The sequence below is a fragment of the Riemerella anatipestifer genome, from assembly GCF_009932355.1.
Classification (GTDB): domain Bacteria; phylum Bacteroidota; class Bacteroidia; order Flavobacteriales; family Weeksellaceae; genus Riemerella; species Riemerella anatipestifer_E.
The window spans coordinates 57,672-115,342 of the sequence record NZ_LEKU01000005.1; the positions used below are offsets into that span (position 1 = coordinate 57,672).

55 protein-coding genes (2 of these 55 cut by a window edge) are annotated in these 57,671 nt (G+C 35.6%); 38 read left to right on the top strand and 17 right to left on the bottom strand.

Annotated features, from left to right (window positions below; translation table 11 throughout):
• From GXW81_RS01395 to GXW81_RS01455, 13 genes are all read left to right on the top strand, one after another.
• A protein-coding gene (locus tag GXW81_RS01395) for a vancomycin high temperature exclusion protein (RefSeq protein WP_161530880.1) crosses the window boundary here: on the top strand, window positions 1-561 show its 3' portion. Its footprint begins 84 nt before the window's first position; 561 of the gene's 645 nt are visible here — the last part of the coding sequence; the start codon falls outside the window, past its left edge; the stop codon is at window positions 559-561.
• An 88-nt stretch (window positions 562-649) separates the two neighbouring features.
• A complete protein-coding gene (locus tag GXW81_RS01400; protein ID WP_154137360.1) occupies window positions 650-1,624 on the top strand; it encodes a DUF3365 domain-containing protein in 975 nt (324 codons plus the stop codon).
• A 203-nt stretch (window positions 1,625-1,827) separates the two neighbouring features.
• Window positions 1,828-3,624, top strand: a complete 1,797-nt coding sequence (lepA, locus tag GXW81_RS01405; RefSeq protein ID WP_004920511.1) for a translation elongation factor 4 — start codon at window positions 1,828-1,830, stop codon at window positions 3,622-3,624.
• Between the two features lie 193 nt (window positions 3,625-3,817).
• Window positions 3,818-4,147 (top strand): iron-sulfur cluster assembly accessory protein, encoded by a 330-nt coding sequence (locus tag GXW81_RS01410; protein WP_161530881.1) that lies wholly within the window; start codon window positions 3,818-3,820, stop codon window positions 4,145-4,147.
• A gap of 32 nt (window positions 4,148-4,179) precedes the next feature.
• A complete protein-coding gene (gene sufB / locus GXW81_RS01415) occupies window positions 4,180-5,628 on the top strand; it encodes a Fe-S cluster assembly protein SufB (RefSeq protein ID WP_161530882.1) in 1,449 nt (482 codons plus the stop codon).
• A gap of 77 nt (window positions 5,629-5,705) precedes the next feature.
• Window positions 5,706-6,572 carry a substrate-binding domain-containing protein gene (locus GXW81_RS01420; protein WP_161530883.1) on the top strand — a complete coding sequence of 289 codons (867 nt, stop codon included), beginning with the start codon at window positions 5,706-5,708 and terminating at the stop codon, window positions 6,570-6,572.
• 68 nt (window positions 6,573-6,640) lie between these two features.
• Window positions 6,641-6,952, top strand: a complete 312-nt coding sequence (locus GXW81_RS01425; RefSeq protein WP_161530884.1) for a membrane-binding protein — start codon at window positions 6,641-6,643, stop codon at window positions 6,950-6,952.
• 20 nt (window positions 6,953-6,972) lie between these two features.
• Window positions 6,973-7,704, top strand: coding sequence for a copper resistance protein NlpE (locus GXW81_RS01430; protein WP_161530885.1), 732 nt, complete (start codon window positions 6,973-6,975; stop codon window positions 7,702-7,704).
• 55 nt (window positions 7,705-7,759) lie between these two features.
• Entirely contained in the window at window positions 7,760-8,167 is a 408-nt protein-coding gene (uraH, locus tag GXW81_RS01435; RefSeq protein WP_013447000.1) for a hydroxyisourate hydrolase, read from the top strand.
• 55 nt (window positions 8,168-8,222) lie between these two features.
• Window positions 8,223-8,711 (top strand): heme-binding protein, encoded by a 489-nt coding sequence (locus GXW81_RS01440; RefSeq protein ID WP_014615085.1) that lies wholly within the window; start codon window positions 8,223-8,225, stop codon window positions 8,709-8,711.
• A 31-nt stretch (window positions 8,712-8,742) separates the two neighbouring features.
• Window positions 8,743-9,483 carry a Fe-S cluster assembly ATPase SufC gene (sufC, locus tag GXW81_RS01445; RefSeq protein ID WP_013447001.1) on the top strand — a complete coding sequence of 247 codons (741 nt, stop codon included), beginning with the start codon at window positions 8,743-8,745 and terminating at the stop codon, window positions 9,481-9,483.
• 115 nt (window positions 9,484-9,598) lie between these two features.
• Window positions 9,599-10,879 (top strand): Fe-S cluster assembly protein SufD, encoded by a 1,281-nt coding sequence (sufD, locus tag GXW81_RS01450; RefSeq protein ID WP_161530886.1) that lies wholly within the window; start codon window positions 9,599-9,601, stop codon window positions 10,877-10,879.
• A 65-nt stretch (window positions 10,880-10,944) separates the two neighbouring features.
• Complete coding sequence (locus GXW81_RS01455) at window positions 10,945-11,472, top strand: hypothetical protein (RefSeq protein WP_161530887.1); 528 nt, start codon at window positions 10,945-10,947, stop codon at window positions 11,470-11,472.
• Here the strand turns inward: GXW81_RS01455 and GXW81_RS01460 are convergent.
• The gene (locus GXW81_RS01460) at window positions 11,435-12,196 is read right to left on the bottom strand and encodes a type III pantothenate kinase (RefSeq protein ID WP_161530888.1); all 762 of its coding nucleotides are present in this window, start codon (window positions 12,194-12,196) and stop codon (window positions 11,435-11,437) included. The genes GXW81_RS01455 and GXW81_RS01460 overlap by 38 nt on opposite strands.
• 27 nt (window positions 12,197-12,223) lie before the next feature.
• Window positions 12,224-14,086, bottom strand: coding sequence for a M1 family metallopeptidase (locus GXW81_RS01465; protein WP_161530889.1), 1,863 nt, complete (start codon window positions 14,084-14,086; stop codon window positions 12,224-12,226).
• 120 nt (window positions 14,087-14,206) lie between these two features.
• Between GXW81_RS01465 and GXW81_RS01470 the strand changes: the two genes are divergently transcribed.
• From GXW81_RS01470 to GXW81_RS01510, 9 genes are all read left to right on the top strand, one after another.
• Window positions 14,207-14,563 carry a hypothetical protein gene (locus GXW81_RS01470; protein WP_017686191.1) on the top strand — a complete coding sequence of 119 codons (357 nt, stop codon included), beginning with the start codon at window positions 14,207-14,209 and terminating at the stop codon, window positions 14,561-14,563.
• A 163-nt stretch (window positions 14,564-14,726) separates the two neighbouring features.
• The gene (locus GXW81_RS01475) at window positions 14,727-16,235 is read left to right on the top strand and encodes a sensor histidine kinase KdpD (protein WP_154137661.1); all 1,509 of its coding nucleotides are present in this window, start codon (window positions 14,727-14,729) and stop codon (window positions 16,233-16,235) included.
• Between the two features lie 17 nt (window positions 16,236-16,252).
• Window positions 16,253-16,939 (top strand): response regulator transcription factor, encoded by a 687-nt coding sequence (locus tag GXW81_RS01480; RefSeq protein WP_161530890.1) that lies wholly within the window; start codon window positions 16,253-16,255, stop codon window positions 16,937-16,939.
• 158 nt (window positions 16,940-17,097) lie between these two features.
• Complete coding sequence (locus GXW81_RS01485; protein ID WP_161530891.1) at window positions 17,098-17,751, top strand: DUF4290 domain-containing protein; 654 nt, start codon at window positions 17,098-17,100, stop codon at window positions 17,749-17,751.
• A complete protein-coding gene (murA, locus tag GXW81_RS01490) occupies window positions 17,751-19,058 on the top strand; it encodes a UDP-N-acetylglucosamine 1-carboxyvinyltransferase (RefSeq protein ID WP_161530892.1) in 1,308 nt (435 codons plus the stop codon). The genes GXW81_RS01485 and murA overlap by 1 nt, the downstream gene beginning before the upstream one ends.
• A gap of 24 nt (window positions 19,059-19,082) precedes the next feature.
• Entirely contained in the window at window positions 19,083-19,991 is a 909-nt protein-coding gene (miaA, locus tag GXW81_RS01495) for a tRNA (adenosine(37)-N6)-dimethylallyltransferase MiaA (protein WP_161530893.1), read from the top strand.
• Between the two features lies 1 nt (window position 19,992).
• Entirely contained in the window at window positions 19,993-20,550 is a 558-nt protein-coding gene (locus GXW81_RS01500; protein ID WP_161530894.1) for a thioredoxin family protein, read from the top strand.
• A 178-nt stretch (window positions 20,551-20,728) separates the two neighbouring features.
• Complete coding sequence (locus GXW81_RS01505; RefSeq protein WP_260393523.1) at window positions 20,729-21,130, top strand: hypothetical protein; 402 nt, start codon at window positions 20,729-20,731, stop codon at window positions 21,128-21,130.
• A 57-nt stretch (window positions 21,131-21,187) separates the two neighbouring features.
• The gene (locus GXW81_RS01510; RefSeq protein ID WP_161530896.1) at window positions 21,188-21,598 is read left to right on the top strand and encodes a hypothetical protein; all 411 of its coding nucleotides are present in this window, start codon (window positions 21,188-21,190) and stop codon (window positions 21,596-21,598) included.
• A gap of 110 nt (window positions 21,599-21,708) precedes the next feature.
• Here GXW81_RS01510 and rpmA read toward each other — a convergent pair whose 3' ends face one another.
• Both rpmA and rplU read right to left on the bottom strand, forming a co-directional pair.
• Entirely contained in the window at window positions 21,709-21,966 is a 258-nt protein-coding gene (gene rpmA / locus GXW81_RS01515; RefSeq protein WP_004920580.1) for a 50S ribosomal protein L27, read from the bottom strand.
• Between the two features lie 34 nt (window positions 21,967-22,000).
• Window positions 22,001-22,627 (bottom strand): 50S ribosomal protein L21, encoded by a 627-nt coding sequence (rplU, locus tag GXW81_RS01520; RefSeq protein ID WP_161530897.1) that lies wholly within the window; start codon window positions 22,625-22,627, stop codon window positions 22,001-22,003.
• Between the two features lie 211 nt (window positions 22,628-22,838).
• Between rplU and GXW81_RS01525 the strand changes: the two genes are divergently transcribed.
• Complete coding sequence (locus GXW81_RS01525) at window positions 22,839-23,519, top strand: hypothetical protein (protein WP_161530898.1); 681 nt, start codon at window positions 22,839-22,841, stop codon at window positions 23,517-23,519.
• A 76-nt stretch (window positions 23,520-23,595) separates the two neighbouring features.
• Here the strand turns inward: GXW81_RS01525 and murB are convergent, their stop codons facing one another.
• Window positions 23,596-24,615, bottom strand: a complete 1,020-nt coding sequence (gene murB / locus GXW81_RS01530) for a UDP-N-acetylmuramate dehydrogenase (protein WP_161530899.1) — start codon at window positions 24,613-24,615, stop codon at window positions 23,596-23,598.
• A gap of 645 nt (window positions 24,616-25,260) precedes the next feature.
• Here murB and GXW81_RS10455 point away from each other — a divergent pair.
• Window positions 25,261-27,318 (top strand): hypothetical protein, encoded by a 2,058-nt coding sequence (locus GXW81_RS10455; RefSeq protein ID WP_260393524.1) that lies wholly within the window; start codon window positions 25,261-25,263, stop codon window positions 27,316-27,318.
• A 76-nt stretch (window positions 27,319-27,394) separates the two neighbouring features.
• Window positions 27,395-27,781 carry an HU family DNA-binding protein gene (locus GXW81_RS01540; protein WP_161530900.1) on the top strand — a complete coding sequence of 129 codons (387 nt, stop codon included), beginning with the start codon at window positions 27,395-27,397 and terminating at the stop codon, window positions 27,779-27,781.
• A gap of 718 nt (window positions 27,782-28,499) precedes the next feature.
• Here the strand turns inward: GXW81_RS01540 and GXW81_RS01545 are convergent.
• The 5 genes from GXW81_RS01545 to GXW81_RS01565 all read right to left on the bottom strand — a co-directional run bounded on the left by GXW81_RS01545 (window position 28,500) and on the right by GXW81_RS01565 (window position 34,152).
• Window positions 28,500-29,138 (bottom strand): MBL fold metallo-hydrolase, encoded by a 639-nt coding sequence (locus GXW81_RS01545; RefSeq protein WP_161530901.1) that lies wholly within the window; start codon window positions 29,136-29,138, stop codon window positions 28,500-28,502.
• A gap of 14 nt (window positions 29,139-29,152) precedes the next feature.
• Window positions 29,153-30,562, bottom strand: coding sequence for a TolC family protein (locus GXW81_RS01550; protein ID WP_161530902.1), 1,410 nt, complete (start codon window positions 30,560-30,562; stop codon window positions 29,153-29,155).
• Window positions 30,543-31,847, bottom strand: a complete 1,305-nt coding sequence (locus GXW81_RS01555) for an HlyD family secretion protein (RefSeq protein ID WP_161530903.1) — start codon at window positions 31,845-31,847, stop codon at window positions 30,543-30,545. Before GXW81_RS01555 ends, GXW81_RS01550 begins: the two co-directional genes overlap by 20 nt.
• A 10-nt stretch (window positions 31,848-31,857) precedes the next feature.
• The gene (locus GXW81_RS01560) at window positions 31,858-33,510 is read right to left on the bottom strand and encodes an ABC transporter ATP-binding protein (RefSeq protein ID WP_161530904.1); all 1,653 of its coding nucleotides are present in this window, start codon (window positions 33,508-33,510) and stop codon (window positions 31,858-31,860) included.
• Window positions 33,511-33,678: 168 nt separating this feature from the next.
• Window positions 33,679-34,152, bottom strand: a complete 474-nt coding sequence (locus GXW81_RS01565) for a glucosaminidase domain-containing protein (RefSeq protein WP_161530905.1) — start codon at window positions 34,150-34,152, stop codon at window positions 33,679-33,681.
• 184 nt (window positions 34,153-34,336) lie between these two features.
• Between GXW81_RS01565 and GXW81_RS01570 the strand changes: the two genes are divergently transcribed.
• From GXW81_RS01570 to GXW81_RS01580, 3 genes are read left to right on the top strand one after another with little or no spacing between them, the layout of a single operon-like run.
• Window positions 34,337-35,674 (top strand): hypothetical protein, encoded by a 1,338-nt coding sequence (locus GXW81_RS01570; RefSeq protein ID WP_161530906.1) that lies wholly within the window; start codon window positions 34,337-34,339, stop codon window positions 35,672-35,674.
• Window positions 35,674-37,332: an MBOAT family protein gene (locus GXW81_RS01575; RefSeq protein ID WP_161530907.1), complete on the top strand. Its 1,659-nt coding sequence runs from the start codon at window positions 35,674-35,676 to the stop codon at window positions 37,330-37,332. The genes GXW81_RS01570 and GXW81_RS01575 overlap by 1 nt, the downstream gene beginning before the upstream one ends.
• A 9-nt stretch (window positions 37,333-37,341) precedes the next feature.
• Window positions 37,342-38,649, top strand: a complete 1,308-nt coding sequence (locus tag GXW81_RS01580; protein WP_161530908.1) for a GDSL-type esterase/lipase family protein — start codon at window positions 37,342-37,344, stop codon at window positions 38,647-38,649.
• A gap of 3 nt (window positions 38,650-38,652) precedes the next feature.
• Here GXW81_RS01580 and GXW81_RS01585 read toward each other — a convergent pair whose 3' ends face one another.
• Together GXW81_RS01585 and GXW81_RS01590 are read right to left on the bottom strand one after the other, a co-directional pair.
• Window positions 38,653-41,097 (bottom strand): bifunctional UDP-N-acetylmuramoyl-tripeptide:D-alanyl-D-alanine ligase/alanine racemase, encoded by a 2,445-nt coding sequence (locus tag GXW81_RS01585; RefSeq protein ID WP_161530909.1) that lies wholly within the window; start codon window positions 41,095-41,097, stop codon window positions 38,653-38,655.
• Window positions 41,098-41,103: 6 nt separating this feature from the next.
• Window positions 41,104-41,691 carry a thymidine kinase gene (locus tag GXW81_RS01590; protein WP_004920607.1) on the bottom strand — a complete coding sequence of 196 codons (588 nt, stop codon included), beginning with the start codon at window positions 41,689-41,691 and terminating at the stop codon, window positions 41,104-41,106.
• 63 nt (window positions 41,692-41,754) lie between these two features.
• Between GXW81_RS01590 and GXW81_RS01595 the strand changes: the two genes are divergently transcribed.
• The 4 genes from GXW81_RS01595 to GXW81_RS10460 all read left to right on the top strand — a co-directional run bounded on the left by GXW81_RS01595 (window position 41,755) and on the right by GXW81_RS10460 (window position 44,706).
• Window positions 41,755-42,609 (top strand): hypothetical protein, encoded by an 855-nt coding sequence (locus GXW81_RS01595; protein WP_161530910.1) that lies wholly within the window; start codon window positions 41,755-41,757, stop codon window positions 42,607-42,609.
• 3 nt (window positions 42,610-42,612) lie between these two features.
• The gene (gene rsmI / locus GXW81_RS01600; RefSeq protein WP_161530911.1) at window positions 42,613-43,287 is read left to right on the top strand and encodes a 16S rRNA (cytidine(1402)-2'-O)-methyltransferase; all 675 of its coding nucleotides are present in this window, start codon (window positions 42,613-42,615) and stop codon (window positions 43,285-43,287) included.
• Between the two features lie 45 nt (window positions 43,288-43,332).
• Window positions 43,333-44,076 carry a 3-oxoacyl-[acyl-carrier-protein] reductase gene (fabG, locus tag GXW81_RS01605; protein WP_161530912.1) on the top strand — a complete coding sequence of 248 codons (744 nt, stop codon included), beginning with the start codon at window positions 43,333-43,335 and terminating at the stop codon, window positions 44,074-44,076.
• A gap of 225 nt (window positions 44,077-44,301) precedes the next feature.
• Complete coding sequence (locus GXW81_RS10460; RefSeq protein WP_260393525.1) at window positions 44,302-44,706, top strand: hypothetical protein; 405 nt, start codon at window positions 44,302-44,304, stop codon at window positions 44,704-44,706.
• A 77-nt stretch (window positions 44,707-44,783) separates the two neighbouring features.
• Here GXW81_RS10460 and rnr read toward each other — a convergent pair whose 3' ends face one another.
• The 4 genes from rnr to GXW81_RS01630 form a co-directional block, all read right to left on the bottom strand.
• A complete protein-coding gene (gene rnr / locus GXW81_RS01615; protein ID WP_161530913.1) occupies window positions 44,784-46,949 on the bottom strand; it encodes a ribonuclease R in 2,166 nt (721 codons plus the stop codon).
• 65 nt (window positions 46,950-47,014) lie between these two features.
• Window positions 47,015-47,446 carry a ribose 5-phosphate isomerase B gene (rpiB, locus tag GXW81_RS01620; RefSeq protein WP_004920632.1) on the bottom strand — a complete coding sequence of 144 codons (432 nt, stop codon included), beginning with the start codon at window positions 47,444-47,446 and terminating at the stop codon, window positions 47,015-47,017.
• Between the two features lie 83 nt (window positions 47,447-47,529).
• Window positions 47,530-48,633: a glycosyltransferase gene (locus tag GXW81_RS01625; protein ID WP_161530914.1), complete on the bottom strand. Its 1,104-nt coding sequence runs from the start codon at window positions 48,631-48,633 to the stop codon at window positions 47,530-47,532.
• Complete coding sequence (locus GXW81_RS01630; protein WP_409258619.1) at window positions 48,630-48,890, bottom strand: uroporphyrinogen decarboxylase; 261 nt, start codon at window positions 48,888-48,890, stop codon at window positions 48,630-48,632. Before GXW81_RS01630 ends, GXW81_RS01625 begins: the two co-directional genes overlap by 4 nt.
• Before the next feature lie 100 nt (window positions 48,891-48,990).
• Between GXW81_RS01630 and GXW81_RS01635 the strand changes: the two genes are divergently transcribed.
• The 5 genes from GXW81_RS01635 to GXW81_RS01655 all read left to right on the top strand — a co-directional run bounded on the left by GXW81_RS01635 (window position 48,991) and on the right by GXW81_RS01655 (window position 54,853).
• The gene (locus GXW81_RS01635) at window positions 48,991-51,498 is read left to right on the top strand and encodes an ATP-dependent Clp protease ATP-binding subunit (protein ID WP_161530915.1); all 2,508 of its coding nucleotides are present in this window, start codon (window positions 48,991-48,993) and stop codon (window positions 51,496-51,498) included.
• 71 nt (window positions 51,499-51,569) lie between these two features.
• Complete coding sequence (locus GXW81_RS01640) at window positions 51,570-52,535, top strand: Gfo/Idh/MocA family protein (RefSeq protein ID WP_161530916.1); 966 nt, start codon at window positions 51,570-51,572, stop codon at window positions 52,533-52,535.
• Window positions 52,536-52,556: 21 nt separating this feature from the next.
• Window positions 52,557-52,976, top strand: a complete 420-nt coding sequence (locus GXW81_RS01645) for a SufE family protein (protein ID WP_161530917.1) — start codon at window positions 52,557-52,559, stop codon at window positions 52,974-52,976.
• A 9-nt stretch (window positions 52,977-52,985) separates the two neighbouring features.
• Entirely contained in the window at window positions 52,986-53,948 is a 963-nt protein-coding gene (locus GXW81_RS01650) for a glycosyltransferase family 9 protein (protein ID WP_161530918.1), read from the top strand.
• Window positions 53,948-54,853, top strand: a complete 906-nt coding sequence (locus tag GXW81_RS01655) for a glycosyltransferase family 2 protein (RefSeq protein WP_161530919.1) — start codon at window positions 53,948-53,950, stop codon at window positions 54,851-54,853. The genes GXW81_RS01650 and GXW81_RS01655 overlap by 1 nt, the downstream gene beginning before the upstream one ends.
• Before the next feature lie 20 nt (window positions 54,854-54,873).
• Here GXW81_RS01655 and surE read toward each other — a convergent pair whose 3' ends face one another.
• Complete coding sequence (gene surE / locus GXW81_RS01660; RefSeq protein ID WP_161530920.1) at window positions 54,874-55,641, bottom strand: 5'/3'-nucleotidase SurE; 768 nt, start codon at window positions 55,639-55,641, stop codon at window positions 54,874-54,876.
• A 135-nt stretch (window positions 55,642-55,776) separates the two neighbouring features.
• On the opposite strand from surE, the gene GXW81_RS01665 reads away from it, so the two are divergent.
• A protein-coding gene (locus tag GXW81_RS01665; RefSeq protein WP_161530921.1) for a carboxy terminal-processing peptidase crosses the window boundary here: on the top strand, window positions 55,777-57,671 show its 5' portion. The gene runs 226 nt beyond the window's last position; 1,895 of the gene's 2,121 nt are visible here — the first part of the coding sequence; it begins with the start codon at window positions 55,777-55,779; its stop codon lies off the right edge, out of view.

Genomic DNA, 57,671 nt, shown 5'->3' on the forward strand with positions numbered 1-57,671 from the left:
ATTATTAAAAGCCAGTCCGAAAATTATATCTTCAGCAATATTTCTGATGTACCAACTAAAAAAGTTGGACTTGTTCTAGGAACGAGCAAATATCTCCAAAACGGTATTCCTAACTATTACTTTAAATACAGAATAGATGCGGCAGCGGAGCTTTATAAAAATGGCAAAGTACAGTATTTTATTGTAAGTGGAGACAATTCTCGTAAAGACTACAACGAAACCGAAGATATGAAGCTAGATTTAATGGCTCACGGCATTCCTGAAAATCATATTTATCAAGACTTCGCGGGATTTAGAACGTTAGATTCCGTAATAAGAGCAGAAGATATCTTTGGTCAAAAGACATTTATCATCATTTCACAAAAATTTCATAACGAACGAGCGGTTTATTTGGCTAGAAAAAACGGCTTAGAAGCGTATGGGTATAATGCTCAAGATGTAAATACCTATGCAGGATTTAAAACCCAAGTCAGAGAATACTTCGCAAGGGTAAAAGTCTTTTATGATTTACTATTGGGGGTAGAGCCTAAATTCAGTGGAGATAAAGAGTTGATTCCGTAGTATTTAGTTTGTGTAACATAGGTTACATTGGGAATCGTATTTTATTGTTACCTTTGAGGATAAGTTTAATTTATCAAAAGGTAAAATAATGAGAAAAATAGGTGGTTATATAGGTGTTGTACTCTTGGCTTTAGTGGTAAGTTGTGATTCCAAAAACAGCAGTAAAGAACTTGATAAACCAGATTTAGCTAGTAATAATACTAAAGATGAGGTAGCAGAAGCATATAATTTAATGAAAACAAATTGCTACTCGTGCCATCACCCATCTGCTTTGCCTACGGAGAGAGTGGCACCACCTATGTTAGCGGTAAAGGCTCATTATATGGAAGCTACTGGTAGTAGAGAGCAATTTATAGCAAAAATGCAGGAATTTATTGCTAAGCCCTCTGCGGAGGCTTCTATAATGCCAAATGCGGTAGAGAAATTCGGATTAATGCCTTACCAAGAATATAAAAAGGAAGATATAGAGAAAATAGCAGGTTTCTTGTTTGATTATAAAATTCCCGAACCAGAATGGTTTAAAGAGCATTATCAGAAAGAAAAAGGTAAAGTTTTTGAGCAAAAAGGATTGGATATTCCAGCCACAGCGAAAACCCAACAAGAAATAGGTTTGGAGTATGCCCTAGAAACCAAGCAACTCTTAGGGAAAAATCTACAGCAAAAACTTAAACAAGAAGGAGCTGAACAAGCCTTGGATTTTTGCAATATCAATGCTATTCCCTTAACACAACAAGTGGCGGATAAGCACAATATTTTCATAAAAAGAGCATCAGATAAACCAAGGAATCCAAATAATAAAGCTACAAAAGAAGAGCTTAAAGTGATTATGGATTATAAAAAACAATTGGCAAATGAAAAGACTTTAGCTCCTGTGATGGAAGGTAATCATCTGTATGTGCCAATACTTACTAATGAGATGTGTCTTAAATGCCACGGAGTGCAGTCCTCTGATATAGCTCCTAAAGTGTCTGATAAAATAAAAAAGCTATACCCAAAAGATATGGCTACAGGATATAAACAGAATGAATTGAGGGGTGTTTTTAGTATAAAACTTTCAGAATAATAATTTTTTCATAGTACTATAATGGGAGGCCAGAGACATTTTAATCACTTTTTGTCTTTGGCTTTTTTGTTTGGTTTTTACAGAAAAATAATTTAGGAATTTCTCTTAGAGAAACAAAGTCGCAGAAGACTCATACTAAAGAAGTACTTTTTTTGAGAAAATTGATATAAATCAATATCTTTGCAGACTACGAATTCGTTTTCATGAAGAATATAAGAAACTTTTGCATTATAGCCCATATAGACCACGGTAAATCTACCTTGGCAGATAGGCTTTTAGAATATACCAATACAGTAACACAAAGAGAACTCCAAGCCCAAACCCTAGACGATATGGATTTGGAGAAAGAGCGAGGAATTACCATAAAATCTCACGCCATACAAATGGACTACGAATATAAGGGTGAAAAATATGTTCTTAACCTTATTGATACGCCAGGGCACGTGGATTTTTCCTACGAAGTATCTAGGTCTATAGCAGCGTGTGAGGGGGCATTACTGATTGTAGATGCGGCACAGAGCATTCAGGCACAAACAATTTCTAATCTTTATTTGGCGTTAGAAAATGATTTGGAGATTATCCCTGTACTTAATAAAATTGACTTGCCATCTGCAAACCCAGAAGAAGTTACAGATGAAATAATGAATTTATTGGGCTGTGAGTACGAAGATGTTCTAAGAGTTTCAGGGAAAACAGGAGAAGGCGTACACGAGCTTTTAGAGCAGATTGTGGAAAGGATACCAGCTCCTAAGGGAGAGCCAGATGCTCCGCTACAAGCCCTAATTTTTGATTCCGTTTATAACCCTTTTAGAGGGATAGAAGCCTATTTTAAGGTAGTTAATGGCAAGATAAGAAAAGGCGAGAAAGTTAAGTTTATGGCTACCGATAAAACCTACGAGGCAGATGAGGTAGGGACACTAAAACTGAAACAACAGCCAAAACAAGAAATCAAGTGTGGAGATGTAGGCTATATTATTTCTGGGATTAAAGATGCCAGAGAGGTTAAAGTGGGAGATACTATTACAAGTGTAGAAAATCCTGCTACTGCTCCGATAGAAGGTTTTGAAGAGGTGAAACCAATGGTTTTTGCTGGGATTTATCCAGTAGAAAGTGAGGATTTTGAAGAACTAAGAACCTCCTTAGAAAAACTTAGGTTAAATGATGCTTCTTTAGTTTTTGAACCAGAAAGTTCAGCGGCTTTAGGATTTGGTTTTAGATGTGGATTCTTGGGTATGCTCCATATGGAAATTGTTCAGGAAAGGTTAGATAGAGAATTCAATATGAATGTTATCACTACGGTTCCCAACGTATCCTATCACGGATATAGCAAGAAAGAACCGGAAGTGCCAATCCTTATCAATAATCCTTCGGAAATGATGGACCCAACGGTAATGGATAGAGTGGAAGAACCTTATATTAAAGCTTCTATCATTACCAAATCCGATTTCGTAGGAGCGGTGATGACGCTTTGTATAGAAAAACGAGGAGAAATTGTTAATCAAAGCTATCTAACTTCCGATAGAGTAGAGCTTGTCTTTAATATGCCTCTTGCAGAGGTGGTTTTTGATTTCTATGACAGATTAAAATCCATTTCTAAAGGTTATGCTTCCTTTGATTATCACCCAATAGGTTTCCGTGCTTCTAAATTAGTTAAGATGGATATTCTTATCAACGGAGATATGGTAGATGCATTGTCTTCTCTCATACACCAAGACAATGCCTATGGTATTGGTAAAAAAATGTGTGAGAAGCTGAGAGAGCTTATACCGAGACAACAGTTTGATATAGCAGTACAAGCGGCTTTAGGAACAAAAGTTATTGCTAGAGAAACCATAAAAGCCTTAAGAAAAGATGTAACAGCAAAATGTTATGGAGGAGATATTTCAAGAAAAAGAAAACTCTTAGAGAAGCAGAAGGAAGGTAAAAAGAAAATGAAGCAGATAGGAAGAGTAGAAGTTCCACAATCAGCGTTTATGGCGGTACTAAAACTGAATGATTAAACTTCATTAAGGATAGTTTAAAATAGAACCTAACTTAGCTATTTATAACAAGCTGGTTAGGTTTTTTTATTTTGAATAATCTGAATTTTAAGAAATCATCAATCAAGGTAATAGTCAAAAAGGAAAAATGATTTTTGTCAGTCCATAAATTAGTTCGTATTTTTGTTGGCGAAAATCATTCTAAATAAATACAATGATAAAAGTATCAGACCAAGCTAAAGATAAAGCAGTTCAGCTCATGACAGAAGATGGGTTTAATCCTAGTGAAGATTTCATTAGAGTAGGTGTCAAGAGTGGCGGTTGCTCTGGTTTAGAATATGTGTTGAAGTTTGATAATCAGACCACAGATACAGACCAAATCTTTGAAGATAACGGAATTAAGATAGTGATAGACAAAAAATCAATTCTCTATTTAGCAGGGACAACTTTGGAATATTCTGGAGGTCTTAACGGGAAAGGATTTGTATTTAATAATCCTAATGCTGCCAGAACTTGTGGTTGTGGAGAGAGTTTTTCGCTTTAGAAAGTAAAAATTAAGAGTAACTTTAAGAAATTATGGCAAAATATACAGAAGACGATTTAAGGGAAGACCTTAAAAATAAAGAATACGAAGCTGGATTTTATACGGACATAGAATACGAAGATTTCCCTATGGGACTTAACGAAGATATTGTTCGTCAGATTTCGGCAAAGAAAAATGAACCAGAATGGATGACAGAATGGAGGCTGGAGTCTTTCCGTATTTGGCAAAAAATGGAAGAGCCAGATTGGGCGAATGTGAAGTATGAAAAGCCAGACTTCCAAGCCATAAAATATTATGCCGCTCCTAAAAAGAAACCAGAATTAGCGAGTTTAGATGAGGTGGACCCAGAGCTATTAAAAACTTTTGAGAAGTTAGGCATCTCTTTAGATGAGCAGAAGAGGCTTACAGGTGTTGCCGTAGATGTGGTGATGGATTCTGTATCGGTAAAGACTACTTTCCAAGAAACTTTAAAGGAGAAAGGCATTATCTTTTGTTCTATATCAGAAGCGATACAGGAGTATCCTGACTTAGTTAAAAAGTATATTGGTAAAGTAGTGCCAAGAGGAGATAACTTCTATGCGGCACTTAACTCGGCGGTATTTTCAGATGGTTCTTTCTGTTATATACCTAAAGGCGTAAAATGTCCTATGGAACTTTCCACTTATTTCCGTATCAACCAAGCGGGAACAGGGCAGTTTGAAAGAACTTTAGTAGTAGCAGATGAGGGAAGTTATGTGTCTTATTTAGAAGGCTGTACCGCCCCTTCTAGAGATGAAAATCAGCTCCACGCTGCGGTGGTAGAGCTTATCGCGATGGAAGGTGCAGAAATCAAGTATTCTACCGTTCAAAACTGGTATCCTGGGGACGAAAGTGGTAAAGGAGGCGTATTTAACTTCGTTACTAAGCGAGGGCTTTGCGAGAAAAATGCTAAAATCTCTTGGACGCAAGTAGAAACAGGCTCGGCGGTAACTTGGAAATACCCTAGCTGTATTTTGAAGGGCGATAATTCTATCGGAGAATTTTATTCTATTGCCGTAACCAACAATCATCAGTGGGCAGACACAGGGACGAAGATGATACACATCGGGAAGAATACCAAATCTACCATCATCTCTAAAGGAATTTCTGCAGGGAAATCCAACAATTCTTACAGAGGATTGGTAAAAGTAATGCCATCAGCAAAGGGAGCTAGAAATTTCTCACAGTGCGACTCCCTTTTGATGGGGAACGAATGTGGTGCTCACACCTTCCCTTATATTGAAATTAAAGACCCTTCGGCACAGCTAGAACACGAGGCTACCACCAGCAAAATAGGCGAAGACCAGATTTTCTACTGTAACCAAAGAGGTTTAGACACCGAAAAGGCTATCGCCCTTATCGTAAATGGATTTAGCAAGGAGGTACTTAACAAACTCCCGATGGAGTTTGCCATAGAAGCCCAAAAACTCCTAGAAATTAGTTTAGAAGGAAGTGTAGGGTAGAGGAGCTAACCTTAGGGAAGCTCCCCAAACCATTGAAACACCTAGTATAAAGGGACGAAAATAACACCGATGAGTTTATGAAACAATGGCTTCTGTTTATCTATCTAGCAACTTGTATCAGAGTGATGGCACAGGCGGATACGCTTTATGTTTATGGTCCAGGTGGTCCTTATGCGCCCATAAATGAGGCAGCACAAATCTTTGCTAAAAGAAATAACCTAAATATTAAGGTAACCAAAGGTCCATTTTCGCAATGGAAAGATAAGGCACGAAACAATGCCCATTTAATTTATAGTGGAGCAGAGTTTATGATGACCCAGTTCATTTCAGAGTTAGGAAATGTGCAGCAGCAGACCGTTTATCCTCTTTATTTGAGGAAATCTGGGCTTATCGTAAGAAAAGGAAATCCTAAGAACATTAAAACTTTAAAAGATTTAATGAAACCCAAACTTAGAATAATGGTAGTTAATGGAGCAGGACTTACAGGAGTATGGGAAGATATTGCGGGGAAAACACAAGATATAGAGGTGCTAAGGAAGATTAGAAAAAACATCGTCTTATTTGCTGAAAATAGCGGACAGGCTCAAAGTTTTTGGGCGAAAGACCCTAGCATAGATATCTGGGTTTCTTGGAATATTTGGCAAAAAAATAACAACGGGAGTGCTGATTTTGTATCTTTGGAAGATAGATATACCACTTATAGAGATTGTGGGATAGCTCTTACAGCCTACGGAGAGGCTAATCCTAAAGCCTTAGAGTTCTATCAATTTCTAAAAGGTAAAGAGGTACAAGCCCTTTTTGAAAAGCAAGGTTGGATAGAACGAAACCCATCTGCCCAGAAAAAAAAGGAAGATAGGAAACCTCAAAAGGTATATTCCCGAAAAGAAAAGCTATCTTCCTTAAAGCAAAAGAAAGAAGGTTTATTGATAAATCATCAGTCCTAAAATAAAAGACAGATAGATTTCGTAAAAATAAAGAAGAAATAGAGAAACAAATTATAAAATATAAAGATATGGCAACAAAATCTTACGCAGAACGCATCACAAAAGTAAAACTGATGCTAGATGCTATGACACAGAACAAGTCAGACCTTCCTAAAAAGCTAGATGACGACTACATCAGCCAGATGCAAACTCTAAAAGACAAAATAGAGGTTCTGAATACCGAACAAGAGAAGCTCAAAGCAGATTTAAAATATAAAACAGAAGCCCTTAATAAAGAGATAAGTGCCTTAGACAAACTTTATAGCGAAGCCAAAAAGCGGATTAAACTAGATTTTGAACAAACACGCTGGATTGCATTTGGGATAGAAGACAAAAGATAACTTAGACCTAAAAAATCAAAATGAGAAAGTACATCATAAACGGTATTTTAGCCTTGGGGCTATTGTCTTTTGGGGCTTGTAATAAATCCGAAAAAACAGCCCAAAATCACCCCGCCGAAGGGCAGGTTATAGACACTCTTGTCTCTACTCCAAACGAAATGTATCAAGGCGTACTCCCTTGTGCCGATTGCGAGGGTATTTTTACCATCATTACTTTGGCTCCAGACCAAACCTTTGATAAAACCGACTATTACTTAGGTAAAAATGAATATTTCACCGAAGAAGGCTCCTACACCGTAGATGCTTCCACAGGGATTTATGCGTTATCTTCTAACAATGATAAGGCTACTCAATATTATCAAAGGGAAGAAGGTAAGTTAGTCCTTTTAAACGATAAAAAGGAGAAAAACACAGGAGCTAATGCTCATACTTATGAGTTAGAACAACTTTCTAACGATGATTACCACTTTACCCCAACCCCCGTGGAGGGCTTCCTCATCATAGGGCACGAGGTGAGCTCTTTCAGACCAGCCAATTCGGCTAAAGTCTATTGGATAGAAGACCCTTCGGGCGAGTTACAGAAGAGATATGAAGCAATAGTAAAGGATAAAAAGATACCTTACTTTCCTGTAAAGGCAAATTTGGTTTTAGAAAAAGATACCAAAAAAGCGGAGGGCTTTGCCGAAGATTATGATGGGGTAGTAGTAGTGAAGAAACTACTAGATTTAAAGCTGATTTCTGTGGGAAATTAGGATAGGAAAGACGATGATAATTAAATAAACAAAAATTAAATTAAAACATTACATTATGAAAAAAGTAGCGTTATGGTTAGCATTCCTATTTACAGGAATTCTTTTCGCACAAGAAGCCAAGTATCAGTTGTCTAGTCATATTTTAGACATTACTCAAGGAAAACCAGCTCCAGGAGTAAGCATTACCTTGTCTAAACAAAATAAAAATGGTGTTTGGGTAAAGGTAGATGAAAAGGTAACAGATGAAAACGGGAGGATTAAGAATTTTCTAAAAGAAGAAAAAGGAGTAAGCCATCAGGGGATATACAAACTTACCTATCATACTACACCGTATTTTGAGAAGTTAGGGCAGCAGAGTTTTTATCCGTTTGTAGAAGTTGTTTTTGAGCTAAAGGACAACAGCCACTATCATGTACCTATTACCTTAAGCCCTTACGGATATTCTACTTATAGAGGAAACTAAAACAAAGAGCAGAAGCTCATTAGAAAAGTTAATCCTTACTTCAATATTGCAGATTATGAAAAAAAGTATAATGGTTTTAGTAGGTTTATTGTTGGTTCAGTTTTCTTTAGCACAATATACCGAACAAGGGACTTCGCTCAATCAAGAGGGAGCTTTAGAACTGGCAAAGCAAGCCCACATAGAAGCTCGTAAATTAGGTAAAAAGGTATCCGTAGCAGTCCTAAACAATTCGGGGGTAAGTCTTTTATTATTGAAAGGCGACCAAGTAGGACCTCATAATACCGAAGCCTCTAGGAGAAAGGCTTACACTTCGCTTTCCACCAAAACCCCAAGTTTTGAGTTGATGCAAAAGGCAGCCAGTAATCCTACGGCACAAAACTTAAATACTTTGCCAGAGCTTCTACTTTTAGGAGGAGGCGTACCCGTTTGGAAAGATGGGGAGCTGATTGGGAGTCTAGGGGTTTCTGGAGCTGGTGGTGGAGAGCAAGACCATAATGTGGCCAAGAAGGCGGTTGAGAATATGGGCTACGAGATAACCAAATAAAAATTAACAATAAATAAAATTATATATAGAAATGTTAAATATAAAAAACTTATATGCTAGGATAGAGGACGGAGCGGAAATCCTTAAAGGGATTAACTTAGAAATAAAACCAGGCGAGGTACACGCCATTATGGGACCTAACGGAGCTGGGAAATCTACCCTTTCCTCTGTAATTGCAGGAAAGGAAGACTACGAAGTTACCGATGGAGAAATCCTTTTTGAAGGGGAAAATATAGTAGAAGATGCTCCAGAAGAGAGAGCTCATAAGGGGATTTTCCTTTCGTTCCAGTATCCAGTAGAGATACCGGGGGTTTCGGTAACCAATTTCATCAAGGCAGCCATCAACGAAACCAGAAAGGCTAACGGACTGGAGGATATGCCTGCGAAAGAAATGTTGGCACTTATCCGTGAAAAATCCGAGCTTTTAGGGATAAAGAAAGATTTTCTTTCTCGTTCTCTTAACGAGGGTTTCTCTGGAGGAGAAAAGAAAAGAAACGAGATTTTCCAAATGATGATGCTTAATCCTAAACTGGCCATCTTAGATGAAACCGATTCTGGGCTAGATATTGATGCGTTAAGAATTGTATCCGAAGGGGTTAATCATTTCAAAAATGAGGGAAATGCGGTGCTTCTAATCACTCATTATCAGAGATTGCTTAACTACATTCAGCCAGATTTTGTACACGTATTGGCGGACGGTAAGATTATTAAAACGGGAGATAAAACTTTAGCTCTGGAGTTAGAGGAGAAAGGGTACGATTGGCTACTCTAATCAATCCAAAACTTTTAAAAGTTTATAAGTTGTGTAAATCTATTAGTAGGTTTATCAATATAAAAATAAATGGTAAGGCACAACAGTCTTACTTAATTAGTCAAAAAAGATTTTTATGTCATTATTTGAGAACATTAAAACACATTCTTCTTCACTTTCGGGGGATAAATTAAATGCTTTGGAACGATTCTTAAGCAAAGGTTTTCCTTCTAAAAAAGATGAGGAATATAAATATACTAATCTAAAAGAAATTATAGAAAAACAATATCAGTTTTTACCACAAGAAGAGCATCATATTTCTGAAGAGGAACTGAAAGCATTGCGTCTAGGAGAAGAAGATTTTGATTGGGTAGTGCTAGTTAACGGGAAATGGCGTCCAGAGCTTTCTAAGATTTCGGATAAAGATATTAAAGTACTTGCCTTAGACGAGGCACTTTCTAATGGAGAGAATGAGGTTTTGTTCCGTGCTTATTTTAATACTATTGCTAACGAGAGTTGGGCGTTTCCAAATCTTAATTTGGCATTCGCTCATTCGGGAGTAGCACTTTATGTGCCTAAAAATACGGTAGTAGAAAAGCCAATACATATTTTCTATATTTCGCAAAATCAATCAGAAAATACGTTCTATAATCCGAGAAATATATTGGTGGTAGAAGCTGGTAGCCAGATAGAAGTGATAGAAAGTCATCATAATTTTGATGATTCGTTTACCTTTACCAATAGCCTTACTGAAATTTTTACTAAACCTAACGCTAAAGCAGATTGGCATAAGTTACAGAACGATACAGATACTTCGTATCTGGTAGACCATACCTTTGTGAAGCAAGAGAAGGATAGCTTAGCTACGGTAAATACTTTCTCTTTCGGAGGGAAGTTGGTGCGTAATAATTTAGATTTTATTCAGGAAGGAGAAAATATCAACTCTTTTATGAATGGAATTACCATTATTGGTAAAGACCAACTAGTTGACCATCATACTGCAGTACACCATAATCAGCCTAATTGTGAAAGTTATCAGAACTACAAAGGAGTATTTAAGGATAATGCTCACGGAGTGTTTAATGGGAAAGTATTTGTAGATAAAATAGCTCAAAAAACCAATGCTTATCAGCAGAATAATAATATTTTACTAAGCGAGGGTGCTACGATAGATTCTAAACCACAGTTGGAGATTTTTGCAGACGATGTAAAATGTTCTCACGGTTGTACGGTAGGGCAGCTAAATGAAGATGCTTTGTTCTACCTTCGTGCTAGAGGAATTTCTAAAAATGAGGCACAGGCATTATTGCTTTACGCCTTTGCAAATGATGCAATGGAAAATATAGATATAGAACCTCTAAAACTAAAAATATCCAAGCTCTTAGCTGAAAAATTAGAAGTGAATATAGAGTTCTAAAATAAACAAAGGTCTTATCAAAATATTTTGATAAGGCTTTTTTCTAATAAGTATAAGAAACAAGAATGGACTTAAATAAAGTAGAATTTCACATAGATGCTTATAAAAGCCATGGGCAAATTTTAGATGCGGCATCTTTTGCGGTTAGAGCTTTTGGTTTAGAGCATTTTAATTTTGCAGGATTTGATTTTAGAGAGGAGGTGGACGCTAGGTCTATTGTACTTACGACGGAGGGAGAACTGTCCCAGCCACAGAAAGTGAAAATACCTAAAAATCTTTTTAATTTTGATTTTAATTTAGTCCTTAACCTTTTGGCTCATGAGATGCTACATGTAAGACAAAAGGCACAGGAAACATTAGTAGAGGATAAAAATGAAAGAGAGTTCCAAGCCTATTACGAAACTTTATTTCATAAAATATTTCCTCAAATACCAGATGCACCAGACTTCAATAGAAAACAATTTGCTGATAAAGCACTAGAATACTACCGAAGAATGGGAGAAGGCTCTGCTTTACAAGAAAAATATGCTTCCCAAAAAGAAGAAGTAGAAGCTCTTAAGATAGAGCTTTCCCAAGAAAATAAAGACCTTTAAGGGTATGCAACCTATCGGCTATATGGATTTTGTCTGATAAAGGTTTATAGACGTGAGAAACCCCTCCTGTAGCTATCACAAGAGCATCTTCTCCTATTTCTCGGTTAATTCTTTCTATAAAACCTTCTACCATACCTAGATACCCATACACCATACCGCTTTGCATACAACTTACAGTATCTAATCCTAGAACGGATTTAGGTGCTTGTAGTTCTATTTCTGGGAGCTGTGCAGTATCCTGTATTAAACTCTTGAGAGAGGTGATAATTCCAGGAGCAATAATAGCTCCTAAAGTTTCACCATTGCGAGAAATACAACTAGCCGTAAGAGCTGTTCCAAAATCAAAAATTATTTTAGATTTATTAGGGTAAAGGTGATGAGCTGCAACTAAATTTGCATAGATGTCGGTACCCATTTGCTTGGATTTTGGTTCAACTTCAGAAGGTGTATTCCTATCTACTAAAATAGGTTTTAGGTGGTGTATTTTTTCTAATGCTCTTACAATATCGTTGGTCATTTGTGGTACAACGGAGCCTATTATCAGTTGGTCTATTTCTTCAGGCTTGATGTCATAAGATTGATAATGCATCAGAAACTGAACAAAAAGTTCGTCTTTAGTTCGGTAGGGTTTAGTGTTAATAACCCACGAGAGGCTACATTCTTCATTATTAAATAAACCAAAACGGATATTGGTATTTCCTATGTTGACTACAATGGTTTTCATAATGATAATTATTTTTCAGCAGATAAATTATTTTACTTCTAAAAAGTTATCTTCTGGATTTACATCTGCTAATCTTTGTGAAAAATCAATGCCTAGAACGGAAATTTGTTCTTTGGTAAAAGGTATTTCAAAAGTGTATTCTAAGGAAGTCCAATTCCAATAATCCAAAGTAGTGAAATTGCCTAAAAAGTCAGATTTTTTAGGAGTTCTCATCATATTTAATGGGATATGGTAAGAAGTTATTTTTTTATCTTTGGTAAGTACTCCAAAATCTATAGGCATAGGAACTCCGCCTTTGTTTACTAAAGTAATGGTAGTAGAGTTGGGGTTATACTTTACTTCTTTTATGGCGTAGTCTATGGTTTTGGTGGTGTTAATCCAGTAATGTTTAAACCATTTTAAATCCATACCAGATATTTTTTGAGCAATATGGAGAAAATCTCTATCAGTAGGGTGTTTTAGATGCCATTCATCATAGTATTTTAGTAGTGTGGTCTTCAGAAGGTCTTCTCCCATAATATAGCCCAACTGCACTAAGAAAAGCTCTCCTTTAGTATAGGAAGCTACGGAGTAGGCTGTGCCGTCGTCGTGATGGTCAGCAAACCAAACAGCAGGTTCTTCTTTTCCTGTTTTTACAAACTTTCTGTAACCTTCTAAAGCACCTATAAAAGGGTTTGGCCAAGCCTCTTTAGGAGGGAAAAGCTGATACATAGCAAAGTCTTCGGCGTAAGAAGTAAAACCTTCGTCTAGCCAAGGTGTAGTACTTTCGTTGGTTGCTAACATCTGCTGATACCAAGAGTGTGCACCTTCGTGAGCCATTAGCCCAACTAGGCTTTCTAAACTTTTGGCTTCTCCAAGTATCATAGTACACATACCATACTCCATACCGCCATCGCCACCTTGAACGAATGAATAGCTAGGGTACACATAGCGACCGAAGTTAGCATTCATAATTTGAAAAAACTTATTAACATAAGGTTTGGCTTGTTTCCAGTATTCGGTTTTTTCATTTTTTTGATAAACGAAATAGACTTTTGGTCCATCAGGTACGATAAATTCTTCTACGGAATAATCTGGGTCTGCTGCCCAAGCAAAGTCTAGAATATTCTTTGCTGTCCAATTCCAAGTTGCTTTACCATTAGCATCTGTTTTAGGTTTAGATTGCAAAGTGTAGCCTTTAACTTCGGTAGGGTTTGTAAGTGTTCCACCAGCACCTATAACATAGCTAGGGTCTATTTTGATATTGATGTTATAATCCGAAAAAGGAGCGTGAAATTCTCTCCCAATATAATCAAAAGTTGCCCAGCCATCGTAGTCGTATTCCGCTAGTTTGGGATACCATTGGGTCATGGTCATTTCTATGCCTTCTCGGTTTTGTCTTCCTGCTCTTCGGATTTGATAAGGGATATTGGCGTCCCAATCCATAGTGAAAGTAGTCGAAGAGTTTGGCTTTATAGGTTGATTAAGATAGACCTTCATAATGGTTCCTTGAACTTCAAACTGGAGCTCTTTACCATTTTGTTTAATCCAATTTATTTTTTGGTTGCCTTCTTTCCCTTCAGGAATAGAAGCTAATCTAGAAACTATTTTTCCTGCTTTATTTTTTTCTACTAGTCTTTTGTCGGCATTATCGCCTTGGCTTCTCACTCTTTCATCCATCATAGAGTTTGGTTTAAAGGCATTCCAGTAGAGATGAAAGTAAACCTCCTTTAGCTCATCAGGAGAATTGTTGGTATAAGTAACGGACTGCTTGCCGTGGTAAGTGTAGTTATTAACATCTACATCTATATCCATATTGTAGCTAGCGTATTGCTGGTAGTATTTACCTTTTTGTGCATATCCCAACGAGGTTAAAAAAAGCGATAGTGATAGAAAAAAATATTTTTTCATTTTTCCGATAATTTTTTAGTCTTCAAATATAACAAAATCTCATTTATTCATTATTTGAATGGATTTCTGGTGAAAAAAGGTAACTTTGCAAGCGTAATAAAGACAACAAAATATTAAATTATGGCTACAGAACAAGAGCTTTGGGGTAGGGTAGAACAGTTTTTTGTAGAGCATTTTCAGAGTGAACGCAATCCGCCATTGGAAACGATATTATTTCTCATAGGCGTTCAGGAATTGGGTGGTGGAAAACAAAAATATACCAAAGACGATAAGCTAAATCTTCTCCACATAGCGGTGTGTAGACTATTGGAGCCGTTTGGTTATTATAAATTTAAAGAGTACGATGCGGAAGGCTGGCCTCACTACGAGGAGTTAGAGCCTCTGCCTGAGCTAAAACCTAATGAGCAAAGTATTCTTATGAAAAAAGCAATTATACAATATTTTATAGATGAGAATTTGCTAGAACAAGAAAGTTAGAGGTACGAAACTCATAATAATCTGTTAAAAAACTCGCTTTTAAGATAAAATTTCTAAAAAACGAGTTTTATTGTTTTTTTGTTGATAAGAAATATTTAATTTTAACATCTGAAAAATAACCTGAAAAGTGCGTAACAAGTTTATTCCTATTATATCTATTTTGATGACGATTTCTCTGTTGGTGTTCGTCAGTTTTCAATTTTATTGGCTTAAGGAATATTACAGCTCTATTGAAGAAGAATTCGCAGGCAAGGTGCAAAAAGTTTTGGAGCGCTCCACGCAAGATATTTCTAATATTGAAATAGATAAATATCTAAAAGAATATGAAGGCTTCCAAGCTTCTATAAATGAGGATAAAAACAAGCCTACTCTAAATATTATCAGGCAAGTACAAGATTCGGCAGATAAAAAACTTATTTCCTTTAGTAGAAGTATTATAGAACCTCAAAAGATACCAGTTTCCTCTAAAGGGGACACTTTGGAAAGGGTTAAAGTCTATGCTGATGAGGGTATTTATCGTTTGAAAGGGGCTGGGCGTACAACAGAATTGCTTACGGCACAACTGAGTAAAGACATCAATGATAATACTTTTACTTTCAGAGATTTTGCTAAACTAAATGCGAGTAACTTGCCCATACACAAAAGAGTAAGCGGTAAGGAGATAGATTCAGTACTTTCTAAGGAGTTTCAAAAAATAGGTATTAGTGCTAAATTTGGTTATGGTGTGTTGGATAAAAATAAAAAACTAACCACTATTGCTGATGAGGTTTACCTTGAAAATCAATCTAAAGCTAATTATAGTTTTCCTCTTTTTACCGATAAAGAAGAGCAGCCTATTTACACCTTGTCGCTTGTTTTTCCAGATAAAAAATACTCTCTACTAAGAGATAATCTGCCATTACTTTTAGGAACTGTTTTTTCACTTTTAACTATTGTATTTATTTACATTATTTCCATCAACTATATGCTGAGACAGAAAAAAATAGCAGAAGTAAAAACAGACTTTCTTAATAATATGTCTCATGAGTTCAAAACACCTTTAGCTACAATTTCGGTGGCTACGGACTCTTTAGCAAATGATAAAATAGCCAGCGACCCAATTAAAGTAAAATATTACTCTGGACTCATAAAGCAAGAAAATCTCCGAATGAAAAAGCAGGTGGAGAATGTCCTCAATATGTCAAAATTAGAGAGGAACGAAATGAAACTTTTCTTGCGAGAAACCAATTTGAGGGAGTTGATAAGAAACATTGCTAATTCTGTTAGATTGATAGTAAACGAAAGAGGCGGAACGCTTACAGAAGATTTTAAGGCAGAACGCTATAATCTAAAAGTAGATGAGTTCCATTTATCTAATACGCTTATAAATCTGTTGGATAACGCAAATAAATATTCGCCAGATAAGCCCGAAATTAAAATTGCTACCCGCAACGAGGGGAATTATTATGTGATAGAAATTTCGGATAAAGGTATGGGGATGGAGCCTCAAAATAAAACTAAGATATTTGAGAAGTTTTTTAGAGAAGAAACAGGGAATGTACATAATGTAAAAGGTCAAGGTCTGGGACTTTCCTATGTTAAGAAAATAATAGAACTCCACAAAGGACAAATAAGCGTAGAAACCCAAAAAGGAAAAGGAAGTACCTTTATTGTAAAACTTCCAATGATTTAATTATAAAAAATTAAGCTATGAGCAACAGGATATTACTAGTAGAAGATGACCAAAGTTTCGGAGCGGTGCTTAAAGACTATCTAAGTATAAATAACTTCGAAGTTACTCTCGCTACAGACGGCGAGGAAGGTCTTAAAGAATATACAAATAATGATTTTGATATTTGTATATTTGATGTTATGATGCCTAAAAAAGACGGCTTCACTTTAGCGGAAGATGTTAAGAAATTAGGAAAAAATATTCCAATTATCTTCCTAACAGCCCGAAATTTAAGAGAGGATATTTTGAAGGGTTATCAGTTAGGAGCAGACGATTATATAACAAAACCTTTTGATACCGAACTGTTACTTTATAAAATCAAGGCGATTTTATCTAGAAGTACTTCTTTGGAAGAAGAAGAGCAAGAGCAATTTAGCATTAGCAATATAGAGTTTGACTCTATGTTGAGGCAGCTTAAAGTACACGATAAAGAATATAAACTTTCTCCAAAAGAGAACGAGCTTTTGAAGTTGCTTTGTCTCCACAGAAATGATTTTATGCCTAGATATTTAGCACTTCGTAAAATATGGAAAAAAGAAAACTATTTTACCGCTAGAAGTATGGATGTATATATTGCTAAACTAAGGAAATTACTTAAAGATGATGAAGGTCTCGAAATCATCAATGTACATGGAGAAGGGTTTAGGCTTCTAGTTAAAAATTAAATTAAATAGCTGGTTCAAAATAATTGTGAATCAGCTTTTTTTGTTAAAGCAAATAGAGTTCTACAGATGATAGATAAAGTAGTTAATCATCGCCTCATAAACTAGCTAAGACATAAAAAGAGATTTATATCAATACAAAATTTCATTATCTTTGCGAAATGGAATACAATACTCAAAAGAGAAACTTACAATTACCCGAATATGGGAGAATTATACAAGAACTTGTAGAATATTGCAAGACACTTCCTTCCAAGGAAGAAAGAAATAAAGTTGCCAAAGCTATTGTTGATTTTATGGGGCAGAGAAATCCGCAACTTCGAGACGAGGAAAACTACGCACACAAGCTTTGGGATCATTTGTATATTATTTCAGGTTACGATTTAGATGTAGATGCACCATATCCTTTTCCTACGCCAGAGGAAATCAATCAGAAACCTAAAAAGATGGATTATCCTAAGCTACAAGGAGACTATAAATTCTATGGTAAAAGCATTTTGCAACTTATAGAAAGGGCTTTAGAACTAGAAGATGGTGATGAAAAAGAGGCTCTTATAGAGGTAATTGCTAATAATATGAAAAAGTCGTACAATGTTTATAATAAAGAACATGTACAAGACGATGTTATCTTCCGCCATTTAAAGGAACTTTCTGAAAATAGATTAGATTTAACAGGGATAGATTCTTTAGAAAAGAGTAAAATTTATTATAACTCTAATAAGAATAATCCTAAATATCAAAATAAACATCAGAATAATAACGGGAATAACAGAAGAAAATATAACTCTAACAATAAATACAAAAGAAAATCATAATGAGTGGTGCTTTTCAAATCAGAGGCGGCAAAAGACTTCAAGGCGAAATTACGCCCCAAGGAGCTAAAAATGAAGCTCTACAAATATTATGTGCCGTTTTATTAACAGATCAAGAAGTAAGAATAAAAAATATACCTGATATACAAGATGTTAATAAGTTAATTGGTATATTGGGAGACTTAGGCGTTAAGGTAACTAAAAATGGAAAAGGGGACTATACTTTCAAGGCAGATAGTCTTAATTTAGATTACCTTAAATCCGAAGAATTTAAAAAAGAAGGAGCTAAACTTAGAGGCTCTATTATGCTTTTAGGTCCTATGTTGGCAAGGTTTGGGGAAGGTTATATGCCAACGCCAGGAGGAGACAAGATAGGAAGAAGAAGGTTAGATACTCATTTTCAAGGATTTGTTGAGCTTGGTGCAGAGTTTCACTTTAATGATGTAGAGAGTTTTTATAGTTTAAAAGCAAATTCCTTACAAGGTAAATTTATCCTTTTAGAAGAAGCATCAGTAACAGGTACGGCTAATATTATTATGGCGGCTGTATTAGCGAAAGGTAAAACTAGAATTTACAATGCCGCTTGTGAGCCTTATTTACAACAGCTTTGTAAAATGCTTAACCGAATGGGAGCTCAAATTTCGGGTATAGGCTCAAACTTATTAACCATAGAAGGTGTTTCATATTTACACGGTACAGAGCATACTATGTTGCCGGATATGGTAGAAATAGGCTCTTGGATAGGGTTAGCAGCAATGACGAAATCCGAAATCACCATTAAAGATGTTCACTGGAACCAGTTGGGGATTATTCCAAATACTTTTAGAAAATTGGGTATTCAGTTAGAGAAAAGTGGTGAAGATATTTATATCCCAGCACAAGAGCACTACAAAATACAGAAATTTATAGACGGCTCTATTTTAACCATTTCTGATGCACCTTGGCCAGGTTTCACACCAGATTTGTTGTCTATTATGTTGGTGGTAGCAACTCAAGCCAAAGGAAGTGTATTGATACATCAAAAAATGTTTGAATCTCGATTGTTCTTTGTGGATAAACTGATAGATATGGGAGCACAGATTATCCTTTGTGACCCACACCGAGCTACAGTTATTGGTCTTAATCAAGAAACACCACTTAGAGGTACTGTGATGACATCCCCTGATATTCGTGCAGGAAATGCACTTTTGGTAGCGGCTCTTTCGGCGGAAGGTAAATCTATCATTCATAATATAGAGCAGATAGACCGAGGCTACGAAAATATAGATGGCAGACTCAAGGCTTTAGGAGCAGATATAGAGCGTATATAATAGTCAGAAAATACTTTTGTCATCTTGGCTAGAACACTTATATCTGTTGTAGGTCCTACGGGAATAGGTAAAACCGAATTGGCAATAAAAATAGCCCAGTTTTTCGGTACTGAAATTTTATCCTGCGATTCGCGACAGTTTTTTAAAGAAATGCCCATTGGTACAGCCGCTCCTTCTAAGGAGGAGTTGGTTATTGTACCGCACCATTTTATAGGGCATTTATCTATTACAGAAGATTATTCCATCGGTCGTTACGAAAAGGAAGCCTTGGCTTTATTAGATAAGCTGTTTCAGAAATATAAAGTCGTGGTAATGGTAGGCGGTAGTGGTATGTACGAGAAGGCGGTAGTGGAAGGTCTTAATGATTTGCCAGAAGCTAACGAAGATTGTATTAAAGAACTTGAACAAATCCTTAATAAGGAAGGGATAGAAGCCTTACAGAAACAGTTAGAGGCACAAGATGAGGTCTATTATCAGCAGGTAGATAAAGATAATCCTAGACGCTTGATAAGGGCTTTAGATATTATTAAACAAACAGGGAAACCTTATTCTGAAATTATAGCAGAAACCAAGCCTCAAAGGGACTTTAATACTATTAGGATTGTACTCACGGCACCCAGAGAAATTATCTATGAAAGAATCAACCAAAGGGTAGATAGAATGATAGAGAAAGGTTTGCTAGATGAGGTTAAAGATTTGCTTCAATATCAAGATAGAGTAGCTTTGAATACAGTGGGTTATATAGAGTTATTTAATTACTTGAATGGTGATTGGGAGTTAGATTTTGCTGTTTCCGAGATTAAGAAAAACTCTAGACGCTACGCAAAACGCCAAATGACTTGGAACCGAAAACTTCCTTATCTGATAGAACTTCCGTACCAATATTCTAAGGAGGAATTAGTATCTTTGCTTAATAACTTAAATTTAAAATAAAATGGCTAGAACACCGTCTAATATGTTGGATTTAGGCACTAAAGCTCCTTTTTTTGAGCTTCCTAATCCTGCTAAAAATAACGAGTTACAATCTTTAGAAAACTTAAAAGGAGAGAAAGGAACATTGGTTATTTTTATGTGTAACCACTGTCCGTTTGTGATTCATGTGATAGATAAATTAGCAGAACTCTATGAAGATTATAAAGCTAAAGGAATCGAATTTATCGCAATTAATTCTAATGATATAGAGAACTATCCTGCGGATTCACCAGAGTTAATGATTGATTTTGCTGAAGAACACAGTGTTAATTTCCCTTATTTATTTGATGAAAGTCAAGCTATTGCTAAAGCCTACGACGCTGCGTGCACTCCAGATTTCTACTTTTTTGATGACAAATTAGACTTGGTATATAGAGGTCAGATGGACGACTCTCGCCCAGGGAATCAGCACGAAGTAACGGGAGAGGATTTAATTATTGCTTTTGAAAACCTTTTAGCAGAACAACCACAGGAGGAACTTCAGAAACCTAGCTTGGGTTGTAATATTAAATGGAAGTAAAATATTAGTTTAGAAAGCATCTGTAAAAGTGAAAAATAGGAGCAGGTTAATTGTATTAGGTTTATTATTTCTAGTTGCAGGAGGATTTATTGTTTGTAAGTTAAATAAAGACTTTTTGCTTTTGTGGAATAGTAATTCAATAAAAGTAACTACTGACAGTCCATTAACAAAGGATAAGGTGAAAATTGAATTTGGTAATGGTGTTAATTCAATTAATCGTACAACAGATGCTGAACTTTTCAGTAGGAGAGAGAAATACACTGTTTTATATGATGGTAAGATTAAAGATAAAATGATGAATGAATATGGAGAGAATGATTTTTTAATAACCTATGATAACAAGTATTATTTCTCTTTCCGACAGTTTAAACTTAATAGAAGACACCAGCACGATTATAGCTTCCACTTTTACCCTAAAGGCGATAAAATATACATTGCTGTTGATATAAAAGGGCAAGATGCAATGAAATTTGAAAAACCTATGATTGATATTAAATCAGCGGATAAATATATATGCAATACTCCAATTGATAGTGCTGGAGGTATTTATAATATGATTGAGTTATCAAATCCCAAATAAAGGGTAAAAGACTATTTTAGATGGGAGAAGTAATAAGTCGCCCATTTCTTTCTTAAAATGGAACAAAAAGATTATATAAAAAAGCAGATTGACCAACTTGGAAAAGTATTAGGGAAATTACTTTTTGATTTGATTGGAGTTAACCAAAGCGGAAAGGTTACAGATGGGATAGCGTTTTCAAGCGAGGTGCTGAAAAAAGAATTAGGTATTGACCTTGATAAATTACTTTCAATTCCAAATCAATGTTTTGTTCAAATACTGACAAACGAGTTCAAGTTTTCTAATGAGAGTTTGAATTATTTAGCAGAAGTTTTATTTTACCTATCTGAAAATCAAAGTGAGGAAATGAAAGAAAAACTTTTGGAGAAAACTTTAATAATATATCACTTTCTGGAGTTAAACGAAAAAATATATTCAATAGAAAGGAATAAAATGATCACTTGTATCAAGCAGAAGTTAAATAAGTAGAATGATACACTACTAAAAATTCAAAATAAAAACTCCGCTTCAAAATTTTTGAAGCGGAGTTTTGTTCATGTTTAACAAATTAAAACTTTATAAAAAAGTTATTTTTCTTATTAAGCGTTAGGCTCTACAGATACAAAAGATCTGTTATTAGCTTTTTTCTTAAATACCACTGTACCATCTACTAGTGCAAACAAAGTATGGTCTTTACCAATCCCTACATTTTCTCCAGGGTGGTGTTGTGTACCTCTTTGTCTTACAATAATATTTCCAGCGATAGCTTCTTGCCCTCCGAAAATCTTCACACCTAATCTTTTAGAGTGAGATTCTCTACCGTTTTTGGAACTACCAACTCCTTTTTTGTGTGCCATTTTGTTTTAAAGTTTTTTTAGGTTGAAAAAATACTTAGGCTTTTCCGCCTTTTAGTTGTCCTTTAAGAGCTTCTAACTCTTCAAACTTTCCATCAGCAGCTAGTTGTGCTTGTTGAGGCCAAGTTGTAGGATCCATAGCCGCATATACAGCACCGTTAGGATCTAAGATGGCTTCTAGCTCCTCTTTAGTTTTCTTTGCTAAATCAGCAAAAGAAGTAATACCTACTCCTGTGAAAAGCTCCGCTACTTTAGGACCAATACCCTCAATTAGAGTAAGGTCATCTCCTTTTTTAGAAGATTTTTTTGTAGTAGCCCTGGTTTCTGTTTTTGCAGAAGATTTTTTAGCACCATCAAAACCTGTTATAGAAACAATTTTGATTTGAGTAAGAGACTGTCTATGCCCATTTTTCTTAGCATATCCTTTTCTTCTTTTCTTTTTGAAAACGATAACTTTATCAGCTTTCAAATGCTCAATAATTTCCGCTTCTACAGCGATGCCACTTACAGCTGGGGCGCCTACTACTGTTGCTCCGTTTACGGTAAGAAGTACTTTATCAAAAGTTACTTTGTCTCCTTTCTCACCAGAAAGACGGTTTACAAACAATTTTTGGTCTTGCTCAACTTTGTATTGAAGCCCTGCTATCTCTACGATTGCAAACATTGTTATAAATATTTATTAGTTAGTTAAGGGTGCAAAATTAAGTATTTTTTTTGAATTATAGATATTTAACTCAAAAAAAGTGAGAGTTAACTTTAAAATAGATTTGCAATACAAATATTAAATCTCCTGATAGGATAAAAAACTGAGAGTGAGAAGATAATGATATTGCTAAATAATTATAAATTTGTGTCGGAGAAAATAAAAAAAAGTTATGTCTAAACTGGCGAAAATTTTAAAGGGTTTGCTGGCTTTGTTAGTTCTAAACTCGTGTGCGTCTATGATGTTGAATGACAAAAGTATTCAGCCGAGTGAAATTAGTAATCTAGGAAATTTTGAAACTATTTCAATGATTAGGTTGATTAAGAAAGGTAACAAATCTGAGCCGAGCGATTCGTTGTCAAACTTGTCTTCAAAAATTATGGATTCGATTATTTGGAACTCAAGTAGTCCCAAAATTACAACTAAGTTTAATCTAACTGATGAAAAATTAAGGCAGAGAGTTGAGGATGATATTCTAAAAACCATGCTTCATATTAGAGATACTCGAAAGCTAGACCATATCAAGACGACCCCAGCTATGGATTCTATTGTGAAAGCACAAAATCAAAGATTTGCGTTATGTGTGGTTAATACAGGCTTTGATAGAAGGAAAGGTAATTATGGTAACCAAATTGCGAAAGGGTTAGGGATAGGTATTTTAACTATGGGAATGTACACTCCTGTTCCTATAAAAGCTAATACTGCCGTATATGCAATGATATTTGATGCGGAAAAAAGTACAGTTGTATTCTACAATACGATACCTTTTGTTGAAAAATCACCAACGGACAGAAAAAATTTGAGTCAACTATACAGCAAACTTTTTGAAGGTTTCTTTTATAAAAAAGAATAAAAAAAGTATTGTATTATTCTCAATAAAGAAAAGGTGTTTTAGAATTTTCTAAAACACCTTTTTGCTTTTTATGATATTAGATAATATTAACTTCTCGTTCTAGAGTAATCCCAAAGGTGTTTTTTACAGAAGAGATGATCTCGGATGAAAAATGATAGATTTCTTCACCTGTGGCGTTTCCTGTAGCGTTGATGATGACTAGTGCTTGTAAATGATGGGTCGCTACATTGCCTATTTGTTTACCCTTCCAACCTGTTTGTTCTATTAGCCAACCTGCAGGAACTTTGGTTTGGTTGCCCTGCGGATAACCAGGTAGGCTAGGGAATTGTTTTTGTAAGTTCTGATAATCCTCTGTGCTGATACTCGGGTTTTTGAAAAAACTACCTGCATTACCTATCTCTTTAGGGTTAGGAAGTTTAGATGTCCTGATGTTTATGACTGCCTGTGCCACTTCTTGTATGTTAGGCTGGGTAACATTTAGACTAGAAAGCTTTTGTTGTATAGCGCCGTAGTCTGTTCTAATGATGTGGTTTCTTTTTGTTAGTCTAAAGCTGACTTCTAGTATAACATACTTCCCCTTGCCCTCTCGTTTAAAAAAGGAATCTCTATATCCAAAATTGCATTTCTCCTTATTAAAGGTTTCTACCTCTAGGGTTTCTAGGTTGAGAACTTGGCAAGACTCAAAATGGTCTTTAATTTCCACGCCGTATGCCCCTATGTTTTGGATAGGGCAAGTGCCTACATTACCTGGTATTAGAGAGAGGTTCTCCAGCCCACCATAGTTTTTCTCTAGGCTGTATTGTACAAACTGATGCCAATTTTCTCCTGCTTGTGCTGTGAGTAATACTTCATTATCGTTTAGGTGTTGTTCTTTGATACCTTTTAGGTTGAGTAAGATGGTAAGTCCATTAAAATCCTTTGTTAATAAGATATTACTCCCACCACCTAAGAATAATATAGGTAAACCTTTAATCTCATCTAGCTTTAGGACAGCCGTTAGCTCCTCCAAACTACCGACTTCTGCAAAGTATTTAGAAAATGCTTCTACCCCAAAGGTGTTATGTTTTTTAAGAGAATAATTGGTCTTAAGTTGCATAGATAGAAAAATTAAAATAATGATGAGCAAAGATAATTTAAAAAAATAAACCGTTATCTTTTGTTTGTATGATAATTGTTTTATACATTTGCCTTAGTTTTATGACACGCAATATCAGTAACATACAAACAAGTGTAAAAAAGTACCTCAATTATTTGGTAATTTCAGATAATTGTGTACACACACACAGGTAGTTTCGTGGGTATGCGTCCGATTATTTAGAAAATTCTTTCAGCTTTTATCGTTAACTATAAATGGAGTTCCACCAACTTTCGTTGGCGGATTTTCGCATTTATACCATTCTAATTTTAGCTTTCATAAATACATGCTAAAAGCACCATTGTTTTGTCTTAAAACATGGTCGTTCTTGTTAAGTGCTTTTAGCGTTCAGAGAGGGAGTTTTTACTTTCTTTCTGTTTTAGCCTTCCTCCTCATTTTGTGTGTGTTTAGAGGGGGGAGGCATTTTTATATCAAACCTCATCCAATAGATGTTTGGAATAAAAACATTCCTGTTAACCATCAGCCTTTTGTTATTGAGAATAGCGCTTCTTCTCAGCTTGTACTTTCAAATACAAGGGGAAATTTTAATATAAAGTATAACAACAATTTTTAAACATATTATAAACAATTTTAAAATTAAATGTAATGAAAACAACAACTACAAGATTGATGAATGCACTTGCCTTTTTGGTGCTAAGTTTAGCAGCCTATGGGCAGGATTACAGTGGCAAGGTTGGTATAAACACCAGCCAACCTAATGCTACTTTGGATATTAAAAGCAAGTCTGCTAATTCTAGTAATACTTTGGAGGGTTTGGTAATTCCTAATGTAAGCAAGGATAAAGCCTACCGAATGACTACTAATACTAAAACTCCCCTTAAAGAATCTACCTTAATTTATGTAGATAACCTTTCAGATTACTCTGGAGCAGATGCTACGGTAGGAGATATTACGGAGAAAGGTTACTACTTTTGGAACGGCACTAAGTGGGTAAGAAGTGCGAGTAGCGTAGGAAATGAGTGGACTTATGCAGGGAGAAGGAATTCTATTAGTTCAACAACGGGGTATGAATATCAAACAGATTCTATTGCTTTAACCCGCTCTATGCCTGCAAATACAGTTTTGGCTTATAATGATTTGAATAAGACTTTAGGTGTTAATAGTGGAGTTTTAGGGGTGTCTAGTTACAATCCTAATAAAGAGGCTCTTTCTTTTACTGCTCTTACAGATGATGGAGGGGTACAACTATACAGAGGAAGAAACACAAATGCTAATGGTGTTATGGGCTATCTGGATTTCACTGACGAGCTAGGTAAGTATAAAATAAGAAGTGAAGTTATAAATTATAAAAATGTTGCTTCAAATCCAGATGGAGTTACAGGAGCTTATCAAATACTATCTAATTACAGAGATACATCAGGAGTTAGATTTGATGAGGGTAATTTTAGCTTTATATTATCCAATGTTGCAAATATATTTCAAAACGCAAATGCCATTATAAAAACTAATAAAAATGGGTATTATTTTAATCCTATAGGAATTATAAAGTCAGATGAGGTCTCAAATACGGTTTATAGTGAAACCTTTGTTAGAACAGGCATGGATAATTTAGGTAATGGCTCAAAAATAAGATGGTCTATAAATAAATTTATGCCTGGAGCTGGTTGGGGTGTTACTACAGAGCGTCTCCAAAGAACAGTAGATTTTACCCCAATGGGGTTTATAGATTTTGGTATTTCGGGAGATGTATCAAATACAGTTGATGTCAATAATGGTTTAGGCTTTGGTTTTGGTGATGTTGTACACGCTGTTATTAGAGAAAGTGGTAGAATGGGATTAGGAACTAAATCTCCAAGAGAGAAATTAGATGTGGCAGGTAGGGTAGTAGCCGATGGAGAAGTAAGAAGTATGGCAGCTAATGGTTTTAGAATAGCGTATAACAATAAGGGGGTTATCTTTAGAAACGATGGAGATAGATTCTTACTGATGACTTCTAATGATCAAAACGGATTAGGATCATTCTCTACTGATAGACCTTTTGTATATGACTTTACAAGCAAAAACCTTTTATTACAAAGAGAGGGAGCTGATGGTAATGTAGGGATTGGTATATCTGCTCCCTCTGAAAAACTAGAGGTAAATGGAGGTATCAAATCCTCTTCTTTAGCGGGGCAGGGTAATCGTACACTTTATGCTGATGCCAATGGAGTTATTAAGGTGGGTTCTACGGCTTATGCTAGTGCTTCTTTATGGAGTGATGATGCAGCTAATAATAAGGTAGTACTTGCGGCTAATTCTAATGTAACGATAGATAAGACTTCCGGAGAACTATTAGCAGGAAGTTTTAAAGGGGTTAACGGAGCTACCATTTTCCCAGACTATGTATTCCAAAAGTATTATACAGGAACTTCTAGTCTCAAGGCAGATTACAACTTTAAAACCCTTAGCCAAGTAGAAGACTTTGTAAAAACTAACGGGCATTTGCCAGGGTATTTGTCTGCTTCTAAAATCAAAGAACAAGGTTATATAGACCTTATGGCAACTCAACTGACGAATGTGGAGAAGATAGAAGAACTTTATCTATACAGCATAGAGCAGGACAAGGCTCTAAAAGCGAAAGATGCAAGAATAGAAACCTTGGAAAATAAAAATAAGGAGTTGGAGGTTCGTTTACAGAAGCTAGAAGCTTTATTAGTAAAATAGTTTAATCCTTTCCCCTATTGTGTGTTTTAGCATAATGGGGATTTTTGAAAGAATAACAATCATTAAAAATAGAATTATGTCAATTAAATTTAAAGTCATTGAAAGAGGTCAGCCTGGTGTAAGTGGTGGCGGTAACAAAAAGTGGTATGCTAACGCTACCACAGACGGCGAGATAGGTATAGACGACCTTACCAAACAAATCGAGAAGTTTTCTGCTCTAAGTGAGGCAGACATTAAGGCGGTGATTATCGCTCTAGAGAATGTGATACAAAATGCTTTGGCGGATAGCAAAATCGTCCGTTTGGAGAAGTTGGGGACACTCTATCCTACCCTAAGCAGTGGCGGTGCGGCAACAGAGAAAGACTTTAACCAAAGTCTTATTAAATCGGTAGGTGTAAACTATCGCCCAGGGAAACGCATACTAGATAGTATGAAGGCGGCAGGCTTTGAAAAAACGAAGTAAACCGTCCTATCTATACGCCTTAAAAAAACTACCGCAGGTTTCAAGAGAAACTTGCGGTAGTTTTGTATAAAACCTGCTGTGGTTTTGGGTGAAACCTGCGCAGGTTTTTTAGCTAACTTAGTTTATCTTCGGAAAGCCCCTAGCTATAGGTGTTACAAAGCATAGTTGCTTTTTACCTAAAAGATACTTATGTTTTGCCCAAAACCTAGTGATGTTTTGGTGGAAACCTAGCTAGGTTTTTACATAAACTAAGGCGGATTTTTAATAATTTCAATGTGTCTTTGTATGAGCATTGGTAGTGGGGGTAAAGCAGAAGTGCTGTGTATGTTTATATCTGTACTTTTGTCTTGAAACAAAAGTACCAAAAGTTCAAGAGCAAAGGTAGGTTTGCCTTTGGCACGGGATTGCCCCCTGCTATTTGGAAGCTGTCGCTCCCAATACCGCTACGGGGTCATTCCCTAAACTTACCTTTGCTCGGCAGCCGTTAAAAAAGTTTTACTGTTTGAGCAGGCGTTGGGTAGCGAGTTGGGGCGAGTTTTAAAACTTTTAGCCTTTGTGAGTATTTTTTAGGCATAGCCACCACAACCTTGAATTTTTGCTTCTTTTGTTTCAAGACAAAAGAAGGGGGATAGATGTATATATTTGTCCTTTTGATTCCGCCGAACTACTGCGTTAAGCTTTATTGAAACCACCATAGGTTTTGTGGCGTTTTAAGGAGTTACTTTAAAAACGGATTGTATTGTTGTTCAAAACCGATATTGGTACTCGCTCCGTGTCCGCTATAGACTTGGGTATTTGGTGGTAAGGTGAGTAGCTTAGTTTTGATGCTTTCAATAAGTTGTTCGTAATTGCCTTTATATAAATCGGTTCTGCCAATGCTACCTTGGAAAAGTACATCGCCAGAAATTACCCAATTTTGCTCCTTGTGGTAGAAGCTAATGCTCCCGGGCGAATGCCCAGGCGTGTGTAATAGGTGTAGAGTATCCGTTCCTAGGTGGAGTGTTTCGCCTTCGTCTATAAAGGTGATTTGCCCTACAAAGGGTAACATATTAAACCCATACTGCCTTGCGGTAAGAGGTGCTCTATCCAAAAGCTCTTGGTCTAGCTGATGCATCAGCACAGGTACTTGATAGGTGTCAAACGCCCATTGTAGCCCTGCGATATGGTCTATATGGGCGTGTGTGAGCAGAATGTTTTTAACCGTTAAGTTCTGTGAGGTTATAAATTCGGATAACGCTAAAGTTTCGTTTGCGGTAAAACTACCTGGGTCTATAATGAAGGCTTGTCTATCTTCGTTATAAACCACATAGGTGTTTTCTGAAAAGGGATTGAAGGTAAATGTTTTGATACTAAGCATAATGAAGATTGTTTTTAGGGTTGGGTATTCATATTCATTTGGAATAGCTTAACCCCGTTATAGGATTTCATAATTTTGTTTTCGGTGTTGTAAATTTTCTTTTGGATATCCAAAAGTTTAGACTCTCTAGAGTTGAGTATAAATAATGAACTTTCTCCGTTTTTAAATTTAATCTCTTCTCCTTTTACCAGTTTATTATAGTTGTCGTAATACTCTTTGTAGAGTTCTAGCTGTTTGGTGTAGCCTTCAAAATCATTCTTGTAAACTTCTAACTTGGTAAAGAGTTCTTGTTTTTTCATTTTCAAATCTTCCTCGTTTTGGAGTTTTTTTAGTTTAATGATTTCATAGTCTGCTCTAGCCTCTCTCATAAAAATAGGGACTTCCAGCTTGAGACCGTATTGGAAATTATTATTAAATAGAGGGAATACTTCGGCAGGTTTGCTAGGTTTATTAAAGAGATTATAGCTGAAGTCTATCTTCGGGAGGAAGCTCTGCCACTTTAATTTTTTCTCTACATTTAGAAACTCATCTTTGTGTAGATAGTACTTTAGGGCTCTATGTTGCGAACTAAGGTTTTCCTCTATATAGTTTTTCATCATAGGGTAGTCTGCTACTTTTTCTGAACTAAATACCTCTAGCGGATATACAGACGGAGGTAATGTTACCGATTGGTTATCTTTCCAGAGAAAAAGCTCAAGCTGTTCCATAGTGTTTTTATAATCTAATGATGCTTGCTGATAACCTAGTAGAAATTCTTGATACAGAGTTTCGGCTTCGGTTACGCCTATGGACGCCATTTCGCCATAGTCATAAGATTTTTTTATCATTTCTAACCTTTCCTCGCTTATATTGAGTCTTTCTTTATAAACGGTAATGATTTGATATTGCTTTACCCACTCCCAATACATATTTTCGGCATCTACCAATATCTCGTTGATGAGGGGGGGTTGTTCGGCTTCGGTCATTTTATACAAGGCTTCGGCTTGGTGCAAAACGGCTCTTCTTTTATCATAAACAAGCCCTTTGCCTAAAGGGATATTAACACCTACATTGTATAGCTCACCAGAGGTTGTGCTGTTGTCTAGCTTTTTTCCAGAGACGTTGCTCACGCCACCTACTACATTCATTCCGTACCATAGTGGAATATCTACTTCAAGCCCTTTTTTATCATAATAGATGGTATTATCAATGTTTTTTTGTCCTAAAGCTCCTGATAATATAGGGTCAAAATTTCCTTTGGCTTTTAAAATTTCGTTTTTAGCTATTTCTTTGCCATAGCGGTATCTTTTGATAACAGGATGATGCGTAGATACGGCGGAGAGATATTCGTCTAATGAAAACGAGAGGCTATCTCCTTGTGCAGACAAGCAATAGGAGAAAACCCAAAAAACAAGATATGGTATTTTATTTTTTATTTTTTTCATCTTTTTGTTTGTTTGCGATGTAGTAATCAGGAGGGAAGCCGTTAATATTACGCCATATTTCGTACCAGATAGGTACATCGTTTAGAAGAATAATACCCTTTGAACCTGCTCCCATTTTGATGTTTGGCGGCCACTTTTTATCGCCACTTTCTACCACTACTACTTTGAACATTCCGTTTTGGGAAATATTGTTTTCTACGGCGATTATTTTACCAGGGAAAGTCCCATAGCTTGAGTTGGGCCACCCAGAGAATACAATGGCAGGAAAGCCATCAAAGGTACAGCGTATCTTTTGCCCTTCCTGTAATAGCGGTAAATCTACTGGAGATACATAAAATTCTACGGCGTATTTTACCGATTTTGGTACAATGATTCCGATATTTTCGCCCTCTTTTATAATCTCGCCAATCCCTGTTTTGCTGAGCTGGGTAATTTGTCCGTCTTGAGTAGCAATAATGTAGTACTGCCCCTGTCTTACTTTATAGTTGGTAACTTGGGTTTGTAGTTTGGCTATTTCGCCATCGCTTCCTGCTACCTGTCCCATACTTTGGAAACGCTCGCCTTCTAGTTTGCTTATTTTTTCGTTATAGTCTTGTATAGTCGCGTTCTGCTCTACTTGTAGAGAAAGGATTTCTTGCTGAGCTTCGGCAAGTTTGTTTTCTATACTATTTTTCTTTGCTAGGGCATTTTGGTAAGATACATTTCTCCTTTGGAAATCTGTTAAAGAGACAAGCCCTTGTTTGTACATTTCTTCTTGTCTTCTGTACTGGTCTTCTGCCATTCTAAACTCATTGTTGGCGGCTTGAAGTTCAGCATTGGTTGCATTGATTTTAAAGTTGAGCTGTTGCAGTTTTATTCTGATTTGGTTCAGTTTGAGTTCTCTAGCAGCATTCATGGCATCTAGCTGTCCTCCAATGGTTTTTATTTTTGCAGAATAGTAATCTCTTACATTGTCTTTCGCATTGATTTGGTCTTCCGCTCTTTGCACCAATAGAGGGTCCATATAGTCTTCCTTTATTTCGGAAATTCTAAGAAGAGTGTCTCCTTTTTTTACTTGGTCACCGTTTTTTACATACCAATGTATGATTTTCCCAGGTATTGGAGATTGTATGCTTTGGGGTCTCTGCTCTTGGTAAAGCCCACTTACATAGCCATTGGTATGGATATTCTGTGTCCATGGAAGTAATAGTAATAAAAGCAGAATGCCAAGCCCAATAAAAAACCATTTTTTGATGTTAGTTTTTTTGTGTATTCGGTAGATTTTATCGTGAGATTTATAGTTCATCTTTGCATTTTTATTTTATGACTTCTAGTTTCCCTTTATTCATAGATAAATGATGTTGGCTTGTTTTAATCAAATCTTTATCTTGAGAGATGATAATATAGGTTCTGTGCTGGGCTGTTTTTTGGATATATTCTATCAGTTTAGGTTTAATGTTCTCGCCTAAGCCTTCTAATGGCTCTTTTAGAAGCACTAATTTTTTATCTCCAATTAAGGCTCTTAGAAGCATAATGATTTTTTTGGTACTGTAAGGGAGCTGATAATTAACATCATTAACTACACTAAGTAAGTCGTTTGAGAAGTAATGGCTATCTATACCTATTTCTTTTGCCAATGCGACTACATCATCTAGTTTTATATTTTCATTGCCTACGGATATGTTTTCAAAAATAGTTCCTTTAAAAATACCTCGTTCGTCTATCATTAGCCCTAGTTTGCTTCGGTAGATATTCATGTCGATGTTTTCTATTCCTACACCATTGATGAAAATATTCCCTTGAGTAGGAATATAAAAACCTGCTATTAGATTAAGAAGTAAGCTCTTGCCAGAAGCGGTGTCTCCAGAAATTACGGTAATTCCATTAGCTGTAACATCAAAGTTTATATTTTCTAGTTTATTGGTTTTGCCATCAAAGGAATAGTTGACTCTATTGAAGCTAATATCAACTCCAGTATTGCTATTATGGTAGATGTTGTGTTTACCGCTGTTTTCCGTCTTTAATTCGGTGATTTTATCTAGCTTTGCTAGGGCTGTAATGGTGTCATAATAACTTTCTAAACTTTTTATTAGTTTTTCTACTGCGCTTAATAGTAGTAAAATAACAATTTCTACTGCCATAAATGCACCAATGTTCAGTTTTTGGTTGATGAGTAAATACACACCAATAGACAACATTACTAGTGTAATGATAACCTTAAAAAATATAACTAATTTGTACTGGAATTTTAGAACATGAAAATGCTGTGTACGATAGTCTAAATATGGCAATACCCTTTTATCAGTTTCTTCTAAATGAATATTTGAGTTAGAACTTACTTTAAATATCTTAATTGCTGATGATAAATCCTCCAGCCAAGCTGCTAGATGATATTTGCTATCGCTTTCTTTGAGGCTGGTTTCTATACCCTGTTTCATTGTAAGTTTAAATAAAACAACAATGCCTATGATGAGAAAAATACCAAAAACCAAAAACCAAACATGATAGAGAGATAATAGTATAACTCCAAAAATAATCTGTATAATAGATGTAGGAATGCTCAATAGCATTTTGGAGAATGATTTTTGTAAATTCTGTGTATCAAAAAAACGATTGATAAGCTCAGGAAGATGATAATTGTTCACCGAATAGAGATCTATATCGGGTAATCTTTTAGCGATTTTGAAAGTATAATCTACAAATATCTTTTGTTGGATTTTCTCTATAATCATCATTACCTTTATTTGGAAGTAGCCAGTCAGCCAAGTGCCTAACACTACAAACGCAATCAATAGATAGATAGAAGTAACCATAGTGGCTCCGAAAGCATAGCTAATAATGGCTTGTATACCTAGAGGAATACTCAAATATACCAGTCCGCTAAGGATACCATATAAATAAATATTGACGATATCCTTCCTTTCTAGCTTTATTAGGTTGAGTAATAGTTCGTTTAGTTTTTTATTCATAAACTACTTTATTTATTTTTAATAAAAATTAAAGACTCATTTATAAAAAAACATCCTAAAAATAATAATTCGGATGTTTTTGTTTGTTATTTTAATTAAAAATCAAGTGGCTAATATATGTCTTAGCCAATAAATTACCAAATAAAATAATTAGAATTTAGAAGTCTTTTAAAGATCTGATAGATTAAACTTGTTATACACAAGCGTTATTCTACGAATCCATTCTTTAGGTTGGGTAGAATAACCGTTGTTAGCAATGGTTTTTACCCAAAGAGAGAAGTCGTTTTTCCCTTTTAAGTCTGAATAGTATTTTTTTCGCGTTAGCATTTTACAAAAGGCATCAAAGCTCTCCTCTTTAGAACTGAATTGTTTGTACTTAGAGGCTTTTTGATGATTTTTACCTACAATCCCAAAATGGTTGTTGAGTTGCTTTGAGTTTTTGCAGCTACCTCCACCAGTTTCTACAAATGCGATGGACATAATTACGGAGGCAGGAATTTCATACTTTTTTGATAACTCAGTTACCAAATTTTTGTTGCTTTTAATGTACTGATGTGTAGCTTGTGCCTTCATAGGAAATGAGAATAGACACAGTAATACACCAACAATAATAGTTCTAATATAAGAAGTGTGTTGTTTCATAATTATAAATAATTTGTGGGCAAATTTACAAATCAAAATTATAAGAGGGTGATTTTTAACAAAAAATAACATTTTTAGGTTAGAGAAAAAGTTTATGATTTTTAGTGAAAATATTCTTATTTTATGTTGTGGAGTGATTAAAAAAAGCATTACTTTAGCGACGTTTTTTTAAGAAGAATATACCTTGAAATCAAACAAGAATTATAGAGTTTTTAGATTAGTCCTTTCAAGTTTTGTAATCTATTTGTCGGCTTCATTGGTTATGAAGATGATGAACTTCCACTGGCGTCCGTTAGATAATATAAACTTGGTTTCGGAGTTATTTCGGTCAGCAGAGATAGAAAAAGTTAATGAACAAAAAAAAGAAACTCTTTCGTCTCTTCCTGTTGAGCAAACCGTGCAATTTGATTTATATCAAAAGCCAGATTTAATTACCAATTTTTTAACTAATTCACCTCAACCTGTGCTGGCTAAGTTTGTGGAAAAATTGGAAAACCTAAAGAAACAGAAGAAAGGCAAAGTAAGAATTGCATTCTTTGGGGACAGTATGATAGAGGGAGATCTCATGACGCAGACTTTAAGAAAACTTTTACAAGCCGAGTTTGGAGGTAAAGGAGTCGGCTTTGTGCCAATGTACTCTAATGTTGCTGGGTTCAGAACGACTGCAGTAGTATCTGGAAAAGGCTGGAAAGACACTCATTTTATGATTAAAGGAGCGAGCAACCTCTATTTATCGGGGCATAGGTTCGAAGGATTAGGCATGGGTTCCTACGAGGATAAAACGATACAAAGTACCGATGTAGTAACCAAGGCGTTGCTGTTTGGGAAAATCAATGATGCTGCTATAGTCGCCAACGGCACTCCATTAGTGTTGTTTGGAATAGATGAGGTCAATCGTATGGTGCTTTCTAATGATAACAATAATAAAGTATCAGTACAGTCTAAAACAAGTTCTTTGCCTTTATTTGGGATTAGTTTTGAGTCTGAAAATGGTGTTATTGTAGATAACTTCTCGTTTAGAGGGATTACTGGGATTGAGCTTGGTAAGATAGATAAAGAAATGTACAATGCGGTTCAGAAGAATAATCCTTATGATTTGGTGATTCTTCAATATGGGGTGAATTTAATGTTTCGCCCAAATGATACCGATTATGAATATTATGAGAAAATGATGTCTCCAGTATTAGAAAAGCTGAAAAAAGAGATGCCTAATACCGAGTTTATGTTAATAGGTAGTGCCGATAGAGCCTTTAGGTATAATGGGGAATACAAAACAGCGGTGGGATTGCCTAATTTGCTAAAACTTCAGGCAGAACTCGCTTTAAAGTACAATATGGCTTTCTATAATAATTTTGCAACTATGGGTGGCGAAAATAGTATTGTTAAATGGGCAAATGCTACACCGCCATTAGCAAACAAAGATTATATACACCCTAATGCTAAAGGAGCAGAGATATTGGGGCAAAAGCTATATGAAGCTATCATGAAAGATTATCAAAAAAATAGAAAAAGAGATAAATAATGAATGTGGAGCAGTTTTTAGCGTCCTTTGATTGGGCTGCTTTTGGGAAGCAATTTTTATACGATAGTAAAAGTCCGCTCTTATTTAACAACGGTTTTTTCGTTTACTTTTTCTCATTATTTATACTTTTATTCTTTGCTTTAAGGCATCACCACCAAGCAAGGCGTTATGTATTTTGCTTGTTTTCTTTATACTTTTTTTACAAAGCCAGTGGTTGGTTTGTTGGGCTGGTGATTTTGTCTGCTATTGTTGATTTTTTCTTGTCCAATGCTATTTACAAAGCGAAACAGAAGTCGGCTAAAACGGGTTTACTTGTTCTTAGTATTATATTCAATTTAGGAATGTTGTTTTACTTTAAGTACACCAATTTCTTTATTAGCATTTCTAATGAATGGCTTAATACTGATTTTCATCCACTAAATATTTTACTTCCTATAGGAATTTCTTTTTATACTTTTGAAAACCTTAGTTATACCATAGATGTTTACAGAGGCGATTTTAAACCAGCTACCAAATTTTCAGATTACCTTTTGTTTTTGGCATTTTTCCCAAAACTGATGATGGGGCCTATTGTAAGAGCTCACGATTTTGTACCACAAATCAACGAGCCTTATATAATTTCCGAGAAAGACTTTGCTAAAGGCTTTTATCTGATTATTTCTGGATTGATAAAAAAACTAATCATTTCAGATTTTATCACGCTAAATTTTGTAGACTATGTCTTTGATAATCCTGCACTGCATACAGGGTTAGAAAACCTTTTTGCGGTCTATGGCTACGCGATGGTTATCTATTGTGATTTTAGCGGATATAGTGATATTGCCATAGGAATAGCCTTGTGGTTAGGCTTTAAAATCCCACCGAATTTCCTATCGCCTTATCAAAGTAAAAATATCACAGAGTTCTGGAGACGTTGGCATATGTCCCTTTCCTCTTGGCTTAAAGACTATCTTTATATCCCATTGGGAGGTAATCGTAAGTTTTCCGTAGCATCGTTTCTATTTGTTTCGTTGTTTTTGGTAGGAGTATTTCTAATGGGAGTGAATTTGTTTCACTTATCTTATGCTTATTCCGGTGGATTATCCGCAACGATGTTACTCATCTTTTTGCTACCTGCACTCATTACTCGAGATTCTAAGGGGATTGCGGCTAACTTTAATCTATTGACTACAATGCTTTTAGGTGGATTTTGGCACGGAGCAAGTTGGAACTTTATTATTTGGGGAGCCATTCACGGAGTAGGTTTGGGTATTCATAAAATATGGATGTTACTTACAGGCAAAGCTCTTAAAAAGGTTAATAATACCTTTGTTTATAAGGTAATTATGGGGCTGGTAACTTTCCATTTCGTATGTTTTGGTTGGGTGTTTTTTAAGGCGGCAGACTTTGAAATAGCAAAGGCGATGTTATCCCAAATTTTCTATAACTTTGATGTTTCGGTATTTATGCCTTTCTATGAAAATTATCAAGAAGTGCTTTGGATGATTGGCTTTGCGATGCTCATTCATCTAATACCTGATGGGTTGGTAGATAAGTTGTTAGACAAGACCAAAACAATTCCTTTGGTGTTTTATATAATGGTGTTTTTCTGCTTTCTGTTGCTTTATGGCTTTTTTAAATCCTCGGAGCAGGTAATGCCGATTTATTTACAATTTTAAAGACAGAAAATGAGTAAAAATAAAAATCGTTTTTTATACTTTTTGTGTGCTGTTTCAATATGGTTTGGGGTAAACGCTCAAATAACCAATGCTGAAAATTTAGAACCTTTTGTAACCAAACTGAAACAAAATGAAGCCGTAACACAGATTTTATTTATCGGCGATTCGCATATACAAGCCGATTGGCTCACAGGATATCTTCGTAATAAATTTCAAGAAGAATATGGCAATGCAGGGCGAGGTTTGGTGTTTCCCTATGCGGTAGCTAATTCTAATGGACCAGAAGATATATTGGCGTATAGTAATACAACTTGGGAGAACTTTAGATTGGTTTACGAACAAGATATTTTTCCGAAAATAGGAGCTTCAGGATTTGTGATTGGGAATAAAGAATCTTCTATTTTGGAAATAAATCTTAGACCTGAAGATGCATTCACTAAGGTAGTTATATTCAATGATAGTATAATGAAGGGAGAGCCTTTTGAGTTAATGAAATCTAACGAAAGTTTAAAGAGTTTTATAAAAAAGGATAAAAAAGTATTCCCTTATATCGTAAAAACAGAGGATACATTCCCAGAGATAGCTTCTAAATTCTATACCACCACCACAAGGTTAAATCAGCTCAATCAATCCAAAAAGCCTATTGCTAATCAGTCCTATTCTGTGGAGCAAGTAGGGATTAGTTATGACTTTTCCTTTGAAAATCAGCTAAAAAGTTTATCAAAGTCTATCTTTTATGAACTAAATACAGTCGTGAATTTGTCTGAACCAAATACTCGCCTTTTGTTGAAAACTAATGTTAAAAATGGTAATGTTTTCTATGGCTTTCAATTTTTGAATAACAATACCAAAGGGGTTGTATTTAATACGGTAGGCGTTAATGGAGCTACCTATGCTGATTTTTTAAAATATCCGTTACAGTTGCAACAGTTAAAGTCGATTCAACCAGATATTGCGATTATAGCTTTGGGTACTAATGAGTCTTTAGGAGCTATAGGTGAGGAAGAGTTTAAGCGAAATGCAATAAATCTTATTTCCGAGCTAAGAAAAGACACGCAGCTCCCAATCTTGTTAATATCACCACCAGACAATAAACTGAAAGGTGATAAAGCAGAACTTATCACTAAGTGGATTGCTCAAGTTGCTACTCAAGAAAAAGTAGCGTTTTACGATTTGAATAAAGCGTTGGGCGGAAGAGGCTATTTTCAAAAAGCACTGAACAATAAAGATGCTAATAAAGACGGCGTGCACTTTTTGAAAACAGGTTACGAAAAGCAAGCACAAAAGATTTACGAAGCTCTAAAAGCATTGTTTTAAGAGTTAATCTTTAATATAAACTCTTTTCACTCGTCTAGAAATAGAGGTAAGTACTTCGTAAGGTATCGTTTGTGAATACATTGCAAAATCTTCTAGAGAAGGTCTTTCGTAGAAGATAATCACTTCGTCACCTTCTTTGGCAGGGAGGTCAGAAATGTCCACCATCATCATATCCATACAAACACTGCCTACAATAGGGCATAAGGTATTTTTAATACCAATATAGCCCACGCCATTGCTTAACAGTCGAGGAACGCCGTCCGCATAGCCCACAGGTATGGTGGCTATCCTTGTGCTTTTAGAGGCTTTGTAGCGTCTGCCGTAGCTTACACTATCGTTAGGTTGGATTTCCGAAATTTGAGAAATAACAGATTTGAATGCAACTACAGGATTTAATAAAGACTGAATTTCGGGTGAGGCAGAAATCCCCATCATACCGATACCAATTCTTACCATATCCATTTGATAATCTGTGTAATTAGTGATCCCTGCAGAATTGAGAATATGCCTTAGTGTTTTATAGTTTAGGTCTTTGATGATGTTTTGTGAAAGTCTATCAAATTTTTGGCATTGTGCCAAGGTATAGTCTTTTTCTTGAGGAATGTCAGAACTAGAAAGATGGCTGAAAATACTTTCTACCTTTACATTCATTTGGTTTAAGTAGTCTTTTAATTGGTCTATCTCATCTTCTTTAAAACCAAGACGATGCATTCCTGTCTCTAGCTTGATATGTATAGGATATCTTCCCTCGTAGCCGTTTTGTTTTAGTTGTTTGTGGAATAGTTCTAAAACTCTGAAGCTGTATATATTAGGCTCTAGATTGTATTCTATAATGGTATTATAGCTATGTTGCTCTGGGTTCATTACCACGATGGGAACCGTAATTCCGTTTTTACGAAGTTCTACACCTTCGTCTGCAACAGCAACGCCTAAATAATCTATATGGTGATGTTGTAGAAACTCTGCTATTTCGTAACCACCTAGTCCATAAGAGTAAGCTTTAACCATTGCCATGATTTTAGTTTCGGGTTTTAGCAATGATTTATGAACATTGATGTTGTGGAGTAGGTTGTTTAGATTGACCTCTAGTACCGTATCGTGCTTTTGTAGTTCTAGGTAGGTTTTTACTTGCTCTATTTCAAACTTTCTTGCTCCTTTGAGGAGAATAAGCTCATTTTCTAAATCTTTAAAGTCTTGATTATTAAATAAATCATTGGTAGTATTGAAACTAAAGCTTTCAGTATTTAAAAGATGTTGGTATTGGCTGATTTCCTCTCCAATTAAAAAAACTTTATTAAAGTTTTGCTCATTGATGAGACTTGCGACTTCTTGGTATAGATTGTCTGCGTCCGATTTTTCTGTAAAATCAGTAATGATTAAAGACTTTTTAGGTTTTTGGTAACTTTTAATAAATTCAAAAGCGATTTTGAGAGAGTCTAAATCTAGATTAAAAGAATCGTTGATGATGAGGTTGTTTTTAATGCCATTAACGCTTTCTAGCCTCATTTCCACCGCTTTTAGATTGTTAATTTTTTCTATCATTTTCTCTGTAGAGAATCCCAACAGATGCATCACGGCTATGATGGCTAACACGTTGGATAAAGTAGCCTCGTCTCTTTGCTGAGCTGGGAAAGAGAAAGATTTATCAAAGCATTGAACAGTAATGGGTTGTTGCCGGTCTTTCCAATTCGAAGAAATGTGAATATTGTTACTCTTATTAAATCCGTATGATGTTAAATGCTTACTTGAATATAATGTATTTATTTTATTATTAACTAGAGTGTTATCTCCATTAAATATGATGCTTTCAGAATCTTTAAAAAGACTTATTTTCTCATCTACAAGATGCTCTTCAGATTTAAAATTAGAAATATGAGCTGAGCCAATGTGAGTTAAAACGCCTATTTCCGGTGAGAAAATTGTTTCTAGAGTTTTCATTTCATTGGGTTCGGAGATTCCCACTTCAAAAATCCCTACTTTGTGTTCTGGTTTTATATTTAAGAGAGATAAAGGCAGACCAATTTGAGAGTTAAAACTCTTTGGGCTTTTAACGCATCTAATGTCTTCGGATAGGCATTGGTAGAGCCATTCTTTAACGATGGTTTTGCCGTTGCTACCTGTAATCCCAATGGTTTGTATATCGTGAGATTTAAGATGTAGATGGGCTAATTTTTGTAAAAATTTTACTGTGTCATCTACAATGAGCCACGAGAGTTGGTCGTTATCCAAAGTTTTATGTTCCGAAACAATGAGGTCTATGCCCTTTTCTACCGCGGAAGCAATATATTTTTCGCCGTTATTTTTTTTGGTTTTAATAGCTACGAATCCTGTGTTTTTAGGAGAGTAGATAATACGGCTATCAAAGGCAAAATGCTTAATCATTTTGTCTCCATCACCAATAAGTTTTGCTCCTGTGATTTCGGCAATTTGCTTCGCGGTGTAGTTCATAAGCTGTTAGGATTTCTTATTTAAAAACTCATCTACAAAAACGCGTCTGCTTACAGCCTCGTAGCTTTCGGTTTCACCTAGTTCTACTAAATCTTGGCTAGTAGAGGTTCTCATAGAGTAATTAGCGAGGTTGCCTGTTCTTTTACATATGGCGTGTACTTTGGTAACATATTCTGCCGTTGCCATAAGATAGGGCATAGGTCCGAAAGGTCTGCCTTTAAAATCCATGTCAAGCCCCGCAATTACCACTCTTACACCGTTGTTTGCTAGTTGGTTGGCTACTTCTACGATGCCTTGGTCAAAAAACTGAGCTTCATCTATGCCTACCACATCACAATTAGAACCTAGTAATAAGATTTCGTTGGGCGTATCTACCGCTGTACTTCTTATTTTATTTCTGTTATGGGAAACTACATCTTCCTCGGAATATCGGGTATCTAGTTTAGGTTTAAAAATCTCGACATTAAGTCCTGCCATTTCTGCCCTACGAAGCCTACGAATGAGTTCCTCAGTCTTTCCAGAGAACATAGAACCGCAGATGACCTCCATCCATCCACTTTGTTTTGCGTGATTGATTGTATTTTCTAAAAACATTTGTTATTTTAGCCGTAAAAATAAAGCACCCCAAAATTAAGGATTTTTTAATAACGAAACATTATGGTAAACTTCAATTATACGGAAGAAAAAGTGTGGGAAGAATGTAAAGCCTTGTTAGATAAACTATCAGCAATAAATAATTCCAAAGATTTTTTAGAAAAAGAAAACTTGGTATCTTCTCTCTATGAGAATCTTATTTTTCTCAAAAAACTTAAAGATTATGAGGTAGAATTAAGTTTAAATGAGGTTAATAAAATTGATGATAATCAAGAAGAAAAAACTGTTTTTGAAGAGTTACCTGTTGTAGTAGATGAAACTAATCATCATATAGAAGTAGAGGAGTTACACGAAGTAGAGTTAGAAATAGAAACACCAGTCTCTACTGAAGTCGTAGAAGAATTAAAGTTTGAATTTGCTAATGCCAAGGAAGAAGAACTTGAAGTATTGGAGTTAGAACCAATACAAGAAGAGCCAATAGCAAATACCGAGACACAAGGAGTAGAAGAGCAACAAGAGGAAAATCAAGAAACAGCAGAGGAAATATCCGAAGAGCAAGATAAAAAAATAAAGTTAGCACATATTAAGGGGCTTTCGGTGCAGTCTTTATTTGATGAAGAAACTATTACAGAACCAAAACAAGAAACGGCGGTTCCAGAGGAGGTAGAACCTTTGGCAACACCAAGTAAACCTAGACAAGATTTTAAACTTGATTTTAACGACCGACTAGCTTTCCTAAAGGTGTTGTTTGATAATAGCCAAGTAGATATGAATGAAGTTATCAAAAAATTGAATTCTTTTGATAATATAGAACAAGCTAGAGAATACCTGAGTGATGTTTATTACGAAAGAAATTGGGGCAAGGTAGATGAGTACGCTCAGAGGTTGTGGGCGTTGGTAGAGAATAAATTCTTGTAGTATATGTCAGGTACTTTATATTTTGTTCCTACGCCTGTTGGGAATTTAGAGGATATCACTTTTAGGGCGATTAAAACACTCAAAGAGGTAGATTATATTCTCTGTGAAGATACCCGAACTTCGGGAGTATTGCTGAAACATTACGAGATAGCCAAACCACTAAAATCTTACCATTTACACAACGAACATCAGGCGACTGATAAAGTGATACAAGACTTACAAAACGGCGTGAATATCGCTTTGATAACGGATGCAGGAACGCCAGGTATATCAGACCCTGGTTATCTTTTAGCAAAAGCCTGTGCTGACAATGATATAGAAATGATTTGTCTGCCAGGAGCAACAGCACTTGTCCCCGCTTTGGTAGTGTCTGGTTTGCCTAATAATGAATTTGTATTCGCGGGTTTTCTTCCACCTAAAAAAGGAAGGCAAACTAAACTCAAGCAATTAGCAGAGGAAAAAAGAACAGTAGTATTGTACGAAAGTCCACATAAAATTAACACCACATTAGAACAAATTAAAACTTTTTTTGGAGAACATACTAGGGTGAGCCTCAGTAGAGAGATTTCCAAGAAATTTGAAGAGACCAAGAGAGGTAGTATAGATGAACTAATTGCATTTTCTCAATCTAAAACTTTAAAGGGAGAAATCGTTTTAGTTATCAATAATAGCATTTAGAAAAATATCATTACTTTTGACTAGAAACAAAAAATAAAATTATATATGAGATTATTAGAAGGAAAAGTAGCTCTCATTACAGGAGCTACCAGAGGTATAGGAAAAGGTATTGCCGAGATTTTTGCAGCACAAGGAGCACAGGTAGCATTCACTTATGCGGGGTCTGTGGATAAGGCACAAGCTCTAGAGACAGAACTTAATAAGATAACCAAAGCTAAGGCTTACCAAAGCGATGCTTCGGATTACGAAGGTTCTCAAAAGCTCGTAGAAGAAGTTTTAGCAGAATTTGGTAAAATAGATATTTTGGTTAATAATGCAGGGATTACCAAAGACAACCTCATGTTGCGTATGTCTAAAGAAGATTGGGATACCATTATCAAGGTTAATTTAGATTCGGTGTTCAACCTAACCAAAGCCGTTATCAAACCGATGATGAAAGCAAGGGGAGGTTCTATCATCAACATGACTTCCGTGGTGGGTATCAAAGGAAATGCAGGTCAGGCGAATTATGCAGCCTCTAAAGCTGGGGTAATCGGTTTTACTAAATCTATTGCGTTAGAATTAGGCTCTAGAAATATCCGTTGCAACGCCATCGCTCCAGGGTTTATAGAAACCGAAATGACGGCAGCACTAGACGAAAAAACAGTGCAAGGTTGGAGAGAAACCATTCCGTTGAAAAGAGGAGGTCAGCCAGAAGATGTAGCGAATGCGTGCGTATTTCTAGGTAGCGAGCTATCAAGCTATGTTACGGGGCAGGTGCTTAATGTAGATGGCGGAATGCTTACTTAGAAAGTTATTTTGTAAATAAATTTTGGGCGTGCCCCTCTCCTTAGCTTTACCCTAGGCTAGGGTCGGTCTTCGGGCAGTCGCTATTTTACGATAAAGGTTCGGAGCCTTGCTCCGAACCTTTATCGTAAAATGAGCTCCCACAATGCCCTTCGCTCTCACGCTATAGTTAATTAGAAGTGATAATTATTATATTTGTGGGTGAAAGTGTTTGATATATTTTGGTTTATGAAGTTTATTATACTATTATTCACAATACTTAGTTGTACTTCGCCAAGCAAATTTGAGCAGTCGGTAATTGGAGAATATGCCTCGCCTAAGAATAGTTATTTCAATAAAGTGAGGTATGGCAGTTTTGTGCTAGACCTTAATCTCGAGCTGAAACAAGATGGCACTTATATATTAACCTCGTGTGCTCAAATTACCACAGGAAAATGGAGGCAAGAAGGAAATTTTATACTTTTAGAATGTTTGGATAGAAAATTCATTATAGATAGTGTGAACCATAACGAAGCCTATGCCAAAGGAAAAATCTGTAATGATGTAGAAAAATACGAAATCAGAGATTTTGGTTTGTACAAAGAGGAATTGGTGGGTAATAGACTAGCTAAGTTTATACTGCTTAAAAAATAGCCGTGCAAGAAACTCGGAATATCTTTAAAATAAAAAAGGGTTATCTTATTATCGGAGATAACCCTTTAGTATTAAAATTAGTTTTCAGCTTTTTCTATAATTTTAAAATTCAATTGTTTTTGGATGAGATTTGCTTTCATCACTTTAATTTTAACGGTATCCCCTAGTTGATAACTATTGCCTGTTCTACTACCATAGACCGCATGAATTTTGGCATCGTACTGATAAGAATCGTCCATCAAATCTCTTAGTTTTATTAAGCCTTCTGCACCATTCTCTGGGATTTGAACCCAGAAGCCAAATTCAGCGACGCCAGAAATAACGCCGGTAAATACTTCGCCAAGATGTTTCTCCATAAACTTAACTTGCATAAATTTAATAGAATCTCTTTCGGCATCTGCAGCTAGGCGTTCCATTGCAGAACAGTGTTTAGATTTTTCTTCGTATTCTGCTTTGTCGGGAGATTTGCCTTGGTCTAGATAATGCTGTAATAGTCGGTGGGCTATAAGGTCGGGGTAACGGCGGATAGGAGAAGTAAAGTGGGTATAATACTCAAACCCTAAACCATAGTGTCCTATTGGCTCGGTAGAATAAACGGCCTTACTCATAGAACGCATTGCTAGAGTTTCAATCATGTTTTCTTCACCTTTACCTTTAACGGATTTTAGAAGTTCGTTCATACTTTCTGCCACCTTTTGAGAGTTAGCAAGGTTCATTTTATAACCAAAAGTAGCTACAAAATCTCTTAATGCTTCTAATTTGGTAGGGTCTGGGTCGTCGTGTACTCTATAAATAAAGGTTTTGCCAGTAGGGCTTCCTTTTTCGTTAAGAGAAATAAACTCAGATACTTTCCTGTTGGCGAGGAGCATAAACTCTTCTATAAGATGATTGGAGTCCTTGCTTACCTTGAAATAAACGCCTAGAGGTTCGTTGTTTTCATCTAGGTTAAATCTAACTTCACTTCGGTCAAAAGTAATAGCTCCTTTTCTAATACGCTCTTCTCTAAGGATTTTAGCGAGTCTGTCTAAGGTTAAAATTTCATTGGCTAAATCTCCTTTACCTGTCTCTATTCGCTCTTGAGCTTCTTCGTAGGTAAACCTTCTGTCGGAGTGTATTACGGTGCGTCCGAACCATTGTTTCTTTATTTCTGCCTTATCATTGAGTTCAAATACAGCAGAGAAGGTATATTTGTCCTCGTTAGGACGAAGTGAACAAACCTCATTACTAAGTACTTCAGGAAGCATAGGTACTACTCTGTCTACCAAATAGACAGAAGTGGCTCTCTGATAGGCTTCTTGGTCTAGCAATGTGTTGGGAACAACATAATGGGACACATCGGCAATATGTACCCCGATTTCCCAGTTTCCGTTTTCTAACTTTCTTATGGAAAGAGCATCGTCAAAGTCTTTAGCATCTTTTGGGTCTATGGTAAAGGTGCAAATACCTCTCATATCCCATCTTTTCTTAACCTCGTCGTCTCTTATTTCTCGGTCTATGGCATCTGCTTCTTGCTCTACTTCTTCTGGGAAAGCATAAGGAAGTCCATATTCCGCTAAGATAGAATGTATCTCAGTCTCGTGGCTACCAGGAGTCCCTAATACTTTAATGATTTCTCCGTGTGGATTCTTTTCGGTAGGGTTCCATTCTACCATTTTTACCACTACTTTATCGCCGTCTTTAGCTCCGTTGATTTTGTTTCGTGGTACAAAAATATCCGTGTTGATTTGCTTTTTATCACAAACAACGAATCCAAAATCTTTATGTTTTATAAACTCGAAAGTTCCCACAAATTCCTCTCGGTTTCTCTCTAGAACTTCTATTACAGAACCTTCTAGCTTTTTTGATTTGAAATGATAGGTTACGATAAGAACTTTGTCTCCTTGTAAGGCATCTTTTACATTTTTAGAATGAATGAAAATATCCTCCTCTAAACCTTCTACTCTTACATACGCATTGCCAGAGTGGTTAAAATCTATAATTCCCGTTAGGGTATCTTTTATTTTAAGGTCGATAATGTATTTACCCTTTTCTACTTCTTTTATTCTTTCGTCCGCTAATAGTTTGTGTAAAGCTTGTATAACTTGCTCTCTTTGGCGAGGGTTTTTGTAGTCTATACCATCAGCTATCTGTTTGTAATTATATATTTTAGCAGATTGCTTGTTCATAAAACTAAGGATTTGTCTTCCTAAATCCTTTAGTTTTCCCTCATTTTTTTTTGATATGTATTTTTTTTTCTTTGCCATTTTGATATGTATTTTTTATGATTAAGAATTTGTTAGAGGGGCGTGATGGTAAATTTTGTTAGACTTTAGCAAAACGCTATTTTGGACACTCTATTTTGGTGTCTCCCTCCTTCAAACTCAGTATTTAAAAATGTTTTGATGATTTCTAGTGCCAGTTCTTTTGAAATAAAACGAGCAGGAACGGCTACCATATTGCAATTGTTATGTTGTCTAGCTAAGGCTCCGAGCTCTGGCATCCAACACAACGCACATCTAATGCCTTGGTGTTTGTTAGCAGTAAGCTGTACACCTTGCCCACTACCACAAATAAGTATGCCCATTTCGTTTTCACCGTTTTCTACAGAACTCGCTGCAGGATGTACAAAATCTGGATAGTCTACGGAGTCAGCAGAATTTGTGCCAAAGTCGGTAATTTGGTACTCGTTGGCTAATTCTTTTTTGATAAACTCTTTGTATTCAAACCCAGCGTGGTCGCAAGCGATAGCAATTTTTTTCATTTTTAAATTAAATTTTCATTAGACTATCCACAAAAATAGCATTTAAAAATGAAAACTTATGAATTTATATCGTACAAATGTTTTTATACGATATTTGATTCTGTAATTACTTGATGATAAAGTGAAAGGATTTTCTCCTCGTCCTTTTCCCAGCATAGGGCTTCTGCAGCTTTTTCTAGTTCGGGTTGGTAGTGTAGTCTCCCTTTTTCTAGTACATGAGTTATGGCTTCAGCAAGTACTTTTGGGTCGTGAGAATCTATCATTTCTCCCACTTTAAAATTGTTATAAACTCTCTTCATTTCGGGGAAGTTTATCATCACGAGTGGAACTCTGCTCTGTATATAATCTGCTACTTTGTTTGGTAGAGAGTAGAGGTAGCTTACACCTCCGTTTTCTTCGATGCTAAGACCAACATCTGCCGTTTGAGTGAGTTTTCTTAGCTCCGTAGGGTATAGCTTTCCTAAGAACGAAACTTTATGATTTAGATTTAATTCTTCAACCAATACTTCATATTCCTTTCTTTTAGGACCGTCTCCTGCAATTTTAAAAATCACATTATCAAGATAGTTTAATGCTTGTATGGCTTTATCTATACCTCTAGACTGATTGATGGCTCCTTGATATAAAATCACTTTTGGAGTATTTTGAGGTATGGTAATAGGTGTAGTGATTTTTCTAGGGATATTTCGCACTACAACAGGATTTACAGAATAGCGTTCTCTAAACCATTGGGCGTAGCTTTCGCTTTCCGTCATCATATATTTGATTTTAGGAAGCGAATATCGTTCTACCAATTGCCAAATTTTTTGTGTCCACCTTCCTTTAATGGCAGGCATTTCGGTAAAAATTTCGTGGCTATCAAAAATAAGAGGAATGTTTAATTTTTTGGAAACCCAAAGGTTAGGGAGAATAGCATCTATATCGTTAGCGTGTAAGATGGTATTTTTGTCCGCTTTTTTTAGTAATTCGGTATAAAGTTTTTTATTGAATTCAAGGTATGCTCCACGGAGGTTTTTGGATTTGATGTGTATCCTACTAAAAGGGTAAGGGCGCTCCATTGCTACATTTCCTCCCCAGTCATTTCCGATGAGCTCTATTTTGTAATTGTTGTCATGAAGGGTCTGACAAACTTTTTCTATCCTTTGGTCTGTATATAAATTACTGAAAGCAGAAACAATTACTTTCATTGTTTTTTCGCTAGAAAAAGGTAGTATATCTGAACTAGGGAAATAAGGATGTTGGTAATAGTAACAGGTAAGCTGTCTATTAGGAAACCATACGCTACGAATAGTAGGCAGCCAATAAGGTTGACCATTCTTATCTTGTTAATTTCTTTTAGTAAAAAACTGATAGCAACAAAGGCAGACGCTAAATAGCCTATATATTCAGGATTCATAGTTTTATCTTTTTTTGCAAAATTAAGAAAAATATGCCATAAAGTCATTTTTTATCTTTGGTAAAGTATTTGTAACTTTGGACGAGTCTAAATAAACATTTTGACAAATATATCACAGGGTTTGTTTAGGAATCAATGACGAACAATTATGATGAGTAATAAATTTTCGGGAGGATTGGATAAAGTCCTCAAAGAGAGTGCTAAAGAAGCAAAAAGATTAGAAAGTGAATTTCTTAATACTGAACATCTTCTTTTAGGGATTATCAAAACAGATAATTCTGCGAGGGAAATATTACAGAATTTACAGGTAGATTTAACCCAAATAAGACGAAAAATAGAGGCTTTAAACTCTTTAAGTTCTAATGTTTTTCCACCGAAAGAAATGGAGGTGATTCCATTCACTAAAATGGCAGATTATGCACTTAAAAGAGCTGATTTAGAAAGTAAAAGTTATCGTTCAGAACATATCAATACGGTTCATTTACTATTGGGTATTCTTTACAAAATGGAAGACCCTATCACTCAGATTCTAGAAAGTTATGATGTAGATTATGAGGCGGTTACTAAAGAATATCGCACAATGTTGGAGCAAAACGGAATTTTGCCTAAAATGAGTAGTGACTATGATGATAGTAATGAGGAAAGAGAAAGCTTTGGGCAGTCTAATAAACCAAGTAGCAATATCGGAACTGCAAAAAGTAAAACACCTACCTTAGATAATTTCGGTAGAGATTTGACGACTTTGGCTAAAGAAGGAAGGCTAGACCCAGTAATTGGTAGGGAAAAAGAGATAGAAAGAGTATCACAAATTCTGTCTAGAAGAAAGAAAAACAATCCACTTCTCATTGGAGAGCCAGGTGTGGGGAAATCTGCTATTGCGGAAGGCTTGGCATTAAGGATACATCAAAAAAGAGTTTCTCGTGTATTGTACAACAAGCGTGTAATTACCTTAGATTTAGCGAGTCTGGTGGCTGGGACTAAGTATAGAGGTCAGTTTGAGGAAAGAATGAAAGCAATTATGACAGAACTTGAAAAAAATAGAGATGTCATTTTGTTCATAGACGAATTGCATACTATTGTAGGAGCGGGAGGTTCTACAGGAAGTTTAGATGCGTCTAATATGTTCAAACCTGCGTTGGCAAGGGGAGAAATACAATGCATTGGAGCTACTACTTTAGATGAATACAGACAGCATATAGAGAAAGATGGTGCTTTGGAGAGGCGTTTTCAAAAAGTAATGGTAGAGCCGACTTCCATAGAAGAAACTATTCAGATTTTGTATCAAATTAAAGATAAGTACGAAGAACATCACAATGTAATTTATACAGATGATGCCATTAAGGCTTGTGTTAATCTTACTTCTAGATATATAACGGATAGATTTTTACCAGATAAAGCCATAGATGCTATGGACGAAGCGGGTTCTAGGGTTTACATTAAAAATATGAAAGTCCCTACCGAACTTGTAGATTTTGAAGCCAAAATAGAAGAAGTTAAAGACCTTAAACAAAAAGCGGTTAAAGCTCAAGATTACCTAGAAGCGAGAAGGCTTAAAGACGAGGAAGAGCGTTTACAAATAGAGCTTAATTTGGTTCAGGAAGAATGGGATAGAAATGTAAAGGAGATGAAAGAAACGGTTACAGAAGAGAATGTAGCAGAAGTAGTATCAATGATGAGTGGTGTTCCTGTAACTAAAGTCGGCAAAAATGAACTTGATAAACTTGCCGAAATGGACAAAAACCTTAATGGTAAGGTAATTGGTCAAGAGGAAGCCGTTAAAAAAGTAGTGAAGTCTATCCAAAGAAATAGAACAGGACTAAAAGACCCTAACCGACCTATTGGTACTTTTATTTTCCTAGGAACTACAGGAGTTGGTAAAACAGAGCTAGCTAAAGTGATGGCTAAGGAATTGTTCAACTCTGAAGATGCACTCATAAGAATAGATATGAGCGAATATATGGAGAAATTTGCGGTGTCTAGACTCGTGGGAGCGCCTCCAGGATATGTGGGGTATGAAGAAGGCGGACAACTTACAGAAGCCGTTAGAAGAAAGCCTTATTCGGTAGTGCTTTTAGATGAGATAGAAAAAGCTCACTCTGATGTATTTAACCTATTGTTGCAGATTTTAGATGAAGGTTTCGTAACCGATAGTTTGGGTAGAAAAATAGACTTTAAAAATACGATTGTTATTTTGACCTCTAACATAGGTACTCGCCAACTGAAAGACTTTGGTGATGGTGTAGGCTTCGGAACTTCGGCGAAGAAATCCAGCACCGATGCTTACGCAAGAAGCACGATAGAATCGGCTCTTAAAAAGGCATTTGCTCCAGAGTTTTTAAATAGAATAGATGATATTATTATTTTCAACGCTTTAGAGAAAGAAGATATTAAGAAAATTATAGATCTAGAACTTAATAAACTTTACCAAAGATTAAGCAAACTAGGTTATACCGTAAGTCTTACAGAGGAAGCCAAGGACTTTATTGCTGAGAAAGGTTGGGATAAAGACTTCGGTGCTAGACCACTGAAAAGAGCGGTGCAAAAGTACATAGAAGATTTACTAGCCGAACTTTTGGTAACAAAACAATTAAGCGAAGGCGAAAGTGTAGTCTTAAAACTAAATGAAGCTAAAGATGCTTTAGAAAAACAAAATTAAATAATTGATGTAGGTAAAATCCACTAAATCTCGCATTTAGTGGATTTTACTTTTTTAATTTAAATGGAACTATGATAAATGTTGCTATTCTTGGGTTGGGGTTTATGGGAAAAAAATACCTTGCGGCTATTGAAGAAATTGATGACACACAAGTTTCTGCAATCATAGACGATTCAACTATTGAAAATACAGAAAATATACCTTATTTTATATCTTTAGATGATTTTTTAAGTTCAGAAATCAAGGTGGATTTAGTGGTGATATCAACGCCCAACTATCTTCATTTTCCCCAAGCAAAAGCACTTTTAGAATATGGGTATCATATTTTAATAGAGAAACCGTTTTGTCTAAAAGGTTCTGAGATGGGAGCTTTAATTAAAATCGCTCAAGAAAAGCAACTGAAAATATTTTTTTCTACTCCAAATAGGTTTTCTCCTGCTTTGGCGTGGTTGAAAAAGATTCAGTCCGAAAATATTTTAGGACAGCCGTACCTTGTTCAAGTCAATTGCTTTTGGAATAGAGACCAAAGATACTACACGCCACAATCGTGGAAGGGTAGAAAAGAGTTAGATGGAGGAACTTTATATACTCAGTTTTTTCATTTTTTAGACTTAATACTTTTTACCTTCGGAAAGGCGGAACTACTATCAAGCTATATGGATACTTTTAGACATTGCTCTCTGGTGGAGATAGAAGATACAGGGGTACTCACTCTAAAGTTAGCAACGGGAGGTTTAGTTAATCTTAATTTCACTACGGCAGTTTGGGATAAAAATATGGAAACCTCTATGAGTATTATCGCTGAAAATGGGAGTGTTAAAATTTCTGGGCAGTACTTTGATGAAGTAAGTATTTGTAATCTTAAAAACTATAAATTTAGTTTAAATGAGATTGTTGATAATGAGTGCTCTAATTTGCAATTAAATTTAAAATGTGCATTAAAAAAACTTTCCGATACAGAATGTGATTTGGAAGAAATGCTTTATCATCAGAATTTAATTTCTTTGGTGGAGAACATTTATAGAGGCTCAAAATAAAAAACTTCTTATCTTTGTGATATGACTATAAAGGAAAAACAACAAGAATTGATAGAAGAGTTAGCTTTCTTAGATGATTGGGAGCAAAAATACGAGTATATTATAGATTTAGGCAAAGAGCTTAAAGGGCTTTCCGAAGATAAAAAGCAGGAAGAAAATTTGATAAAAGGTTGTCAGTCCAAAGTATGGTTAGATGCGTCTTTCAGAGATGGAAAGGTATCTTTTGAGGCAGACTCAGACGGTATTTTGCCTAAAGGGATTATAGCAATGCTACTTTCTGTGTATAGCGAGCATTCTCCTCAAGAAATCTTAGATTCCGATTTTGAATTTATTTCAGAGATAGGACTTCAAGAGTTTCTGTCACCTTCTCGTGCCAATGGTCTAGCCTCGATGATAAAACAAATTAAATTCTATGCCTTAGCATTCCAAGCCAAGGTCTAATAAAAAGAGATGACGATACTAGCTTACCGTTTTTCTGCCTTTGGAGATGTGGCGATGATAGTGCCTGTGCTTAGAGAATTTTTAGAACAAAATCCTCAGGTAGAGGTAATTATGGTCTCTCGTAAAAACTTCGGTGATTTATTCATCGGAATCGATAGGCTTAAATTTCACGGAGCAAATTTAGAAGAATATAAAGGTTTTTGGGGGTTAAAGCAGCTTCATAAAGAGCTGTTGAGTATTTACAAAATAGATGTTGTTGCTGATTTACATGATGTTATTAGGTCTAAAATTTTAAATATTTTTTCTAAGTTAAAAGGAATACCTGTATTTCAGATAGATAAAGGCAGGAAAGAAAAGAAACGGCTTATTGATGTTTGGAATGTAAATAAACGACCTTTAAAATTAACTACAGAACGTTACGCAGATGTTTTTAGAGCTATAGGATTTGAGGTTAAATTATCTCACCAGTATCGTACTCAAGTAGTTGATAAAAAGGGTGTTGGTTTTGCACCGTTTGCACAGCATCAAGGAAAAATACTTCCGTTAGAAAAATCTTTTGAGCTAGCAAAAATGATAGCAAAACAAAAGCCACTTTTCTTATTTGGAGGAGGAACAAAGGAAGTGGAAATTTTGAGCCAGTGGGAAAAGGAAATTCCAAATACAAAAAGCGTTGCAGGACAACTTTCATTAAAGGAAGAATTAGAGAAAATTGCAGGGTTAGAAGTGATGATTTCTATGGATTCTGCTAATATGCACTTAGCAAGTTTGGTGGGGACTCGTTGCATTTCGGTGTGGGCGGCTACACATCCTTTTGCAGGCTTTTTAGGGTATGGTCAAAAGGAAGAAGATGTTGTTCAAGTGAAAGACCTTACTTGTCGACCTTGTTCGATTTTTGGAGATAAAGCCTGTTATAGAGGTGATTGGGCTTGTTTGCAAGAAATAGATGTACAAAAAATTGTAGATAAAATTTAATGATATCTATCTGTATTCCCATCTATAATACTGAAGTTACTACGCTAGTAACCGATTTGAAATCCGAAATAAAAGAGAACTATCTAAATGCAGAAATCGTTTTAATAGACGATGCTTCTGATGAGCATTACAGAGAGCTAAATAAATCGTTGGAAACTGTTGTAGATACAATGGTCTGGCTTCCGAAAAATATGGGAAGAGCTAGAATAAGAAATTTGTTTTTGAAGTATGCTAAAGGGAAGTATTTGTTATTTTTAGATGGCGATGGCAAGGTTATATCTAATCAATTCATTCAGAATTATCAAAAACTCATTACTGAAAATAAAGATGCAAAAGTAGTCTATGGAGGAAGGTGTATTCAAAAAGAAGAGCCTTCAGTAGAGAGATATTTGAGATGGAAATTCGCTAATGAAAGAGAAAATTTGCCTTTATTTCAACGAAAAAAAAATAAACATTTGTCTTTTCAGACCAATAATTTTCTTATAGAAAGAGAGACTTTTTCACAATGTTTGTTTGATGAACAACTTGCAGGCTATGGTTACGAAGATTTAGTTTTTGCGAAAGATTTAAAGGGTAAAGGTGTGGATGTTTTCCATATAGATAATCCTATCCTAAGTATTGATTTAGAAACTAATGAAGTTTATCTAAAAAAAGTGGAAGACTCTATAAATAACCTTTGTTTTTTGTTGAAAAACTCTCCTAAAAAAGTAGAAGATATTAAACTTATCAAAGTGTACCATGTGGTAAAGAAACTAAAACTGAACTTCATTTTATCACGGCTTTTTTCATCTTTTTTTGGTAAAGAATTTCTTCAAAAAAAATTGCTTGGCGGAAAGGTTAGTCTCAGATATTTAGATATGTATAAACTGGGATTATTGTTAGAAAAAACAAATCCCTCCGTTTAAGAAGGGATTATTTATGAAGTTTAGGAGTTTAGTATTTCTTTCAGGCTTTCCAAATGTTCGTAAGCGGTAAGGTCAAATTTCACAGGAACTACAGAAATATAACCTTCGGCTAGAGCGTTTTCATCGGCATCTTTGTTGGTGTCCATATTATTAAAATAACCAGTAAGCCAATAATATTTTTTACCGTGAGGATTTACTCTTTCATCAAAACTTTCTTCCCATTTTGCATGAGCTTGTTTGCAAACTTTAATACCTTTTATATCCTCTTTTTTCAGATTGGGGATATTTACATTTAGTACCATACCTTTAGGCATAGGGTTTTCTAAGGATTTTCTAACGATGGCTTGGATAAATTCTTTAGCTTGGGAAAAATCGGCCTCCCAACTGAAATCTAAAAGTGAAAACCCAATAGCAGGAAGTCCCTCCACACCAGCCTCTACAGCAGCAGACATAGTCCCTGAATATATTACATTGATGGAAGAATTAGCTCCATGATTGATGCCCGAAACCACAAGGTCAGGTTTGCGAGTAAGTATCTTATCCAATGCGAATTTCACGCAGTCCACAGGAGTACCGCTAAGAGCGTAATCTTTCTGTGGTCCTTCCATGAAAATTTCTTCGTAGGTAAGGGTAGAGTTGATGGTGATGGCGTGTCCTTTTCCAGATTGAGGAGAGTTAGGTGCTACCACAACTACATCTCCAATTTCGTTCATAAAAGAAACAAGATTTCGTATGCCAGGAGCGGTAATTCCATCGTCATTGGTAACCAATATAAGAGGCTTTTTCATAATTTGTAACAAATTTTCACAAAAATAACCAAAAAAAATAGAGCAATGAAAAATAAGTATTAAATTTGGCATTCCTATTGCGTTTCAGTAGCGGAAAAAAGGGTTGTTTTAATTATTAAAATAAAGTATAGTTTTATGTTTAAAAAAATAAAAATTAATACACTATTATTATTTGTTCCACTTACCACTTTAATATTTTGCTTTAACTCACCTAAGAATGATGATGAGAAAATGCAGACTATTATGATGAGTGTTCGTAATACACTGTCTTACCTACATTATAGCCCAAAGCCTATCAATGATGCGTATTCGCAAGATGTTTACAATAAATATTTTGAAAAGATAGACCCATTTAAGCGTTACTTCCTGAAGTCTGATATGCAGGAGTTTGAAAAACATAAAACCAAATTAGACGACTATCTTAACCAAGGAGATTTAACTTTTTATAAACTTACTACCGACCGTCTTTACCAGCGTATGGAGGAGCTAGATGGCATTACACAAGAAATCTTTAGTAAGCCTATTGATTTGAACGAAGATGAGGTATTGGTTTTAGAACCAAAAGATAAAGAGTCTCCAGTTGATAAGGCAGATTTAACCAAGGAATGGAAGAAGTATATTAAATACAATATTCTACAAGAAATGGAAGTGATGAGCAATAGAGAGGAGCGAAGAAAAAAACTTAAAGACTCTCTTATTGCTAATAAACTGAAGGATACTGTAACACTAAAAATTCTTTCTCCAGAAGAGAAAAAAATAAAAGCGACTGAGGAGATTAAAGACTTGATGTCTAATATGTTCAAGAGATTCCAAAAGAGAAAAAAAATGGATTGGTTCTCTGTTTATATGAACGCTTATACAGAAGTTTTTGACCCGCATACCAACTATTATTCTCCTAAAGATAAAGAAGATTTTGATGTGCAGTTTAAAGGCTCGTTTATAGGGATAGGAGCGGTAATACAAGAGAAAAAAGGAGGAATATTCCTTGGTGCTCTTACCGTAGGTGCTCCTGCTTGGAAGTCTAAACAACTTACCGAAGGCGATAAACTTATTAAAGTAAAACCTTCTCCTAAAGAGGAAGCTATTAGCGTTAATGGTATGTTGGTGGACGAGGTAGTGAGATACATAAGGGGTAAAAAAGATACACCTGTTACGCTTACTGTAATGAAGAAAGACGGAACGATAAAAGATGTTACCCTTATTAGAGATGAGGTACAGATAGAAGACACATTTGCTAGAAGTTTAGTTATCAATACAGCTAAAGGCGAGAAAGTAGGTTATATTTATCTGCCTAGCTTTAATGCTGATTTTGGCGATGCTAAGGGAAGAAATGCTTCTGATGATGTAAAAGCCGAAATAACAAAACTTAAAAAAGAAGGTGTGGCTCGTCTTATTTTGGATTTGAGAAATAACGGTGGTGGCTCACTTTCCGAGGTGGTAGATATGATGGGATTATTTATGAACAATGGTCCTGTGGTACAAATAAAAGACGGAAACGGTAAGATAGAAGTCTATAAAAATAAAACAAACGCTCCTGTGTGGGACGGACCTTTGTTAATTATGCAAAACGAACTGTCAGCCTCTGCGTCTGAAATTTTAGCAGGAGCAATGAAGGCTTACGGTAGAGCAGTTATCTTTGGTTCGCCTAGTTCTTATGGAAAAGGGACGGTGCAAACTTTTGTGGATTTGAATAGATTTTTAAACACTTCTGATGATTTTGGGGCATTGAAACTTACTATACAAAAGTTTTATGGTATAGATGGGGCTTCTAATCAGCGTAAGGGGATTACTTCGGATATTAGCCTTAAAGACTTCTTCTCTTATGCAGAAATAGGCGAGCGTTATCAGGACTATGCTTTAGCTTGGGATAAAATAGGAACTACAGACTTTAAACCACTTAACCAGCTTAATATAGCAGCTTTAGTTAAACGAAGCCAAGAGAGAATGGCTAATAATAGTACCTATCAGCTTTTACAAGAGTCTGCTCAATGGAAAGAGAGCTTAGATAAGGAGAAATCTATTACCATCAA

Coding starts and splice junctions, on each gene's coding strand:
- GXW81_RS01540 (WP_161530900.1), top strand. CDS start 27,395: ATGTCAATTAAATTTAAAGTCATTGAAAGAGGTCAGCCTGGTGTAAGT.
- GXW81_RS01585 (WP_161530909.1), bottom strand. CDS start 41,097: ATGAACTACACCGCGAAGCAAATTGCCGAAATCACAGGAGCAAAACTT.
- GXW81_RS01525 (WP_161530898.1), top strand. CDS start 22,839: ATGTCTAAACTGGCGAAAATTTTAAAGGGTTTGCTGGCTTTGTTAGTT.
- GXW81_RS01460 (WP_161530888.1), bottom strand. CDS start 12,196: ATGAAAACCATTGTAGTCAACATAGGAAATACCAATATCCGTTTTGGT.
- GXW81_RS01430 (WP_161530885.1), top strand. CDS start 6,973: ATGAGAAAGTACATCATAAACGGTATTTTAGCCTTGGGGCTATTGTCT.
- GXW81_RS01485 (WP_161530891.1), top strand. CDS start 17,098: ATGGAATACAATACTCAAAAGAGAAACTTACAATTACCCGAATATGGG.
- fabG (WP_161530912.1), top strand. CDS start 43,333: ATGAGATTATTAGAAGGAAAAGTAGCTCTCATTACAGGAGCTACCAGA.
- GXW81_RS01655 (WP_161530919.1), top strand. CDS start 53,948: ATGATATCTATCTGTATTCCCATCTATAATACTGAAGTTACTACGCTA.
- GXW81_RS01470 (WP_017686191.1), top strand. CDS start 14,207: ATGGCTACAGAACAAGAGCTTTGGGGTAGGGTAGAACAGTTTTTTGTA.
- sufC (WP_013447001.1), top strand. CDS start 8,743: ATGTTAAATATAAAAAACTTATATGCTAGGATAGAGGACGGAGCGGAA.
- GXW81_RS01565 (WP_161530905.1), bottom strand. CDS start 34,152: ATGAAACAACACACTTCTTATATTAGAACTATTATTGTTGGTGTATTA.
- GXW81_RS01630 (WP_409258619.1), bottom strand. CDS start 48,890: ATGACTTTATGGCATATTTTTCTTAATTTTGCAAAAAAAGATAAAACT.
- GXW81_RS01465 (WP_161530889.1), bottom strand. CDS start 14,086: ATGAAAAAATATTTTTTTCTATCACTATCGCTTTTTTTAACCTCGTTG.
- GXW81_RS01455 (WP_161530887.1), top strand. CDS start 10,945: ATGGACTTAAATAAAGTAGAATTTCACATAGATGCTTATAAAAGCCAT.
- GXW81_RS01510 (WP_161530896.1), top strand. CDS start 21,188: ATGGAACAAAAAGATTATATAAAAAAGCAGATTGACCAACTTGGAAAA.
- rpiB (WP_004920632.1), bottom strand. CDS start 47,446: ATGAAAAAAATTGCTATCGCTTGCGACCACGCTGGGTTTGAATACAAA.
- GXW81_RS01500 (WP_161530894.1), top strand. CDS start 19,993: ATGGCTAGAACACCGTCTAATATGTTGGATTTAGGCACTAAAGCTCCT.
- GXW81_RS01400 (WP_154137360.1), top strand. CDS start 650: ATGAGAAAAATAGGTGGTTATATAGGTGTTGTACTCTTGGCTTTAGTG.
- GXW81_RS01560 (WP_161530904.1), bottom strand. CDS start 33,510: ATGAATAAAAAACTAAACGAACTATTACTCAACCTAATAAAGCTAGAA.
- GXW81_RS01555 (WP_161530903.1), bottom strand. CDS start 31,847: ATGAACTATAAATCTCACGATAAAATCTACCGAATACACAAAAAAACT.
- GXW81_RS01425 (WP_161530884.1), top strand. CDS start 6,641: ATGGCAACAAAATCTTACGCAGAACGCATCACAAAAGTAAAACTGATG.
- GXW81_RS01480 (WP_161530890.1), top strand. CDS start 16,253: ATGAGCAACAGGATATTACTAGTAGAAGATGACCAAAGTTTCGGAGCG.
- surE (WP_161530920.1), bottom strand. CDS start 55,641: ATGAAAAAGCCTCTTATATTGGTTACCAATGACGATGGAATTACCGCT.
- GXW81_RS01635 (WP_161530915.1), top strand. CDS start 48,991: ATGATGAGTAATAAATTTTCGGGAGGATTGGATAAAGTCCTCAAAGAG.
- GXW81_RS01640 (WP_161530916.1), top strand. CDS start 51,570: ATGATAAATGTTGCTATTCTTGGGTTGGGGTTTATGGGAAAAAAATAC.
- rpmA (WP_004920580.1), bottom strand. CDS start 21,966: ATGGCACACAAAAAAGGAGTTGGTAGTTCCAAAAACGGTAGAGAATCT.
- GXW81_RS01650 (WP_161530918.1), top strand. CDS start 52,986: ATGACGATACTAGCTTACCGTTTTTCTGCCTTTGGAGATGTGGCGATG.
- rnr (WP_161530913.1), bottom strand. CDS start 46,949: ATGGCAAAGAAAAAAAAATACATATCAAAAAAAAATGAGGGAAAACTA.
- GXW81_RS01475 (WP_154137661.1), top strand. CDS start 14,727: ATGACGATTTCTCTGTTGGTGTTCGTCAGTTTTCAATTTTATTGGCTT.
- GXW81_RS01410 (WP_161530881.1), top strand. CDS start 3,818: ATGATAAAAGTATCAGACCAAGCTAAAGATAAAGCAGTTCAGCTCATG.
- GXW81_RS01420 (WP_161530883.1), top strand. CDS start 5,706: ATGAAACAATGGCTTCTGTTTATCTATCTAGCAACTTGTATCAGAGTG.
- murB (WP_161530899.1), bottom strand. CDS start 24,615: ATGCAACTTAAGACCAATTATTCTCTTAAAAAACATAACACCTTTGGG.
- GXW81_RS10455 (WP_260393524.1), top strand. CDS start 25,261: ATGAAAACAACAACTACAAGATTGATGAATGCACTTGCCTTTTTGGTG.
- rsmI (WP_161530911.1), top strand. CDS start 42,613: ATGTCAGGTACTTTATATTTTGTTCCTACGCCTGTTGGGAATTTAGAG.
- GXW81_RS01625 (WP_161530914.1), bottom strand. CDS start 48,633: ATGAAAGTAATTGTTTCTGCTTTCAGTAATTTATATACAGACCAAAGG.
- murA (WP_161530892.1), top strand. CDS start 17,751: ATGAGTGGTGCTTTTCAAATCAGAGGCGGCAAAAGACTTCAAGGCGAA.
- lepA (WP_004920511.1), top strand. CDS start 1,828: ATGAAGAATATAAGAAACTTTTGCATTATAGCCCATATAGACCACGGT.
- GXW81_RS01550 (WP_161530902.1), bottom strand. CDS start 30,562: ATGAAAAAAATAAAAAATAAAATACCATATCTTGTTTTTTGGGTTTTC.
- GXW81_RS01595 (WP_161530910.1), top strand. CDS start 41,755: ATGGTAAACTTCAATTATACGGAAGAAAAAGTGTGGGAAGAATGTAAA.
- GXW81_RS01580 (WP_161530908.1), top strand. CDS start 37,342: ATGAGTAAAAATAAAAATCGTTTTTTATACTTTTTGTGTGCTGTTTCA.
- GXW81_RS01645 (WP_161530917.1), top strand. CDS start 52,557: ATGACTATAAAGGAAAAACAACAAGAATTGATAGAAGAGTTAGCTTTC.
- sufB (WP_161530882.1), top strand. CDS start 4,180: ATGGCAAAATATACAGAAGACGATTTAAGGGAAGACCTTAAAAATAAA.
- GXW81_RS01440 (WP_014615085.1), top strand. CDS start 8,223: ATGAAAAAAAGTATAATGGTTTTAGTAGGTTTATTGTTGGTTCAGTTT.
- rplU (WP_161530897.1), bottom strand. CDS start 22,627: ATGTTTGCAATCGTAGAGATAGCAGGGCTTCAATACAAAGTTGAGCAA.
- sufD (WP_161530886.1), top strand. CDS start 9,599: ATGTCATTATTTGAGAACATTAAAACACATTCTTCTTCACTTTCGGGG.
- GXW81_RS01590 (WP_004920607.1), bottom strand. CDS start 41,691: ATGTTTTTAGAAAATACAATCAATCACGCAAAACAAAGTGGATGGATG.
- GXW81_RS01545 (WP_161530901.1), bottom strand. CDS start 29,138: ATGCTTAGTATCAAAACATTTACCTTCAATCCCTTTTCAGAAAACACC.
- uraH (WP_013447000.1), top strand. CDS start 7,760: ATGAAAAAAGTAGCGTTATGGTTAGCATTCCTATTTACAGGAATTCTT.
- GXW81_RS01575 (WP_161530907.1), top strand. CDS start 35,674: ATGAATGTGGAGCAGTTTTTAGCGTCCTTTGATTGGGCTGCTTTTGGG.
- GXW81_RS10460 (WP_260393525.1), top strand. CDS start 44,302: ATGAAGTTTATTATACTATTATTCACAATACTTAGTTGTACTTCGCCA.